53 protein-coding genes, 3 tRNA genes and 1 pseudogene are annotated in these 48,391 nt (G+C 53.4%); 45 read left to right on the top strand and 12 right to left on the bottom strand.

Annotated features, from left to right (window positions below):
• Positions 1-138 precede the first annotated feature (138 nt).
• The 3 genes from CV945_RS09605 to CV945_RS09615 all read right to left on the bottom strand — a co-directional run bounded on the left by CV945_RS09605 (position 139) and on the right by CV945_RS09615 (position 2,927).
• Positions 139-786, bottom strand: a complete 648-nt coding sequence (locus tag CV945_RS09605) for an MOSC domain-containing protein (RefSeq protein ID WP_100659649.1) — start codon at positions 784-786, stop codon at positions 139-141.
• Between the two features lie 4 nt (positions 787-790).
• Positions 791-1,795 (bottom strand): LLM class flavin-dependent oxidoreductase, encoded by a 1,005-nt coding sequence (locus CV945_RS09610; RefSeq protein WP_100659650.1) that lies wholly within the window; start codon positions 1,793-1,795, stop codon positions 791-793.
• 157 nt (positions 1,796-1,952) lie between these two features.
• Positions 1,953-2,927 (bottom strand): coiled-coil domain-containing protein, encoded by a 975-nt coding sequence (locus CV945_RS09615; protein WP_100659651.1) that lies wholly within the window; start codon positions 2,925-2,927, stop codon positions 1,953-1,955.
• Positions 2,928-3,062: 135 nt separating this feature from the next.
• On the opposite strand from CV945_RS09615, the gene CV945_RS09620 reads away from it, so the two are divergent.
• The 9 genes from CV945_RS09620 to CV945_RS09665 all read left to right on the top strand — a co-directional run bounded on the left by CV945_RS09620 (position 3,063) and on the right by CV945_RS09665 (position 11,365).
• A complete protein-coding gene (locus CV945_RS09620; protein WP_050367214.1) occupies positions 3,063-3,626 on the top strand; it encodes a thioredoxin family protein in 564 nt (187 codons plus the stop codon).
• A 259-nt stretch (positions 3,627-3,885) separates the two neighbouring features.
• On the top strand, positions 3,886-4,275 hold the full coding sequence (locus CV945_RS09625; protein WP_044744334.1) for a gamma-glutamylcyclotransferase family protein: 390 nt from the start codon (positions 3,886-3,888) through the stop codon (positions 4,273-4,275).
• A gap of 191 nt (positions 4,276-4,466) precedes the next feature.
• Positions 4,467-5,825, top strand: coding sequence for a type I glutamate--ammonia ligase (gene glnA / locus CV945_RS09630; RefSeq protein ID WP_033016732.1), 1,359 nt, complete (start codon positions 4,467-4,469; stop codon positions 5,823-5,825).
• 263 nt (positions 5,826-6,088) lie between these two features.
• Positions 6,089-6,976, top strand: a complete 888-nt coding sequence (locus CV945_RS09640) for a sulfite exporter TauE/SafE family protein (protein WP_100659653.1) — start codon at positions 6,089-6,091, stop codon at positions 6,974-6,976.
• Between the two features lie 138 nt (positions 6,977-7,114).
• Positions 7,115-8,071: an MBL fold metallo-hydrolase gene (locus CV945_RS09645; RefSeq protein ID WP_100659654.1), complete on the top strand. Its 957-nt coding sequence runs from the start codon at positions 7,115-7,117 to the stop codon at positions 8,069-8,071.
• Positions 8,072-8,357: 286 nt separating this feature from the next.
• On the top strand, positions 8,358-8,666 hold the full coding sequence (locus tag CV945_RS09650; RefSeq protein ID WP_369806435.1) for a transporter suffix domain-containing protein: 309 nt from the start codon (positions 8,358-8,360) through the stop codon (positions 8,664-8,666).
• A 17-nt stretch (positions 8,667-8,683) separates the two neighbouring features.
• Positions 8,684-9,481: an SGNH/GDSL hydrolase family protein gene (locus tag CV945_RS09655; protein ID WP_015374774.1), complete on the top strand. Its 798-nt coding sequence runs from the start codon at positions 8,684-8,686 to the stop codon at positions 9,479-9,481.
• Positions 9,478-10,392: an ABC transporter ATP-binding protein gene (locus CV945_RS09660; protein ID WP_055358979.1), complete on the top strand. Its 915-nt coding sequence runs from the start codon at positions 9,478-9,480 to the stop codon at positions 10,390-10,392. The genes CV945_RS09655 and CV945_RS09660 overlap by 4 nt, the downstream gene beginning before the upstream one ends.
• Entirely contained in the window at positions 10,385-11,365 is a 981-nt protein-coding gene (locus CV945_RS09665; protein ID WP_100659655.1) for an ABC transporter permease, read from the top strand. The genes CV945_RS09660 and CV945_RS09665 overlap by 8 nt, the downstream gene beginning before the upstream one ends.
• Before the next feature lie 154 nt (positions 11,366-11,519).
• On the opposite strand, the gene CV945_RS09670 is transcribed toward CV945_RS09665, so the two are convergent.
• The gene (locus CV945_RS09670) at positions 11,520-12,005 is read right to left on the bottom strand and encodes a hypothetical protein (RefSeq protein ID WP_232722068.1); all 486 of its coding nucleotides are present in this window, start codon (positions 12,003-12,005) and stop codon (positions 11,520-11,522) included.
• A gap of 318 nt (positions 12,006-12,323) precedes the next feature.
• Here CV945_RS09670 and CV945_RS09675 point away from each other — a divergent pair.
• The 19 genes and pseudogenes from CV945_RS09675 to CV945_RS09780 all read left to right on the top strand — a co-directional run bounded on the left by CV945_RS09675 (position 12,324) and on the right by CV945_RS09780 (position 26,156).
• Positions 12,324-12,400, top strand: a tRNA-Pro gene (locus CV945_RS09675).
• 10 nt (positions 12,401-12,410) lie between these two features.
• Positions 12,411-12,483, top strand: a tRNA-Ala gene (locus CV945_RS09680).
• Positions 12,484-12,492: 9 nt separating this feature from the next.
• Positions 12,493-12,582: transfer RNA gene (locus CV945_RS09685), tRNA-Ser, on the top strand.
• A gap of 238 nt (positions 12,583-12,820) precedes the next feature.
• Positions 12,821-13,090, top strand: coding sequence for an AbrB/MazE/SpoVT family DNA-binding domain-containing protein (locus CV945_RS09695; RefSeq protein ID WP_023634676.1), 270 nt, complete (start codon positions 12,821-12,823; stop codon positions 13,088-13,090).
• Entirely contained in the window at positions 13,090-13,419 is a 330-nt protein-coding gene (locus CV945_RS09700) for a type II toxin-antitoxin system PemK/MazF family toxin (protein ID WP_011231143.1), read from the top strand. Before CV945_RS09695 ends, CV945_RS09700 begins: the two co-directional genes overlap by 1 nt.
• Before the next feature lie 451 nt (positions 13,420-13,870).
• Positions 13,871-14,676 (top strand): annotated as a pseudogene (locus CV945_RS09710) (pirin family protein).
• A 95-nt stretch (positions 14,677-14,771) separates the two neighbouring features.
• Positions 14,772-15,521 carry an oxygen-insensitive NADPH nitroreductase gene (gene nfsA / locus CV945_RS09715; RefSeq protein ID WP_033012810.1) on the top strand — a complete coding sequence of 250 codons (750 nt, stop codon included), beginning with the start codon at positions 14,772-14,774 and terminating at the stop codon, positions 15,519-15,521.
• A gap of 189 nt (positions 15,522-15,710) precedes the next feature.
• Positions 15,711-16,454 carry an NAD-dependent protein deacylase gene (locus CV945_RS09725; protein WP_011231148.1) on the top strand — a complete coding sequence of 248 codons (744 nt, stop codon included), beginning with the start codon at positions 15,711-15,713 and terminating at the stop codon, positions 16,452-16,454.
• 179 nt (positions 16,455-16,633) lie between these two features.
• On the top strand, positions 16,634-17,812 hold the full coding sequence (locus CV945_RS09730; RefSeq protein WP_011231149.1) for an acyl-CoA dehydrogenase family protein: 1,179 nt from the start codon (positions 16,634-16,636) through the stop codon (positions 17,810-17,812).
• A gap of 36 nt (positions 17,813-17,848) precedes the next feature.
• The gene (locus CV945_RS09735) at positions 17,849-18,613 is read left to right on the top strand and encodes a beta-ketoacyl-ACP reductase (RefSeq protein ID WP_013523726.1); all 765 of its coding nucleotides are present in this window, start codon (positions 17,849-17,851) and stop codon (positions 18,611-18,613) included.
• A gap of 18 nt (positions 18,614-18,631) precedes the next feature.
• Positions 18,632-19,081, top strand: a complete 450-nt coding sequence (locus CV945_RS09740; RefSeq protein WP_021321365.1) for a MaoC family dehydratase N-terminal domain-containing protein — start codon at positions 18,632-18,634, stop codon at positions 19,079-19,081.
• Positions 19,078-19,482 carry a MaoC family dehydratase gene (locus tag CV945_RS09745; RefSeq protein WP_033011525.1) on the top strand — a complete coding sequence of 135 codons (405 nt, stop codon included), beginning with the start codon at positions 19,078-19,080 and terminating at the stop codon, positions 19,480-19,482. The genes CV945_RS09740 and CV945_RS09745 overlap by 4 nt, the downstream gene beginning before the upstream one ends.
• A gap of 94 nt (positions 19,483-19,576) precedes the next feature.
• Entirely contained in the window at positions 19,577-20,746 is a 1,170-nt protein-coding gene (locus CV945_RS09750; RefSeq protein ID WP_100659656.1) for a thiolase family protein, read from the top strand.
• Between the two features lie 20 nt (positions 20,747-20,766).
• Positions 20,767-21,393 (top strand): TetR/AcrR family transcriptional regulator, encoded by a 627-nt coding sequence (locus CV945_RS09755; RefSeq protein ID WP_094238669.1) that lies wholly within the window; start codon positions 20,767-20,769, stop codon positions 21,391-21,393.
• 54 nt (positions 21,394-21,447) lie between these two features.
• Entirely contained in the window at positions 21,448-22,311 is an 864-nt protein-coding gene (locus tag CV945_RS09760) for a branched-chain amino acid ABC transporter permease (RefSeq protein WP_033011519.1), read from the top strand.
• Positions 22,311-23,348 carry a branched-chain amino acid ABC transporter permease gene (locus CV945_RS09765; protein WP_100659657.1) on the top strand — a complete coding sequence of 346 codons (1,038 nt, stop codon included), beginning with the start codon at positions 22,311-22,313 and terminating at the stop codon, positions 23,346-23,348. The genes CV945_RS09760 and CV945_RS09765 overlap by 1 nt, the downstream gene beginning before the upstream one ends.
• Positions 23,349-23,350: 2 nt before the next feature.
• Positions 23,351-24,115: an ABC transporter ATP-binding protein gene (locus CV945_RS09770; protein WP_011231157.1), complete on the top strand. Its 765-nt coding sequence runs from the start codon at positions 23,351-23,353 to the stop codon at positions 24,113-24,115.
• Positions 24,108-24,815 carry an ABC transporter ATP-binding protein gene (locus CV945_RS09775; RefSeq protein ID WP_100659658.1) on the top strand — a complete coding sequence of 236 codons (708 nt, stop codon included), beginning with the start codon at positions 24,108-24,110 and terminating at the stop codon, positions 24,813-24,815. The genes CV945_RS09770 and CV945_RS09775 overlap by 8 nt, the downstream gene beginning before the upstream one ends.
• 126 nt (positions 24,816-24,941) lie before the next feature.
• Positions 24,942-26,156: an ABC transporter substrate-binding protein gene (locus tag CV945_RS09780; protein ID WP_025039057.1), complete on the top strand. Its 1,215-nt coding sequence runs from the start codon at positions 24,942-24,944 to the stop codon at positions 26,154-26,156.
• A gap of 191 nt (positions 26,157-26,347) precedes the next feature.
• Here the strand turns inward: CV945_RS09780 and CV945_RS09785 are convergent, their stop codons facing one another.
• Entirely contained in the window at positions 26,348-26,791 is a 444-nt protein-coding gene (locus CV945_RS09785; RefSeq protein ID WP_011231160.1) for an OsmC family protein, read from the bottom strand.
• Positions 26,792-27,094: 303 nt separating this feature from the next.
• Between CV945_RS09785 and CV945_RS09790 the strand changes: the two genes are divergently transcribed.
• Both CV945_RS09790 and CV945_RS09795 read left to right on the top strand, forming a co-directional pair.
• Positions 27,095-28,096, top strand: a complete 1,002-nt coding sequence (locus tag CV945_RS09790; RefSeq protein ID WP_100659659.1) for a DMT family transporter — start codon at positions 27,095-27,097, stop codon at positions 28,094-28,096.
• A complete protein-coding gene (locus tag CV945_RS09795; protein WP_100659660.1) occupies positions 28,093-28,350 on the top strand; it encodes a hypothetical protein in 258 nt (85 codons plus the stop codon). The genes CV945_RS09790 and CV945_RS09795 overlap by 4 nt, the downstream gene beginning before the upstream one ends.
• A 10-nt stretch (positions 28,351-28,360) precedes the next feature.
• On the opposite strand, the gene CV945_RS09800 is transcribed toward CV945_RS09795, so the two are convergent.
• Positions 28,361-28,867: a QueT transporter family protein gene (locus CV945_RS09800; RefSeq protein WP_011231162.1), complete on the bottom strand. Its 507-nt coding sequence runs from the start codon at positions 28,865-28,867 to the stop codon at positions 28,361-28,363.
• Between the two features lie 75 nt (positions 28,868-28,942).
• Between CV945_RS09800 and chrA the strand changes: the two genes are divergently transcribed.
• Entirely contained in the window at positions 28,943-30,151 is a 1,209-nt protein-coding gene (gene chrA, locus CV945_RS09805; protein ID WP_042382557.1) for a chromate efflux transporter, read from the top strand.
• Positions 30,152-30,161: 10 nt separating this feature from the next.
• On the opposite strand, the gene CV945_RS09810 is transcribed toward chrA, so the two are convergent.
• A complete protein-coding gene (locus tag CV945_RS09810) occupies positions 30,162-31,088 on the bottom strand; it encodes a COX15/CtaA family protein (RefSeq protein WP_021321374.1) in 927 nt (308 codons plus the stop codon).
• 195 nt (positions 31,089-31,283) lie between these two features.
• Here CV945_RS09810 and CV945_RS09815 point away from each other — a divergent pair, with 195 nt between their 5' ends.
• The 9 genes from CV945_RS09815 to CV945_RS09850 all read left to right on the top strand — a co-directional run bounded on the left by CV945_RS09815 (position 31,284) and on the right by CV945_RS09850 (position 39,799).
• Positions 31,284-31,823: a cupredoxin domain-containing protein gene (locus CV945_RS09815; RefSeq protein WP_011231165.1), complete on the top strand. Its 540-nt coding sequence runs from the start codon at positions 31,284-31,286 to the stop codon at positions 31,821-31,823.
• Positions 31,823-32,074 carry a hypothetical protein gene (locus tag CV945_RS17860; RefSeq protein ID WP_318550362.1) on the top strand — a complete coding sequence of 84 codons (252 nt, stop codon included), beginning with the start codon at positions 31,823-31,825 and terminating at the stop codon, positions 32,072-32,074. The genes CV945_RS09815 and CV945_RS17860 overlap by 1 nt, the downstream gene beginning before the upstream one ends.
• A complete protein-coding gene (locus CV945_RS09820) occupies positions 32,035-33,270 on the top strand; it encodes a cbb3-type cytochrome c oxidase subunit I (RefSeq protein WP_318550364.1) in 1,236 nt (411 codons plus the stop codon). The genes CV945_RS17860 and CV945_RS09820 overlap by 40 nt, the downstream gene beginning before the upstream one ends.
• Complete coding sequence (locus CV945_RS09825) at positions 33,263-33,898, top strand: SCO family protein (protein WP_011231167.1); 636 nt, start codon at positions 33,263-33,265, stop codon at positions 33,896-33,898. Before CV945_RS09820 ends, CV945_RS09825 begins: the two co-directional genes overlap by 8 nt.
• Entirely contained in the window at positions 33,895-34,473 is a 579-nt protein-coding gene (locus CV945_RS09830) for a hypothetical protein (protein WP_011231168.1), read from the top strand. The genes CV945_RS09825 and CV945_RS09830 overlap by 4 nt, the downstream gene beginning before the upstream one ends.
• Positions 34,474-34,924: 451 nt before the next feature.
• Positions 34,925-35,359 carry a DMT family transporter gene (locus CV945_RS09835; protein ID WP_011231169.1) on the top strand — a complete coding sequence of 145 codons (435 nt, stop codon included), beginning with the start codon at positions 34,925-34,927 and terminating at the stop codon, positions 35,357-35,359.
• Positions 35,360-35,445: 86 nt separating this feature from the next.
• Entirely contained in the window at positions 35,446-37,563 is a 2,118-nt protein-coding gene (locus CV945_RS09840) for a YhgE/Pip domain-containing protein (RefSeq protein WP_042382552.1), read from the top strand.
• 317 nt (positions 37,564-37,880) lie between these two features.
• A complete protein-coding gene (locus CV945_RS09845) occupies positions 37,881-39,020 on the top strand; it encodes a nitric oxide synthase oxygenase (RefSeq protein WP_369827713.1) in 1,140 nt (379 codons plus the stop codon).
• Positions 39,017-39,799 carry an ABC transporter ATP-binding protein gene (locus tag CV945_RS09850; RefSeq protein WP_011231172.1) on the top strand — a complete coding sequence of 261 codons (783 nt, stop codon included), beginning with the start codon at positions 39,017-39,019 and terminating at the stop codon, positions 39,797-39,799. Before CV945_RS09845 ends, CV945_RS09850 begins: the two co-directional genes overlap by 4 nt.
• 35 nt (positions 39,800-39,834) lie before the next feature.
• On the opposite strand, the gene CV945_RS09855 is transcribed toward CV945_RS09850, so the two are convergent.
• Both CV945_RS09855 and CV945_RS09860 read right to left on the bottom strand, forming a co-directional pair.
• Positions 39,835-41,085 (bottom strand): trehalase family glycosidase, encoded by a 1,251-nt coding sequence (locus tag CV945_RS09855; protein WP_100659661.1) that lies wholly within the window; start codon positions 41,083-41,085, stop codon positions 39,835-39,837.
• 154 nt (positions 41,086-41,239) lie between these two features.
• On the bottom strand, positions 41,240-41,446 hold the full coding sequence (locus CV945_RS09860; protein WP_011231175.1) for a hypothetical protein: 207 nt from the start codon (positions 41,444-41,446) through the stop codon (positions 41,240-41,242).
• Between the two features lie 153 nt (positions 41,447-41,599).
• Between CV945_RS09860 and CV945_RS09865 the strand changes: the two genes are divergently transcribed.
• From CV945_RS09865 to CV945_RS09885, 5 genes are all read left to right on the top strand, one after another.
• Complete coding sequence (locus tag CV945_RS09865; protein WP_011231176.1) at positions 41,600-41,866, top strand: hypothetical protein; 267 nt, start codon at positions 41,600-41,602, stop codon at positions 41,864-41,866.
• A gap of 30 nt (positions 41,867-41,896) precedes the next feature.
• On the top strand, positions 41,897-42,160 hold the full coding sequence (locus CV945_RS09870) for a hypothetical protein (protein WP_011231177.1): 264 nt from the start codon (positions 41,897-41,899) through the stop codon (positions 42,158-42,160).
• 307 nt (positions 42,161-42,467) lie between these two features.
• A complete protein-coding gene (locus CV945_RS09875) occupies positions 42,468-43,220 on the top strand; it encodes an SDR family NAD(P)-dependent oxidoreductase (protein WP_011231178.1) in 753 nt (250 codons plus the stop codon).
• A 69-nt stretch (positions 43,221-43,289) separates the two neighbouring features.
• Complete coding sequence (locus CV945_RS09880; protein ID WP_011231179.1) at positions 43,290-44,060, top strand: SDR family NAD(P)-dependent oxidoreductase; 771 nt, start codon at positions 43,290-43,292, stop codon at positions 44,058-44,060.
• Between the two features lie 39 nt (positions 44,061-44,099).
• A complete protein-coding gene (locus CV945_RS09885) occupies positions 44,100-44,879 on the top strand; it encodes an enoyl-CoA hydratase/isomerase family protein (RefSeq protein ID WP_100659662.1) in 780 nt (259 codons plus the stop codon).
• A gap of 150 nt (positions 44,880-45,029) precedes the next feature.
• Here CV945_RS09885 and CV945_RS09890 read toward each other — a convergent pair whose 3' ends face one another.
• From CV945_RS09890 to CV945_RS09900, 3 genes are all read right to left on the bottom strand, one after another.
• Positions 45,030-45,857 (bottom strand): serine/threonine protein kinase, encoded by an 828-nt coding sequence (locus CV945_RS09890; protein WP_100659663.1) that lies wholly within the window; start codon positions 45,855-45,857, stop codon positions 45,030-45,032.
• Positions 45,857-46,054 carry a hypothetical protein gene (locus CV945_RS09895; protein WP_014195787.1) on the bottom strand — a complete coding sequence of 66 codons (198 nt, stop codon included), beginning with the start codon at positions 46,052-46,054 and terminating at the stop codon, positions 45,857-45,859. Before CV945_RS09895 ends, CV945_RS09890 begins: the two co-directional genes overlap by 1 nt.
• A gap of 121 nt (positions 46,055-46,175) precedes the next feature.
• Positions 46,176-48,269 (bottom strand): DNA topoisomerase III, encoded by a 2,094-nt coding sequence (locus tag CV945_RS09900; protein ID WP_100659664.1) that lies wholly within the window; start codon positions 48,267-48,269, stop codon positions 46,176-46,178.
• Positions 48,270-48,391 lie beyond the last annotated feature (122 nt).

Genomic DNA, 48,391 nt, shown 5'->3' on the forward strand with positions numbered 1-48,391 from the left:
ATCTCTCCTTTCGAATGTTGGGTGACACTTTCATTCTACTGGAGATCCGCCAGCAAGGGCTATTTTTATGCTTGATCAAGTTTATCTAGCACCACGGGTATAAAGATATTTTGTTAGTCATTTCCGCCGCTTTGTGCTTTACGGCCGGGGCCGAGCGGCGAGACGCTTTTGAAACGTTTCGCGCCAGCTTGCGGATAAGGCCGGATGGCTGGCGATTTGCTTCATGGCAGCAGCATTGTCGCGCTCATGATAGTAAATGTGATTGATATACGCGATGGACAGCGCCCCCACGCCCCGTTCGACGAGAACGAGCGGCGCGCCCGGCTCGACGACGCCTTCTTGCAAGACGCGGAAATAAAACCCGCTTTTTCCTGTCTGGCAGACGGCTTTCGGCAAATCGGGCAGCTGATGTTTGAACGCCAATTTGGAGCACGGCTGGCGCGGCTGCGACACTTGCACGAGCGCTGTGCCGGCGGCATACATGTCGCCAAGACATACATCGTCTTCCGTCAACCCGAGAAGCGTCCAGTTTTCGCCAAACGCCCCCGCCGTAAATGGGCGGCCGTATCGCTCTTCCCAATAGACGAAATGCTCGGACGGATAGGCGCAAATCGCTTTATCTTCTCCTCCGTGATGGACGAGGTCGGCTTGTCCATCTCCAACCAAGTTAAGCTTGCCGACAGCGACCGGCCCGGCGACCGGCGTTTTGTGAATGCCGGTCACTAGCCGCTCGCCATTTACCTCTATTGTTTTCGGCTTTCCGACATTAATCGAAACAATTTGCATTGGTTCACCCCCATACCGCCTCGGCGATGAGCCGGAAGCTTGCGAGTTTATCCTCGAAGTCGTATGTAATCGTCACGAGCATGATTTCCTCTGTTTCATACGTTTCGCTCAGCCGATACAGCTTGTCTTTGACGCGCCTCGGACTGCCGACGATCATCCGCCGCCGGTTGTCTTCCACCCGTTTGCGCTCATACGGGCTGTACGGATACGCAGCCGCTTTTTCCGGGCTTGGCGTGCCGTTCAGCGCCATCCCTTGCTCGATCATAAGAAGCGACAGATCAAGGCTGCCGGCGATCCATTCCGCTTTTTCATCCGTTTCGGCGCAAATTGCAAACACCGCGACCATTCCGCGCGGCTCGGCCAAATACGGCGATGGAACAAACCGGTCGCGGTACAGCCGCATATAATGTTCGCCGCCTTCCCCGTTGATAAACTGGGCGAACACGTACGGCAGCCCTTTATCGGCTGCCAGCTTCGCCGTTTCCGAACTGGAGCCGAGCAGCCATAGTTCCGGCGGGGACTGCACGATCGGCGTCGCCTTGACGCCATACAGCGGGTGAACCGGCGGCAAGGCGTCATACAAATAGCCGAGCAAGTCGTCAATTTGCTCCGGATAGCGGTCGACCGACCGTCGTCTGTCGCCTTGCAGCGCGATCGTCGCCCGGGGCATGCCGCCGGGTGCCCGCCCGATGCCGAGATCGACGCGGCCGGGATGAAGGCCGGCAAGCACATGGAAGTTTTCCGCCACCTTGTACGGGCTGTAATGCGGCAGCATCACGCCGCCTGAGCCAATGCGGATGCGCGACGTTTTCGCTCCGATGTGTCCGAGCAGCACTTCCGGCGACGAACCGGCAAGGCTGTTTGTATCGTGGTGTTCCGACACCCAAAACCGCTTATAGCCGAGCTGCTCAACGTGTTGGGCGAGCTTGACGGTGTTCTCGAGCGCTTCTTCTGCCGTCATGCCTTCGGCGATCGGCGACTGGTCGAGGACGCTCAGTTGCAGCGCCATTGCGATTCCTCCTTCTTCCGCCGCAGCGGTGGAAATAATGATTAGTTTCTATTATGCGCTGTTTTGCTTCGGTTTGTCCATTCATTTGTCCACCCGTCTAGCAAAAAACCGATCCGCCGTCGTCGGATCGGCCAATCTCGTCAAGATGCGCGGCAGTTCACAAGCTGACGGACTGCTTTTGTTCAGCCGCCTGGCGGTCGGGTTTGGGGCCGCGCTTAGGGAAAAAGGAATGAAACAGCTGTCTGACGCTGTCGACGATAAACGAACACCGTTCATACAGCGCCTCTTTTAAACTGTCAAGCTGGCGGGTGACTTTGTACTGCGCGGCCTCTTGCGCTTCAAGCCGTTCGATGACCGTCTCATGGAACACGTGCTGCAGCTCGAACTGCTCGATCAACTTTTGGTACAGTTTTTCCTGCCCTTCGAGGCGGGCGGCCATTCCTTCGGCGAGCTGTTCACGTTCAGCCGTCCGCTGCTCGAGCCGGCGCATCGTGTCGCTTTGCACGGTGAGTGCTTCGATGACGGCCTGCTGCGCCGCTTCTTCTTTGGCCAGCTGCTCTTCCCACTGCAATTGTCGCCTTTCCTCCCGCTCCTGCTGGGCGATGACCGACTGCTCGAGGCGGGCGAGCGTTCCGGCCAAGGCGGCTTGCCCCGCCTGTGCTTCCATAAGCAGCCGCTCGAGGCGGGCGAGCGCTTCCGCCCACTGCCCGCTTTGCGCTTCCTGTTGCTTTTGCCCGGTTTCGGCCGCTTGCTGAAGCGAGGCAACTATGGCGGCCATTTCTTCGTAATAATGGGTTTGGGCTACTTGTCCAGCAGTCACCGTTTGTCCGAGCTCGGACAGCGCCTCGGCAAGCCGTCCGCTTTGCCGCGCCCAGCCGGCCGCAAGCGACTGTTCGAGGCGGGCGAACATGTCCGCCATTTGTTCGCGTTGTTCCGCTTGGTGCTTTTGCCCTTCTTCGATGGCGTCCTCAAGTTGGGCGAGTCGTTCCGCCAACTGATCGAACTGTTGTTTTTGCTGTTCGAGCATTTGTTGCGCAGCGGTGCGGCGATAATAAAACATCGGGTGGGATGCGGGCGGTGCGGCAGCTGGCCCGTACACGCGCGGGGTCATGTGTTTATTCATATAAATCAATGCACAAACGCCTCCTTTCCGTCGTCTATGTGGCATCATATGCCGAGCTGTGCAGTTCGGTTTGGGCGCTGGATTTGTGACACCCGCCTTCCTTTTGATATAATGAAAGAAAATATTGGAGAAAGGGTGTTGTTGATGCCAGCTGTCGAATCGAATATGTTTCCGCTTGGCAAACAAGCGCCCCCGTTTGCCCTCACGAATGTCATCGATGGCAACGTCGTCCGTCTTGAGGATGTGAAATCGGACGTCGCAACCGTCATTATGTTCATTTGCAATCACTGCCCATTTGTCAAGCATGTCCAGCACGAGCTTGTTCGCCTCGCGAACGATTATATGCCCAAAGGGGTGTCGTTTGTCGCCATCAACTCCAACGATGCGGAACAGTATCCAGAAGATTCACCCGAAAACATGAAAAAGGTGGCGGAAGAGCTCGGCTATCCGTTTCCGTATTTGTACGATGAGACGCAAGAGGTGGCGAAAGCATACGACGCCGCTTGCACCCCGGACTTTTACATTTTCGACCGGGATCTGAAATGCGTCTACCGCGGCCAGTTGGACGACTCGCGCCCGAACAACGGCATCCCGGTCACCGGGGAGTCGATCCGCACCGCGCTGGATGCTTTGTTGGAGGGCCGCCCGGTGCCGGAAAAGCAAAAGCCGAGCATCGGCTGCAGCATTAAATGGAAACAAACACTGTAACAATGTGCTTGACTTTTCATTGTGAAGCGGGTATGATGGAAAAAGCATCATTCGTTCGTTGCGGAATCGCCACCGCCGTGCCGTTGGCTTGCGAGTGCAGCCGGCACGGCATTTTTGTGGCCGCGATCTACTGAACAAATTCACACTGGCGCCGCCTCGGAGCGGCAAGGATGGATGAGAGGAAGGGCTTCCATTGTTTTTGTTTCCTTTCCTTGAGTTTTCGTAATTTATGTTATGTAAACAAAAGGAGAACGAGGAGATGGCGGAAGGGCGATATCGGGTGTTTGTGTATGGAACGTTGCTGACTGGCGAAGAAAACCATGAAGTGGCCGCTCCATACGTTCGCGCCGCGTGTCCAGGGAAAGTAAACGGCCGCTTATACAATGTCGGTCCGTACCCCGCGCTTGTGCTTGGAGAAGAGGGGGAAGTGGAAGGGGAGTGGCTGACGGTGACGGAAGAAGGGCTCAAGGCAATGGATGAGCTCGAGGATTACGTTGAAGGGCGGCGCGATAACGAATACGAACGGGTGTGGGTTCGCGACGCGTGCAAACCGATCGAAGGATATGTGTACGTCTATCCGCCGGAAAAAGCGGCCGGCTTGCCGCTTATTCCGTCCGGATCATGGCGGCGGCGTGAGGAGAAAATGTAACATCTAGAAACAGCCTGTGAGGAACGGTCATCCTCTGGGCTGTTTATTTTTTACATGAATATGAAAACGGTTGCAAAAAATCGTTATAAAAATACAGAAAAATTGCTAAAAAAGTGTTGCCAAACGACCACTCTTTTTCTATAATAAAAGCATGTTAGAAAAATAAACGTACGAATGTGAGGTAATGTGACATGTCGAAAACGTTCGTTTCCTCCACCCAAACGGGATTGCTCGAACAAATTAAAGAAACGATCCAACAAAAGAACGTTGAGCTTCTTCATTTGCAGTTTGTCGACATTGAAGGGATCTTAAAGCACGTGACCGTGACGGCTGAACAGCTTGATGATGTTGTCGAAGGGAAAATCATGTTTGATGGTTCGTCGATCAAAGGCTTCTCGCCGATCAACCGTTCCGACTTGTATCTTCTGCCGGATTTGAATACGTTTGCTGTTTTGCCGTGGACAGTCGAGGAAGGCTATGCGGAAGCGCGCTTTCTCTGCTCGGTGACCAATCCGGACGGCACGCTGTTTGAAGGCGACCCGCGCAACGTGCTGAAAAAAACGATCGAGCGGGCGGCGGAAAAAGGATATACGATCTCGGTCGGTCCGGAGCTGGAGTTTTTCCTGTTCAAAGCCGATGAAAACGGCAATCCGACGCTTGAGCTCCATGATGGCGGCGGTTATTTCGAACCGTCTCCGAAAGACTTGGGCGAACGCGTTCGCCTTGAAATTTACCGCGCCTTAAAAGCGATGGGCTTTACGATTGAAGCGTCGCACCATGAAGTGGCGGAAGGCCAGCATGAGATCAACTTCAAATATGCCGATGCGCTCGGTGCGGCGGACAATGCGACGACGTACAAATGGGTTGTCAAAACGATCGCCAGCAAGTTCGGCCTCCATGCGACGTTTATGCCAAAACCGGTGTTTGGCATCAACGGTTCAGGGATGCATGTCAACATTTCCCTCTTCAAAGATGGGGAAAATGCGTTCTTTGATCCGAATGATGCGAACCAGTTGTCAGAAACAGCGTACCAATTCATCGCGGGCTTGCTGAAAAACGTAAAACACTTCGCGGCGGTTACGAACCCGCTTGTCAACTCGTACAAACGGCTTGTGCCAGGGTATGAAGCGCCTTGCTACATCGCGTGGTCCGCTTCGAACCGTTCGGCGCTTATCCGCATTCCGGCGAAACGCGGCGTTGCGACGCGCGTTGAGCTCCGTTGCCCGGATCCGTCAGCGAATCCGTATTTGGCGTATGCCATCATCGCTGCCGCTGGCCTTGACGGTGTCGAAAAAGGGTTAACCGCTCCAGCGCCGGTTGATGAAGATATCTTCCATATGTCGGAAGAACGCCGTGCGGAGCTTGGCATCGACAACTTGCCGGAAAACTTGGGTGCTGCTGTCGCTGCGTTCGAAGAAGGTGAAATCGGCCGCACGACGCTTGGCGAGCACGTATTCAACGAATATGTCGCGTTGAAAAAAGAGGAATGGAACAGCTACCGCACGGCGGTTCATGCTTGGGAAGTCGAGCGGTATCAAGGAAAGTTCTGATCGAAAGCCACCGTCCAAAAGGTGTCCCGTCGCCATATTCGGGGCGCCTTTTTTCTGCAGGCAGCTGTTTGTCTTGATGGACGGCCGCGCGGCGCCTTCCGCCCGTCGGCCGCCAAGCTGCCGGTGTTCGCAACGTCATCTTGCGCGTGGGGAGGAAAAGATGACTGCATTTTTTTATTTTTTAAATTCATAGTTGACATCTATGAATAATGGGATTTAAATTATAAGTAACACGCTCAACTATTGCAAGCGGAGGGAAACCAATGAAAAAACTGATCGTTTTTGTGTTTGTAGGATTTATCGCCCAGTTGATCGACGGATCGCTCGGAATGGCGTACGGCGTCACCTCGTCGACGCTGCTGTTGACGTTTGGCATCGCTCCAGCTGTTGCCTCGGCGTCCGTTCATTTGGCGGAAGTGGTGACGACAGCGGCGTCCGGCGCCTCTCACTGGAAATTTGGCAACGTCGATCGCGCCATGGTCGGGAAGCTCATTATTCCTGGGTCGGTCGGCGCGTTTATCGGAGCATGCTTTTTAAGCAACTTGCCAGGGGATGTGATCAAACCGTATGTATCGTTGTTTTTATTGGCGCTTGGCTTTTACATTATTTATCGATTTTTAGTGTTGAACGGCCGCGCGCCGTCGGCATCAAGAAAACAGTGGTCCAATAAGCAGCTCGTCCCGCTCGGCTTGGCGGCCGGTTTTCTTGATGCGACCGGCGGTGGGGGCTGGGGGCCGATTGCGACGCCGGTGCTGTTGGCCAATAAAAGCATGGAAGCGCGCAAGGTGGTCGGCACGGTCGATACATCCGAATTTGCCGTTGCCTTGTCGGCGACGCTCGGATTCGTCATTTCACTCGGTTGGGAGCAAGTGAACTGGTATTGGGTGCTGACGCTGATGGCGGGCGGGGTCATCGCTGCGCCGATCGCGGCTTGGCTTGTGCGTAAACTGCCGTCCCATTTGCTTGGAGTGTTGGTTGGCGGATTGATTATTTTGACAAACGTTCGCACGCTTCTGCACGCTTGGGAAGCCCCGGCGCCGGTTTATCCTGCTGTGTACGGCCTCATCGTCATCGGCTGGGCGGCGGCAGTATGGGTGGCGATCAGAAATGGACGGAAAGGAAAAACAGCTAGTGGGGAGTTGGCGTCGTAGATTAAGACGGGGCGCCAACCCCTGTTTTTGGTTAAGGCTCGTGTTATTTCGTTTCGCCATCCTCTTGAGTGGGGAAAGAAGGAATTTTTCGCGGCGGTGTCGAATTCAATTTTGATATGAAAAGGGGGAGAGAAGCGAATGAACCGTCCAATCGATTTAGGCCGCCGCATTTCACTCATCGATTTGTACGACTTGCGCATGTCGCAGCGCACCGGTACATACGTGCTTCATGAAGACGATGTGGCGATCGTGGAAACAGGGCCAAGCCCGTCGGTGCCGCACTTGCTTGAAGGGTTGAAAGCGCTTCGGATCGATCCGGCTGAGATTCGCTATATCATCGTTACCCATATTCATTTGGACCACGCCGGCGGTGTAGGGCTGCTTCTTCAGCATTGCCCGAATGCGATGGTTGTCGTCCATCCGAAAGGGAAGCGGCATTTGGCTGATCCATCGCGCCTCATCGCTGGAGCGAAGGCGGTGTACGGCGCGCAGTTTGAGTCGCTCTTTGATCCGATTCTTCCGGTGCCAGAAGAGCGATTGATCGTGAAAGAGGACGGGAAAACGTTGGAGTTGAGTGCGGAGCGGACGCTTGTGTTTTATGATACGCCGGGGCATGCGAACCATCACGTTTCGATTTATGATTCGTACAGCCGCGGCGTGTTCACCGGCGATACGATCGGCGTTTTTTATCCGCAGCTGCAAGAAGCGGGGCTTGCGTTTTGCCTGCCTTCCACATCTCCGAACCAATTTGACCCTGAAGCGATGGAGCGGTCGGCTGAGCGGCTCGAGAAGTTGAATCCGTCGCGCATCTATTTTGGTCATTTTGGCATGCTCGATGACCCGCAGGAAGCGTTCCGTCAGCTTCGCGTTTGGCTGCCGAAATTTGTGGCGGCAGGAAAAGAAGCGATCGAGCGAAATCCGGAAGCATCGCCCGCAGAGCAGGCGAAAGTCGCTGCACAACGGTTGCGCCGCGATGTAGAAGCGTTTTTGAACGAATATGGCGTCCCGTCTTCGTCGCCGGTGTATGCGGCGATCGAGCTGGATTTGCAGGTGTGCGCGATGGGGTTGATCGATTACTGGCATAAGCGGCGGTGATAGGGGTGAATGAACGGTGTCCCAAGCATAAAAGGGACACCTTTTCTTTGTTAATACGTATAACGATGATGATGACGAATCCGTCTGCTTGGTTTCATGCCATGAGGCCGGTTTTTCTCCTTCCAAACGGTGCGTTTTGCGGTTTGGGAACAAGACAGGCGTTGGTTGGCGGCGAAACGCACGGCTTCAGGCGCGCCGTTTCGTGAACGGGAGATGGATATGGTAGAGTGGGAGTGCAGAATCCCAATCTTCGTTCGCAACCACGACGCCATAAGGAGGTGGGGACGTGAAGCAAGAGAAACCGGTTCTGTATCGCATTGGCATTGGCCTCATCATCGCCTCGTTCGTCGTTTGGGTGGCGGTGCCGATCGCGCCGTTTCTGCCGTTTTCAGCCGCTGTCAAGGCAACGATTGTCGCCACGGTCATTGCGGCGGCGGAAGTCATGTTTTGGCTTGGGGTGCTGCTGGCTGGAAAAGAAGCAGCGAGGAAGCTGAAAGCGTATTGGAATCCGAAGCATTGGCGCATAAATCGGCAACGGTTGGATCAAACCAATGATGTTAAGCAAAAAGAGGAACGGTTGGAAGAAAGCCAATAAAGAGATGAGGTGGTGGCATGAGACGGAGAGCTGTTTCGTTTCTCATCGTTGTTGCCGCTCTGTCCGGAGCGCTTTGGCTTGGCGGCCTGGCATTGGCGGTGCAAGATCAGTTTTTTGCAACCGCCAAGCCGCCGACGAAAGAACAACGGCCGTCAACGGCTGAAACAAGGCAACATGATGAGAAAATGGATATTGTTGCTCTTGGCGACTCGTTGACGAGAGGAACGGGCGATGAAAGCGGAAAAGGGTATGTCGGCTATATGGTCGATGCGCTTCGCCGGCAAACGGATAAGCCGATCCGTGTGACGAATTTGGCGGTTCGCGGCCTTCGCTCCGACGGACTGCTTCGCCAGCTTGGCCAACCTGAGATTCAGCGGCAAGTCGCCATGGCGGATTTGATCGTGATGACGATCGGCGGCAACGACTTGTTTCAAGGGGGGGAAGCGCTTCGGTTGAACGCCAAGCAACTGGATGAAGCGAAGCGCCGGTATGTGGAGAACCTTGACCGCATTTTCGCCGCGCTGCGCCGCTTCAACAGCGAAGCGGTCATTTTTGCGATCGGCTTGTACAACCCGTTTGGCGATTTAGACGATGCCAAACGGACATCGGCCGTTGTGCGCGATTGGAATTTTGCATCAGCGGAAGTGGCGGCCCGCTATCCGAACATCGTCGCGGTGCCGACGTTTGACTTGTTTGCCTTGCATGTCAATGATTATTTATATAGCGACCATTTCCATCCAAACAAAGAAGGGTACAAGCGGATTGGAGAGCGCGTCGCCTCGCTCATCACGTTGACGGAGGAGGACGAGCGATGACCAAACGGGCGACATTGATGGTCAAAGAGCTGCGAAAAACGATTCGCGGCAAGGAAATTATTAAAGGCATTTCGTTTGAGCTGCATGAAGGGGAAGTATTCGGTTTTTTAGGGCCAAACGGCGCGGGAAAAACGACGACGATCCGCATGCTCGTCGGGCTCATTCGGCCGACGGCGGGGACGGTGGCAATTGGCGGGTATGACCTTCATCGCCAGTTTACCGACGCGATCCGCCAGATCGGCTGCATCGTCGAAAACCCAGAAATGTATCCGTATTTAACAGGCTGGGAAAACCTTGAACATTTCGCCCGCATGATGCCGGGAATTGGTGCAGATCGCATCATGGAAGTGGCGAAGCTCGTCGGGCTGGAACAGCGCATCCATGACCGGGTGGACACGTATTCGCTCGGCATGCGGCAGCGGCTCGGCATCGCGCAGGCGCTGCTTGGAAAGCCGAAGGTGCTCATTTTGGACGAGCCGACCAACGGCCTTGACCCGGCCGGCATTCGCGAAATGCGCGCCTTCATCCGCTTTTTGGCGGAAACGGAAGGGTTGAGCGTCCTCGTTTCATCGCATTTGTTAAGTGAAATTCAATTAATGTGCGACCGCGTCGCCATTATGGCGAAAGGGCGGCTCTTGGCGGTCGACACGGTGGAGCGGCTGTTAAACCAGCAGGCGCGCGTCGTTTGGAAAGCCGTTCCGATCGAGCGGGCGCGGGCGCTGTTGGCCGAGGAAACCGAGGTGCTGCGCGCTGATGAAGAGACGATCGTCACGCCATATGAGCCGTCGAGACTAGCCGCTTGGAACGCCAAGCTTGTCCAAGCCGGCGTCTCGGTGTCGGAAATTGAACCGCGGCTGCCGACGCTCGAAGATTTGTTTATCGAGCTGACAGGGGGCGAAACGATTGAGTAAGCTCGTGTATAATGAAATGTTGAAAATCGTCCGCAAAAAGCGGCTATGGGTGATCGCCGCCATCATTGCGGTGCTCGTCGCCTTGTTTACATACGCCCAATACCGCGAGACGGAAGAACTGCGAAAACGGCTTGGCACGACCGACTGGCGGACGCAGCTGCAGCAGCAAATCGTCGATTTGCAAAACCGCCTCCAGTCGCCGAGCATGTCGGAGGAATGGCGGAAATACTTGCAAATCCGCCTCAAGCAGCAGCAGTATTACTTAGAACATAACATCAACCCGTCCGCCCCTGGAGCGCCGACGTTTATGCGCACGTTTATCGAAAACGCCATCGATTTGTTCTTGCCGCTTTTGGTGATGGTGGTGGCGGCCGATTTAGTGTCGTCCGAGGCGAGCGCGGGAACGATCAAACTGCTGCTTGTCCGGCCGGTGAAGCGGTGGAAAATTTTGTTGAGCAAATATATCGCGTTGCTCCTGTCGGTGTCGCTCATTATGCTGATGGCGGCGGTGCTGTCGTATGCCATCTCCGGACTCGTGTTTGGATATGGCGGCTTCCGTCTGCCGCTATTGACCGGTTTTGTCCCTCAAGGAGAGGATCTCGATACAACGAACGTTCACATGATTCCGCAATGGAAATACATTTTGATCGAGCTTGGGCTGGCAGCGTTTGTGAGCGTTGTCGTCGGCACACTGACGTTTATGTTTTCCGTGCTGCTTAGGAGCACGGCGGCGGTGATGGGCATTATGCTCGCGGCATTGATTTCTGGCGCGATTTTGTCGAACATGGTGTCGTCGTGGCATTCGGCAAAATATTTGTTTATGGTCAATTTGCGGCTGACGGATTACATAAAAGGAGCGGCTCCGCCGATTGAGGGGATGACGCTTGGCTTTTCGATGGCCGTGCTGGCTGTCTGGGGGCTTGCAGGGCTTCTTGTCGCTTTTTTTGTCTTTATGCGGCGAGATGTCTATTGAAAACGGCAGAGCGGCGAAAACCCGAGGGGGTGTTCCCTCGGGTTTTTCAGTGAAAGGGGATGAAATGCCTATCTATTCGGCTGCTTGTCGTGAACGCCGGCGAGTCCAAGCGCGTGATGGCCCCGCAGCAACTGTATAGATGCAATTTAAAGCTTTAACATTTTTCGTCTTTGCCGGTCATTGCATCCGACTGTCGAGTGACCGAACAACGCCGCTTAAAGACCCATGAATGGGCAAGCCACACGCTTGCCTTCGACAGTCGAAAATGGGCAAACCACTTTTCTGTCAAGGATATGTTAAACTTCTTTGTTGCATCTATATGCTCTACGGCCGGCCATTGCTGTTCATCGCAACGGATGAGAAGCACGATCCCATTCGGTATGGAAGAGATCGGCGCATCTTCGCGGTCGGCGAGCAAATACAGCTTGTTCATGTCGACTGAGCCGCGGTAGCTGTCCCAAATGCTGTACATGTAGATGGCCACATAAAACATGAGCCATCGTTCGTCAAGAACGGCTTTTGCCTTTTCAAAATCGCCAAGCAGCGAGTATAATATACCTGTATTGATATGGGCTTTTGTGTTGATAAACAGCTCCCAGAGGATTAACATAAAGGCCGTGGCGTAGCGTTGCTGCGTCAAATTGCCGAAACCCGGAAACGAAAAGGAAAAAAAAGGCGACGACAAGCGGATGACGCAAATGGAAATGGGTGGTTGTCAATTGCGACAAATGCGCCCGTTTGCGCCGCGCCGGCGGAATGAGTTTCACAAAGCGCCCCCTTTCCTTTACACGGTTGCTGTGTTTTTAGTAGTAGGAAAAAAGGAGCGGCAGCTATGCAGGTCGTTTCAGAAAAAAGATCAATTTTCATCCGTTATGGCGAAAAAAGATAAAAAAAACTATTGACTTTCCTTTGAGGTTCATATAGAATATGAATTGTCGTAAGGTAAACCAGCCTATGTCGGGAAGTAGCTCAGCTTGGTAGAGCACACGGTTCGGGTCCGTGAGGTCGCAGGTTCAAATCCTGTCTTCCCGACCATTATAGACATGGGGCCTTAGCTCAGCTGGGAGAGCGCCTGCCCCGCACGCAGGAGGTCATCGGTTCGAATCCGATAGGCTCCATTTTCATACGGAGGAATACCCAAGTCTGGCTGAAGGGGGCGGTTTCGAAAACCGCTAGGGGTGTCACAGCCCGCGGGGGTTCGAATCCCTCTTCCTCCATTTCTAATATCCGATCCTGTCAAATTGTAAATCATGAACCCCTTGATACGACTGCGTTGGCAGTCGTTTTTCATTTTTTTGGGAATCCTTTTGACTTTTCTTCAAATCTTTTAACATGTTCAGCGTCTTATCATCAATCGTAATCGTTCGTTTCGAATCGAAAACACCGTCTCGATGGCATCTTTTTTTGAATTTATGTATATACTATGTATATACGAAATGAAAGGAGAGAGGTATAATGGAATTAAACAAACAGAAAGGAGTGTCAATCATGACAATAACAGTTCAAAAATGGGGAAACAGCCTTGCGGTTCGTATCCCAAGCGTGATTGCTGAACGTTTAGCGCTTCATCAAGGATCAGAAGTGGAGGTGATCGTTGAGAACCAAGCGATCAAGTTGATCCCGAAAAAGAAAAAGCCGACATTGGAGGAACTTTTGGCTAAAATCACGCCGGAAAATCGCCATGCTGAAATTGATTTTGGAACAGAAGGGAATGAATTGTTCTGATGCAAGCGCCGGATCGTGGGGATCTTGTTTACGTCAATTTCAATCCACAAGCAGGGCATGAGCAGGCAGGAAAAAGGCCCGGCATCGTTCTATCACCAAAGCGGTTCAATCAATTGACAGGGTTTGCGGTGCTTTGCCCGATCACCCGGCAACAAAAAGGATATCCATTTGAAGTGGAATTGCCATCAGGCTTGGCCGTTGAAGGCGTGATTTTAACCGATCAGGTCAAAAGTTTAGATTGGCGCGCCCGACAGCTTCAAATAGTAGGACGGGCGCCCAATGAAGTTGTTTCGGATTGCTTGGATCTGATTCATACTTTTCTTTCGTGAAAGGCCATTTATATTGGCCTTTTGTTCACTTTTAGCATACTTTTTGCGTACATTTTTGCCCTTCACGCTCCTTGAGGCGGGAGACTTCCTTCGGATATTTTGTTAAAAAGGCAGAATCGAGCAACGAAAAGAAGGCGGATTGTCCCGCCTTTTTGCATGGATTGACACACTGGAGATTATTTTGCACAAATTTTGCACGTGATGAACGAGCATGTCCATTCATCCTTGTATCAATAGTTTTATGGTGGGATTGGAATCCCTCTTCCAACGTCCACCTGCCGAGTGCCGGCAGGTTTTTGTTTTTTGCGAGCGGTATGGCCGCCATTTTTCAGGCAGATGACTTGCCTGTTTTTCGTTGAATCCGGTACGATGAAGGAGGAAACGGTTTGCCGATTGAGCTGCACTCCTTTCGGCAACGGCCGGGATTGCGCAACATAAGGGAGGAGAGGTTATGGCGATTCAACGCCGCATTCGTCGCGTGAAAACCGTGCAAATGACCACCAACAGTCCGATTCATCGTAGCGGTTCGGTGCTTGAGCCCGGGAACTGGCAAGAGTATGATCCGTTTTTGCTGCTGATGGAAGATATTTTTGAGCGAGGAACGTTTGACGTCCATCCGCACCGCGGCATTGAGACGGTCACGTATGTGATCAGCGGCGAGCTTGAACATTTCGACAGCAAAATGTGCAATGGATGACGGCCGGCCGCGGCGTCGTCCATAAAGAAGACCCGGCTCCCGGTTCGACGGTGCACAGCCTGCAGCTTTGGATCAACTTGCCGAGCACGCATAAAATGACCGAGCCGCGCTACCAAAACTTGCGCGCCGAGGACATGCCGGTGCGAAAAGAGGAAGGGGCGGTGATCCGCGTCTTTTCCGGCTCATCGAAAGGCGTCAAAGCGCCGACGAAAAACATCGTCCCGGTGACGATGGTCGACATGACGGTGGAGCCGGGGGCGACGGTGGCGCAAGACTTGCCGGGCCATTACAACGGCTTTTTGTACATTTTAGAAGGCAGCGGCATGTTTGGCGCCGACAAGACGGAAGGAAAAGCCGGGCAAGCGCTGTTTTTCAGCCGCCACGACCGCGGCGAGGAAACGGAGCTAAACGTGACCGCCCGCGAAAAACTCCGCCTTCTTCTTTATGCCGGCGAGCCGGTGAACGAACCGGTCGTCGCCTACGGGCCGTTCGTCATGAACACGCCGGAACAAATCCGCGAGGCGATTCGCGATTACCAGGAAGGGCGGTTTGGGCGATAATGGAAGGGAAAGAGCCGATTCGTTGTATGGCTCTTTCTTTTTTGTTATCATGTTCACAAAAAGAAGCCGTTGGGCTGTTCAAGGAGGACATAGTCATGAACCAAGTCATCGAAACGATTCTCCAGCACCGTTCGATCCGCCGGTTTGAAGACAGGCCGCTCACGGATGAACAAATCCGCACGATCGTCGAATGCGCCCAGGCGGCATCGACTTCAAGCTATGTTCAAGCGTACTCGATCATCGGGGTGAAAGATCCGGAGAAAAAACGGAAGCTCGCCGAGCTGGCGGGAAATCAATCCTATGTCGAGCGTAACGGCCATTTCTTTGTCTTTTGCGCTGATTTTCACCGCCATGAGCTCATTGGCGAGCTAGAAGGAAAAGACGTGCTTCCATCGCTTGAGAGTACGGAAAAGTTTATGGTTGCGCTGATTGACACGGCGCTTGCGGCGCAAAACGCCGCCATTGCCGCGGAGTCGATGGGGCTTGGCATCTGCTACATTGGCGGGCTGCGCAACAACCTGCCGGAAGTATGCCAACTGCTTAACATACCGAAACGGGTCATTCCGCTGTTCGGGCTTGCCGTCGGCTATCCTGCGCAAACGCCGGATCCAAAGCCGCGGCTGCCGTTTGAACACGTTTATCATGAGGACGAATACAACCAAGACCGCGCCCGATTCCTCGAACAATTGCAACGCTACAACGAAACGATTTCGGCGTATTATGAGCAGCGGACAAACGGCCGCCGCCGCGACACATGGACCGGGCAGATGGCCGATACGCTCAGCCGCCAAGTCCGGATGTACATGAAGGAGTTTGTGGAAGGGAAAGGGTTCAATTTACGGTAGCCTCTCTTCGTTCGGAAGAGGGGTTTTTCTTGCAGGCGATTCCATTTGTGAGAAAACTATGCCAGCCCGTTGGACATTGGTTTTAGTGATTGATTTTGTCTGGAGTTTCAGCTATACGTTATGGCCTCGAAAAGAACCGAAGGCGAGACTGGCAAAACCAAGAGGTTCGTAGGAAAGGAGAGAACGAGGATGGACCAAATCCGGCAACTGGCGCAATGGATCAAAGAGGCGAATACGATCGCCGTCCTGACCGGGGCGGGGATGAGCACGGAATCCGGCATTCCTGATTTTCGCAGCGAAAACGGCCTTTACGCCCAAGAGGACAATGTCGAATATTATTTGTCAGAGTATTATTACAAAAAAGATCCGGTTGATTTTTGGCGTCGATTCAAGCGGATGTTTTCATTAAAAATGATGGGCGGCTTTGCCCCGAATGACGGGCATCGGTTTCTCCGCTGGCTTGAGGAGATGGGCAAGACGGTGACGATTTTGACGCAAAATATTGACGGGCTGCATACGAAAGCAGGAAGCACGAATGTCATTGAGCTGCACGGCACGCTGCAGACGGCGACATGCCCGTCATGCGGCAACAAGTATGATCTGTCGTTTATCAACCGTCACGAGGTGCCGCGCTGTGAAAAGTGCCAGACGATTGTCAAACCGGATGTCGTTTTGTTTGGCGGGCTCGTGCCGCGCATGGAAGAAGCGTTTGCTGCGGCGGCCGCCAGCGACTTGCTTCTGGCGATGGGAACAAGTTTGGAAGTGGCGCCCGTGAATCAAATCCCGTTTTATGTCGCCGCCGAATCGCCGGCAACAAGGAAAGTATTGATCAACAAAACAGCGACAAGAATGGACGGGATGTTTGACCTTGTCATTTATGGCGGAATCGGGAAAACGGTCGCTAGCGTGCGCAAGCAAATACAGGCGGAATAGATCGATAGATTCCATGCCAACGGGAGAACGCATATGGCGTTTTCCCGTTGGACGAAAATCAAAAAAGGTATTGTACTTTTCAGAACATTCGAATATAATAAAGATAACATACCAACCGGTTGGTATTTTGATGAGTGGAGTCGAGCATAAAGGCGTAACGGAAAAGGGAGGGGACCATCATGTATTTGCGCTTAACGGACGAGCAGCGCATGGTGCAAAAAGCGATCCGCAAGTTTGTCGAAAAAGAATTGATGCCGCTCGAAAATGAAGTATTGCGCAATGAGCGCGAAGGGAAGCCTGGGCTCCCGCCCGAAAAATTAAAAGAGCTGCAGCTCAAAGCGAAGGAAGCGGGGTTTTGGGGGATCAACACGCCGGAGGAATACGGCGGCGCGAATTTGGGCCATGTCATGCAGGCGATTGTGTTGATGGAAGTGTCGAAAACGCTTGTTCCGTTCCAGTTTGGCGGATCGGCGGACAACATTTTGTATTACGCGAATGAAGAGCAAAAGAAAAAATATTTGATCCCGACGATCAACGGCGAGAAAAAATCGTGCTTTGCCATGACCGAGCCGGGAGCAGGATCAGATACGCGCAACATTAAAATGACGGCGGTGAAAGACGGCGACGAGTGGGTGTTAAACGGGGAGAAGACATTCATTACCGGCGGCAATGAAGCCGATTTCGTCATGGTGATCGCCATCACCGACAAAGAGCGTCACCAAGCTTCGAACGGGCGTGAAGGGGTGACGTGTTTTATCGTCGACCGCGAGATGGGCTGGCGTTCGGAACCGATACATACGATGGGACCTTCCACTCCAGCCAGCTTAATTTTCGAAAACGTGCGCGTGCCGGAAGAAAACATTTTAGGCGAGCTGCATCACGGCTATAAGCTTGGGCTTGAGTGGATCGGCTACGCCCGCTGGGTCGTCGGCGCCCGTGCGGTCGGAGCGGCCGAGCGGCTTTTGCAAATGGCCATTGACTATGCGAAGGAGCGTGTCACATTCGGCAAACCGATCGCCGAGCGGCAGGCGATCCAATGGATGATTGCCGATTCGGCGGTAGAAATCGAAGCGGCGAAATGGCTTGTGTTAAACGCGGCCTTTACGCTTGACCAAGGGGAGGACAACCGCCATTTAGCCTCGATGGCGAAGCTGTTTGGCGCGAACATGGGCAACCGCGTCGTCGACCGCGTCATGCAAATCCACGGCGGCATGGGCTACACGAAAGAAATGCCGATCGAGCGCTGGTATCGTGAAGCGAGATTGTGGCGCATTTACGACGGCACGGATGAAATTCAGCGCCTCATTATCGCCCGCAATTTGATCAAAGGGCACGTCAAGCTTGGACAGTTCATCTAAAAAAATGAAAGCGTTATCGAAAGGGAGGAGAACACGATGAGCCAACGGTTTGCAGGAAGAGTGGCGTTTGTGACCGGAGGAAGCCGCGGCATTGGCAAGGCGATTGTCACCCGCTTCGCGGAAGAAGGAGCGAAAGTGGCGTTCATTGATTTAAACGCAGAAGCCCTTGAAGCGACGGCTGCGGAGCTGCGGGAAAAAGGGTATGACGTTTACGCCAAGGTGGCGAGCGTCACCGACCGCGAACAAGTAGAAGCGACGATCCAAGAAGTGGTCGATCGGTTCGGTTCGCTCGATATTCTCGTCAACAACGCCGGCGTCATCCGCGACAATTTGCTGTTTAAAATGACCGATGACGACTGGCAAACGGTGATGGACGTCCATTTAAAAGGCGCGTTTTACTGCGCCCGCGCCGCGCAAAAATATATGGTCGAAAAAGGGTACGGGCGCATCATCAACATTTCGTCGACATCCGCGCTCGGCAACCGCGGCCAGGCGAACTATTCGGCGGCGAAAGCCGGCATCCAAGGATTTACGAAAACGCTGGCGATTGAGCTTGGCAAATTCGGCATCACGACGAATGCCGTCGCCCCTGGGTTTATTGAAACCGATATGACGAAAGCGACGGCCGAGCGGCTTGGCATTTCGTTTGAGCAGCTCATCCAAGCGAGCGTCGCCAACATCCCGGTCGGGCGCAGCGGCCGTCCGGAAGACATCGCTCATGCGGTCGCCTTTTTCGCCGATGAGCGGTCGTCGTTTGTCAACGGCCAAGTGCTGTATGTCGCCGGCGGTCCGAAATGCTGAAAACGAGGAGGACGGGGCATGTACCAACATGACATCGGGAAACGGTCAGCGAAAGTGAAAAATGTCGTTGAGCGCGGAGCGGTGAAAAAGTTTGCGGAGGCGATCGGCGATCCAAACCCGATTTATTGGGACGAAGAGACGGGGAAACGGTCGCGCTACGGGCGCAACATTGCGCCGCCGACGTTTCCGCGCGTGTTTGACTACGGCGTCATTGAAGGGCTGAAATTGCCGTCCAAAGGGCTCATCCATGGCGAACAGCACTTCCATTATGAGCGCCCGCTGTTTGTCGGCGAAGAGCTGTATTGCTATGCGGAAGTGAAAGATTATTACGAAAAACAAAGCAGCATGGGCCTGCTCGGCTTTTTGGTCATCGCCAACAACGGCGAGGATGCTGACGGAAATCTCATTTTCACTTCCACCTCGACGATCATGATCAACGAGGCGGTTAGAAAGGCGATGAGCGTATGACGACGATCCGCGATTGGCAAGTAGGGCAGTCGCTTCCCGACGTGACGCTTCCCCCGGTGTCCCGGCTCGATTTGATCAAATATGCCGGCGCATCAGGCGACTACAATCCGATCCATACGATCGACGACGAGGCGAAAAAGGCAGGGCTTCCAGGCATTATCGCCCACGGCATGTGGACGATGGGGAACTTGGCCAAGCTGTTTACGCCGTATTACGAAGAAGGGTTCGTACAGGACTATTTTGTCCGCTTTCAATCGATGGTGTTTTTAAATGATATCATCACCTTAAAGGCAACGGTGAAGGAAAAAGGCGACAAGACGATTCGGTTTGACGTCGCGGCCGTCAATCAGCATGGCAAAGAAGTCGTCAAAGGTGAAGCGGTCTTTGCGCTTTACGAGTGAAAAAGACGGGCGGCCCCAAAGCTGAAGCCGTAAGCGGGGCGAGGGGCCAGCCCGTTTGCGGGGATGTGTTCACAACGAACAAGGGGGAATGACGATGAAACGGGATGCCGTCATTGTGTCGGCCGTACGGACGGCCATTGCCCGCCAAGGAGGCGCTTTGGCGACGTTGCCGGCGCATATTTACGGTGCGGAAGTGATCAAAGAGGCGATGCGGCGGGCGAACATCGGCCCGGAACACGTCGATGATGTCATCATGGGCAATGTCTTAAGCGGCGGCGGCAACATCGCCCGACTGACGGCGCTGCAAACCGGCTTATCTCTAGAGTTGACAGGTTTGACCGTTGACCGCCAATGCGGTTCGGGCATTAACGCTGTGGCGTTGGCGGCGCAGGCCATTTGGGCCGGCGACGGGGACGTCTATATCGCCGGCGGTGTGGAAAGCATGAGCCGCGCACCGTATTTGATGGACCGCCCGGAAAAACCGTACAGCTCAACACTGCCCAGCTTCCGCAAGTCGCAGCTGTCGCCAAAAGAGATTGGCGACCCGCCGATGGGCATTACGGCGGAGAATTTGGCGAAAAAGTACGGCATCAGCCGTGAAGAACAAGACGCGTTTGCCTTGCGCAGCCAACAGCGCATGGCGCGCGCCATGCAGGAAGGGCGGTTTGCCGAACAAATCGTGCCGATCACCGTTCCGGTGAAAAAAGGCGAGCCGTTCGTCTTCGATACGGATGAACATCCGCGCCCGAACACGACGATGGAAGCGCTGTCGAAGCTGCCGCCGGCATTTTTGGAAGGCGGAACGGTGACAGCCGGAAACAGCTCGGGACTGAACGATGCCGCCTCCGCGCTCGTCATCATGTCGCGGGAAAAAGCAGAGGAGCTTGGCGTAAAGCCGCTTGCCGTCATCCGCGCCCATGCGGTCGCCGGGGTCGACCCGAACATCATGGGCATCGGTCCGGTGCCGGCGACAAGAAAAGTGTTGGAAAAAGCGGGGTTGACGCTTGATGAGATGGACATCATCGAAATCAACGAAGCGTTTGCCGCGCAAGTGATCGCCTGCGACCGCGAGCTTGAAATGGATCCGGAAAAAGTGAACATAAACGGCGGCGCCATTGCCCACGGCCATCCGCTTGGCGCGACCGGGGCGATTTTGATCACAAAAGCGGTGTATGAATTGAAACGCCGCAGCGGGAAGTATGCGCTGATTACGGCGTGCATCGGCGGCGGCCAAGGGATTGCGACCATCATTGAGAGAGAATGACGCATTGGAGACCGTGGAGGATGAAAGAAAAATTAAGGGAAGTGGCCATAGAGTTGTTCGAACGCAAAGGATTCAAAGAAACGTCGGTGCAGGAAATCGTCGAAGCGATCGGGGCAACGAAGGGAGCCTTTTACTACTATTACAAAAGCAAAGAGGAGTTGCTATGTGATATTTGTGTTTCCTATCTGGACGATTTGCTCCGGCAGCAAGCTTGCATTGTCCAAGATCTTGAGAAAAGCTGCACGGAGAAATTGCGGGCCATCGTCCATATGGTCATCTGCAATATCCGCACACGGAAGAAAAGCGCCCGCATTTTCTTCCGTGAGATGCGGCATTTGGCTGACGACCATTTAGAGGAAATCCGCGCCAAGCGGCGGTTGTTTCGCAAGCGGTATGAACAGCTTATTCGGGACGGAATGGCGCGCGGCGAATTCAAGCCGTCGCTTCATGCAGAAATGATTACGTTCGGCCTGCTCGGCATCACCAACTGGAGCTATTATTGGTTCCGGCCTGACGAAGGCATCTCTGAAGAAGAACTGACGGATATTTTCGTTGATTTCATTTTGCACGGCATAAAGGCGCCAAGAGCTGGAGAAAGCGGTCGAAATGAGGAGGAGCCAGGCAATTCGGGCGGTCAGACCGAATGAAAGATCGGCCGCTTTGATGGTCTGGCCAAATGGCACACAAAAAGGGGGATCGGGATGGAGCTATTCATCCAACAGCTGTTAAACGGGCTGACTGTTGGAAGCGTTTACAGCCTCGTGGCGTTAGGGTTGACGCTTGTTTACGGCATTTTGCACATTCCAAACTTCGCCCACGGCGCGCTGTATATGATGGGCGGTTATGTTACATTGATGGCTATGACGAAGCTCGGGATGCCGTATGGGATCGCGATCGTCGCATCGATGGCGGCGGTCGGGCTGCTTGGCGTCTTGATGGAGCGGCTCGTGTTTTATCCGCTTCGCAATGCGCCGCCGCTCCATGATAAAATCGCGGCGATCGGCATCTTGCTCTTTTTGGAAGCGTTTGCCCAGTTTGTCTGGGGGGCGGACTATCAGACGATGCCGACCCCGTATGGCGATGTCGTCACGGTGTTCGGATTCACATTGACCATTCAACGCATCCTCATCATCGCATCCGCTGTCATCATCATGATCTTGCTTTACCTCTTCTTGAAAAAAACGTTCATTGGCGCTTCGATCATCGCGATGGCGCAAAACCGCGAAGGGGCGAATTTGGTCGGCATTAACACGAATAAAGTCGCCATGCTGACGTTTTTCCTTTCCGGCAGTTTGGCAGCGCTCGCCGCGTCGCTCGCTTCGCCGATCAACCTCGTGTTTCCCGGCATGGGCCATCTTGTCATCTTGAAAGCGTTTGTCATCATCATTCTCGGCGGCATGGGAAGCATTCCCGGCGCCATTGTCGGCGGCTATATTTTAGGATTCAGCGAGAGTTTGGGGGCGACATATGTGTCGAATGACTACAAGGACATTATCGCCTTCGCCATTCTCGTCATCATTTTAACAGTCAAACCGAACGGACTGTTTGCCAAGGAGGGACGTTGATGGCCATTTTGGAAAAACGGCGCCTATGGCTCGCTGCCCTCATCGCTGCGGCGATTCTCTTTCCGCTTTTCGTTGCCAACGGCTATTACGTGCATATGATGACTATTTCCTTTATTTGGATGATTGCGGTGTACGGATTGAACTTGTTTGCCGGCTATACGGGGTATTTGTCGCTTGCCCACGCTGGATTTTTTGCGATCGGCGCGTATGCGCTCGGCATTTTGACGGTGAAAGCCGGCGTGCCGTTTTGGTTGGCTTTCGTGCTTGCTTGTTTGTTCACCACGTTGCTTGGGGCCGTCATCGGGCTTGTTGCGCTGCGGACGAAAGAGCACTTTTTCGCCATTTATACGCTTTGTGTGGGCTATATTATCTATTTGATCATTGACAAATGGGACAGTTTAACCGGCGGAGTGCGCGGGTTTATCGGCATCCCGGCGCCGGCTGACATCGGTCCGCTCTCGTTTCAAACGCCCGTCGCCCAATATTATTTGGTGTTATGCTTCTTGGTTGCGGTCATCTTCACCATGTACCGCCTTGTCTATTCGTTGACCGGACGGACGTACATCGCCATTCGCAACAGTGAGGAGCTCGCGTTGACGCTTGGCATCTCGACGATGAAAAACAAACTCGCCTCGTTTGTTCTCTCGGTCTTTTTTACATCGCTTGCCGGAGCGCTGTACGCATCGTTCATCCGCTTTCTTGGCCCGGACATTGCGTACGTCAGCGTCATGTTCGACTTTTTAACGTATTTGCTTGTCGGTGGGATTGGCACGCTCGCCGGTCCGGTCGTCGGGACGTTGCTGATTACGTTTCTGTCCCAACAATTGCAGTTTTTGCAAGATTACCGGATGTTGATTTTCGGTCCGGTGCTGACGTTGCTCATCATCTTTTACCCACACGGCATTGCCGGGGGGGTCATCCGTTTGAAAGCAAAGCGTGAAGAAGCGCGCCGTCTCGATCCAGAAGCGAACCGAGTTGCTGCGGAACTGGCCGTCTCGAGCCAAGGACGAGGCGAGCGGCACGCAGAGGAGGGATAACGATGCTTTTGCACGTTGAACGGTTGACGAAGCGGTTTGGCGGGCTTCTGGCGGTCAACGATGTCACCTTTTCCGTCGAGCAAGGGAAGATCAACGCCATCATCGGCCCAAACGGAGCCGGCAAATCGACGTTTTTCAATTTAATCAGCGGCTTGTACCGGCCGACGTCAGGGACGATTACGTTCAAAGGGCGCGATATTACCCGCCTGCCGGCAAACGAACGGGCGAAGCTCGGCATCGCCCGCACGTTTCAAACGACTCACTTGTTTGAACAGGCGACGGTGATCGACAACGTCATCATCGGCCATCGTCTCCGCACGTCATCCAACTTATTTGATGCCATTTTGCGCACGAAACGGCACCGCCGCGAGGAACAGGCATGCAAAGAAAAAGCGATGGAAGTGCTCGACTTTGTCGGTCTAACCCATGTGGCGGATCGGATGGTGGCCAACTTGTCGCAGGAGCAGAAAAAGCGGGCGGCGTTCGCGCTTGCCTTGGCGACCGATCCGGAGCTCGTGCTGCTTGATGAACCGGCAGCCGGCATCAACCCGGATGAAACCGAAGGGCTTGAGGAGTTGATCGTCAAAATGATAGAAGGCGGCCTGACTGTTTGCCTGATTGAGCACAAAATGTCGATGATCATGAAAATTGCCGACCGCATTATGGTGTTAAACTACGGAGAAAAAATCGCTGAAGGAACGCCCGAGGAAGTGCGAAACAACGAGGCGGTCATTCAAGCGTATTTAGGAGGGAGCGCCATTGCTTGAAGTTGCGAACGTATCCGTCCGCTACGGGAGTTTTACGGCCATTCGCGATGTGACGTTTTCCGTCAAGCGAGGGGAGATCGCCGTTTTGCTTGGCGCCAACGGGGCCGGGAAAAGCACATTGTTTCGCACGATCAGCGGGCTGCACAAACCAGTGCGGGGGGAAATCCGCCTCGATGGCGAGCGCATTGATTCGCTGCCTCCTGACCGCATCGTCGGGCGCGGCGTCGTGCAATGCGCGGAAGGGCGCAAACTGTTTCCGCGCATGAGTGTATACGAAAATTTGCTGATGGGCGCTTACGTCCATCGGAAGGACAAAGAAGGCATCCGCCGCTCAATCGAACATGTATACGAACTGTTTCCGATTTTGCGCGACAAGCAAAACGCGCCAGCCGGGTCGTTAAGCGGCGGCCAGCAGCAAATGCTCGCCATCGGACGCGCCTTAATGTCACGTCCTGCGGTGCTCTTGCTTGATGAGCCGTCAATCGGACTCGCCCCGTTGATTGTCGAGCAAATGTTTGCGACGATTAAGCAAATCAATGCGGGAGGAACAACGATTTTGTTGGCGGAACAAAACGCTCATGCGGCGCTGTCGATCGCCCATCAAGGCTATGTGTTTGAAAATGGAACGATCGTTGCCTCAGGGACGGCGGAGGAGCTGCTCGCCAACGACGATGTCCGCAAAGCGTACATTGGTGCATGATAGGCCTCATCCTTGTCCATCAGCGAAAGTAAGGAGAGGAGATGGCACTGAAAGGGGGTGAATAACGGGTGTGCTAAATATTATCTAAATATTCAAAATAATAGATCATCAATAGGGGGGAGTAGAATGAAAAAAAGAAAATGGTCAATCGCCGCTATGATCGCGGCCATCATGATGTTGATGCTTGCGGCGTGCAACAATTCGCCAAGCAGCAATAACGCCAACGGCGGAAACAATAGCGGAGGAGGCAGCGGTGAAACGGGCACGGTCAACATCGGCTACAGCGGCCCGCTGAGCGGCCCGGCCGCCTATTATGGCCAACGGACGTTAAACGGCTTGAAAATGGCGGCCGAGGAAATCAACAACAGCGGCGGCTTTGAGGTGAAAGGAAAGAAATACAAAATTAACCTCGTCCCATTAGATGACAAATATTTGCCAAACGAAACGGCAGCGAACGCCAAACGCCTTGTGCAAGAGCATCATACGCCGATCATTTTCACGCCGCACAGCGGTGGCGTCATGGCGCTGCAAGTGTTCAACCAAACGGACAATTTCATCATCGCGGCGTATACGAGTGAGCCGAAAATTACACAAACGGGCAATAAGCTGACCGTGCGCATTCCGCCGCGCTATGACGGCTACATCCCGACGTTTACCGATTATGCCATGAAGCATTTCGGCAAGAAACTGGCCGCCTTGCCGACGGCGACGCAATACGGGAAAGACTGGACAGAAAAACTGTTGCCGTATTGGGAAAAACAAGGCGGAAAAGTCGTCTACAAATCATCGATTGACTTTACGAAAGACACCGACTTCTTTACGATCGTGACGAATGCATTGAAAGAAAAACCGGATGTGTTGTTTATCGGGGGCGCTTCGGAACCGACGGCAAAAGTGGCGAAACAAGCGCGCGAACTTGGTTTTAAAGGCGGCTTTATCATTATGGACCAAGCGAAACTCGATGAGATGAAACGGGTGACGGGCTCTTATGACATGCTTGAAGGTTCGATCGGCGTCATGCCGCTTGTCGAGTCGGATCAACCCGCGGTTCCAGAGTTTGTGAAAAACTATCGGGCAAAGTTCAATGAAGATCCGGGATCGGAAGCCGCTTACAACTATTTGGCGCTTTACGCTTTCGTCGAGGCGATGAAAGCCGCAGGCACCGTCGATGACCCGCAAGCGATCCGCGAACATATGAACGACGGCTTGAAAAACATTCCAGACGAAAAGAAAGTGTATAACGTCCCAAGCATCGGCGACGATGGCGGATTTGAATCGGAAATCGTCGTGGCTGCGGTGGAAAATGGAAAAATTGTGCCCATTGAGTTAATAAAACAATAATACACCATGCAGACTGACAAGCAGAGGCACCTTATCATCGGGCTTTCAATGGGAATGCTCTTTGCATGAGCCCTGAAGTATGCATCTTCTCAAGGATCCGTAGATGGAGCGGTATATGGATGGAGCAATAGAGAGGCTGTCTGAAAAGGTCATCGCACGACTTTTTCCAGACAGCCTTTTCCGTTTTCGCATTATGACGTTTTTTGATTCGCTATAGACACTGTGGGGACGCCCCTTAGGGTGTCTTTTACCGGGCAGACACGTTCAACGTGTTCAATCAAAGCTTGGACGTTTTTTGGATCGGAAGGAGAGTCGATATCAATATGGTAACGAATTTCTAAGAATCCAGGCCGAACGTCCGCTTTCTCCATAAAGCCATCGGGATCTAAATCTCCTTCTACGTGTACTTGAACTCCTTTCAGTTCGACCCCGTGATGGCTGGCAAACAGAGAAATCAGTACATTGATGCAACCGCCTAGTGCGGCTAGGACCAACTCTACGGGATTCGGCCCCTGATCGGTGCCTCCCAAGGCTGGGGGTTCGTCAATGATGACTTGTTTGCCGTTAATGTCAGCCACCGAGCGTACTCCTTCGCCAGACCATTTGACATCAGAGGAAAAGGTAAGCTTAGGCATGAAAAAAACCTCCTGATAAATAAGAATAATATATAAATTAAGAATAATACATAAATACCTATTTGACAAGTAAGAATTTAAAGAAAACGGAGGTGACGGACAGAAGAATGGATGCGGTAATGATAGGATTGCCGCCTGGAAGCACTGTTTCGGGTTGATCAATTCTTATTGTGTACTTCTTATCATAAAAAAACTATGTTCTAAATAATCAAAGAAAACAAATAGAAAAATTTTCAATAATGCGATAAAATAAAACTGCTCTGCCACATGATGAATCTAATCACAGGAGGGGAGAGACCGACCATGCGGGAAATAGCCCTCGGCCTTGCCGCCTCGTTCTTTTTTGCCGTTACGTTCATATTGAACCGGTCTATGGAGCTAGCTGGCGGAAGTTGGACGTGGAGCTCGTCACTTCGTTTTTTCTTTACGGTTCCGCTGTTGTTTGTCATTCTTCTTGCCCGCCGCAATCTCAGTCCGGTTTGGCGCGACATGAAGAGCCATCCATGGACATGGATCGTCTGGGGGACGGTCGGTTTCGGTCTGTTTTACGCGCCGCTCACGTACGCCGCTGCGTACGGCCCAGGATGGCTTGTAGCCGGCACATGGCAGTGCACGATCGTCGCCGGCGTCCTGCTTAGCCCGCTGTTTACAGAACAAATTGAAACGCAAAACGAAACTGTGTCCGTGCGCCGCCCGATTGAAAAACAGGCGCTCTTCATTTCATTTTTTATTTTGCTCGGCGTCGCGCTCGTTCAGTTCCAGCAAGCAGGCCATCTCACGTGGAAAGAAATCGCGTTGGGGATCTTTCCTGTGCTCATCGCCGCCTTTGCTTACCCGCTGGGCAACCGAAAAATGATCGAGCATTGTGCCGGACGGCTTGACGCGTTTCAACGCGTATTCGGGATGACGATCGCCAGCTTGCCGTTTTGGTTTGTCGTGGCGCTGATTGGATGGGCGACAGCCGGGGTTCCTTCGGCTGGGCAAACGGCGCAGTCGCTCATTGTCGCTATCAGCTCGGGCGTTATCGCGACGACGCTTTTTTTCATCGCCACTGACCGGGCGAAAGGAAATGAGCGGAAGCTGGCTGCTGTTGAAGCGACGCAATCCGGAGAAGTGATTTTTGCTGTTATCGGCGAAGTGCTATTCTTATCCGCTCCACTTCCGAACGGATGGGCGTTTGTCGGTTTGGCGGTCATTGTGGCGGGGATTTGCTGGCATAGTTTTGAGTCTGTGAGAATGGCGAAACGGCCGGTTTCGGCTGTTTCGAAGGCCCAGCCTTCGTATCGGGTGGAGGGAGAGCGGTGAAAACGAGCATCTACGCGCTGCTGGCCTGCCATGCGGCTGTGATTTATCTCTGGATTAGCGACTGGGACGTGCTTATGACGCCCGTGGGTCTTGTCGTATGGGGCGGAGGGGTTGCTGTCAGCCTCACCATCCTTCACTTCCGCCCCCGTATTCATCCCAAGCTGCGGTCTATGCTAACAACCATGACGGCGGCTTCGGTGCTCGCCGCTGTCTGTTCATTGATCATCGAATGGGCGGTGCGCTCGATGCCGTAGGAACACTTGGTCAGTCGTTGCGGCCGTCAGCGGCCCGGAAGGCTTCTGGAGCAATCCGGCGGCCGACGGCATACATGATCGGCGCGCCGATGGCCATGACGACCAACTCGCTGATGGCCGTCGTCAGCCATGTGAGCCAAAACGGAAAGCCGAGCGCCAGTTTCAATTCGAAGGCGATAATGGCCATAGTCACAGTAAATGACAGCGTATTGACGGCCATGCGCGCCCAAACGTTTCGGACATACCGCATAGAGACGATCGTGATGAGCAGCGCCAACACCGACTGGCCAACGCCGAATACAAGATCATACGCGACAATCGGCGAGAAAAACAAATTGGCAAAAAAGACGCCAAGCACGATGCCAACAGCGTATGTTTTGCGGAACACGACCAAGTGATTCAATATTTCTGACACGCGAAACTGAATATTCGTAAAGCCAAACGGCTGAATGAGCGTCGTCACCGCGATATACACGGCGGCGATCAAGCCATTTGCCGCTATGATCCGAATGTTCATAACGTCCTCTCCTCGCATTGATGATAATATGATTGTAGCACGACAAACGAATGAACGAAAAGGAAGTGAATCTCGTTGACCTTGACGGATCAACAAGCAACAAGCCGGCGGCGATCGGTTTGGGAAGTCGGAAAAACAGCGCTTCTCCTCGGTTTAACGTCATTTGGTGGTCCGGTCGCTCATCTCGGCTATTTTTACGAAGAGTACGTCAAACGAAAAAAATGGATTGACGAGAAAACGTATGTCGATTTGGTCGCTTTATGCCAATTCCTCCCTGGTCCAGCGAGCAGCCAAGTCGGCATCGGCATCGGATTCATGCGCGCCGGCGTTTGGGGGGCGTTGGCAGCTTGGCTTGGTTTTACGCTGCCGTCAGCGGTCGCCCTCAGCCTGGTTGCTGTTTGGCTGCAACACCATTCTTGGGGTGACGCCGGCTGGATGCACGGCTTGCTGTTGGCGGCCGTGGCGGTCGTGGCGCAAGCTGTATGGGAGATGGCGCGCAAATTCGCCTCTAGCCGCCTCGAGGCAACGGTCGCCATCACAGCGGCGGCCGCTGTGCTTCTTGCGCCGGGCGCGTGGAGCCAAGTAGCCGTCATCGCCGCAGCGGGGGGCATTGGCGCTGTTGGAGTGCGAAAAAATGTCGCACCTTCTTCGTCTGCGGCAGGCATCCCGCCTTCCATTCGTCGTTCCACCGGTTTGACGTTGCTTTCCTTGTTTGCCGTGTTGCTTGTTGCGCTGCCGCTCATTCGTACTTGGATCCACTCACCGCTTTTGGAGCTGTTTGACAGCTTTTACCGCGCTGGGGCGCTCGTGTTTGGCGGCGGGCATGTGGTGTTGCCGCTCTTGGAGGCGGAAGTGGTGCCGCAAGGGTGGGTCACCGCCAATCAGTTTTTAGCCGGCTACAGCGCTGCCCAAGCCGTCCCTGGGCCGCTGTTTACGTTTGCCGCGTATATTGGAATGGCGGCGTTGGGCTGGAAGGGAGCGCTAGTGGCTACCACAGCCATTTTTCTTCCATCCTTTTTGCTCGGTCTTGGCGCGTTTCCGTTTTGGCACTGGCTTCGCCGTCATCCACGCTTCCAAGCGGCGCTTGCCGGCATTAACGCCGCTGTCGTCGGGATGTTACTTGCGGCGCTGTATGATCCGATTTGGACAAAAGCGGTGAACGAGCCGGCCGATTTCGCGTTTGTCCTCGTCGCCTTTCTTTTGCTTGCCGTTTGGAAGTGGCCGGCGTGGTTGGTTGTTCTTGTTTCCTTTGTCGGCGGGTGGCTTCGCACGTTGCTCGATTAATGCTTGGTGCCTAACGGGCGGGCGTTTGGGTGTATTTCCTCATCCTCCCGCGAGCAGATAATCTTGTCACACCGGGCCTATGTAAGTAGATTTTCAGCTCGACTAGTAGCAAAGCCAGCCATGTGCCGACGGCCAAATGGATGACCGCCCAGGACAGATGAATTTCTGTCGCAACGGTGACTATCCCGATCACCGCTTGCAACAGCCCGACCGTTGCCGCCAAAAGAAGGCGCCGCTCCAGCGGGCGCCCCCAGCGTCGCCTGTGGGCAACAAACGCTGTCCAAATGGTATATAACACCGTAGTGGCAGCAGCGGTTCGGTGGGCGGTTTGCCACATTTGGGCTTCGCTCGATGGCCATGCTTGTTCCCCGCATATCAGCCATCCGCATGCCAGACCGTAATGTTGATGTTTCACGTATGCGCCAAGCAGTAACGCAGCTGCCAATAAGAACAAAAGAACATGGATATGCCGCTTCGCCTCTGCTTCAATAGTTGTCTGGCCGACTGGTTGATGCATCTGTGGAGAGCGATGGACGTTCCGCCAAATCCAAAGAAGGCAGCCTAAAAAGAGAAACGCGATGAAGAAATGAATCGTGACAATGATAGGTGGGAGATCAAACCAAACGACGAGAGCTCCAAGCATAATTTGCAACGCAAGCAAAACAGCGGCGGCCGCTGAAATGAAACGGTCTGTCCCGCTTCGGGAAGAACGCCATAAGCGAAGGCAGAGCACCCCGGTCAACAGCACGAGCAAAGCGCCGATCAATCGATGGGCGTACTCGATCAGCGTCGCTCCTTTCAACATCGGGATGAGCATCCCGTTGCAGAGCGGCCAGTCAGGGCCGCACCCCATCCCCGAATTCGAGGACGCCACATACCCGCCGAATACAATGAGAACGTATGTCGTACATAGCGTCCAAAAAGCCAACGATTTCATCCCCATTCCCCCTAACATCATTTCTCCCATTATAGCAAGTCCGCTGTCACATAACTGTGTACTCTATCACATCAGACAAAAAAATCCAAATTGTGAGAAAAATTGTCTGTTTTGTGATGAAGTTAACTGTGGGAAAACGCTACCATGCCCTATAGTGAAACTATCTTGACGAGGGAAAAGGGGGAATGGATCGCTATGTACCAGCAGGCAGCGTGGATTATTTCCGTTGTTCTCATCCTGTTTGTCATCCTTGTTTTTTTGTATGTCGTCGCTCATTCCGGCCAGCGCGTCGAATATGAGCCAATTCAGAAAAAAGGATACCGGATTCGAAATGTATGGTTTTTGGTCGTCATTGCAGCCATAGGTCTAGCGACGTTTTATACGCTGCGCGATTTGCCGTTTGAAAGGCCAGCGCATGCTGCCGATCCGACCGTTGTTCAAGTGGAAGCGCGGCAATTTGGTTTTGTATTAAGCCGAAATGAATTTCGCGTCGGTGAGCCGATCGCCTTTCAAGTGACGAGCGTAGATGTCAATCACGGAGTCGGCATTTATGATGAAAACATGGAACTGTTGGCCCAGACGCAAGCCATGCCGAAGTATACAAATACGATTTATTACACGTTTGAGAAACCCGGGACATATCAAGTGCTTTGTTTAGAATATTGCGGCATCGGCCACCATGTGATGACGGCGACCATTACCGTCGTGCCGGCCCAAGAAGGGGAGGGGAAATAATGGAAGCGAACGTTCGCAAGATGACCGCCTTGTACATGTTCGTCAGCGGCATCGCGATTTTGCTCATGATGGTGCTGGGGCTGTTGATGCTGCTGGCGCAAGGAAAAATGATTCCGCTTGGACAAGATACATTTTATGAAATGATGACCGCGCATGGCACGTTTATGGTTGAGCGGCTGCGTTTGCTGCGTCGGCGGTTATGTGGTACTTTTTGCGCCAGTACGTCCGTTTGTCGTTTCCGATTTTTGTGACCCATTTCGTGTTGTTTTTAACGGGGGTGGTGATGACAGCCATCAGTATTTTTGTCTTCCGTTTCGCTGGAGCATGGACGTTTTTGTACCCGTTGCCGGCGATGTCAGCCGGCATGTGGGGGAAAACAGGAGCGAGCCTGTACTTGATTGGCATGCTGCTGATTGGTGTCAGCTTTTTGCTTCTTTATCTTGATACGTCGCGAGCCATTATTCGCGAATACGGAAGCCTTGGCCATGGCCTTGGATGGCCGCAAATTCTCGGAAAAGTGAAAGGTTACGGTCCGCCGCCTACGGTAGTGGCGAGCACGATGGTTTCGATCGTCAATCTCGTTTCTTTAACAGCCGGGGCAAGCGTCTTAGTCATGAGCTTAATCAATTTGTTTCAACCATCGATTGAAATGGATCCGTTGCTGGCGAAAAACTTGATTTACGCCTTCGGGCATATTTTCGCCAATTCGGTTATTTACATGGGGGTAATCGCCGTATATGAAATTTTGCCAAAATATACAAACCGCCCATGGAAGTCGTACAAAATTTTCCTTATCGCGTGGAACATGTCGACGTTGTTTACGATTATCATTTACCCGCACCATTTGTTGATGGACTTTGTCATGCCGAAATGGATGTTGATTATCGGCCAAGTGTTTTCTTATTTGAATGGTTTGCCGGTTTTGGTGGTGACCGCCTTTGGCGCGTTAATGATCGTTTATCGTTCCGGCATTGAATGGGATATGGCGTCAAGCTTCATCTTCCTTTCGATGTTCGGCTGGGTCGCAGGCGTTATGCCGGCGATTGCGGATGCGACCATCGTCATCAACCACGTCATGCACAACACGAAATGGGTGCCGGGACACTTCCATATGTATATGGGAATCGGTGCGGTTTCAATGTTATTCGGCTTTATGTATTATTTCATTCGTGGAAACGGGCGAAAGATCGGTTATGCGGATATGGTTAGCTTCTGGGTGTATACGATTTTCTTCCTCAGTCTATGCGGCACGTTCCTGTTTTCTGGAAAAGTGAGCGCACCGCGGCGGTGGGCTGTGCATGTTCCGGAATGGATTCCGTATGATCGCATGGGGGCGATGTTTGCAGTTGCCATTATCGCCGCTGTCACGGTGTTCCTTTACCGCTTTTTCGTTTCGGTGATCACCGTTCAAGCAAAGCAAAATATCGAGGTGGGGCCGCGTGCGTAAAACCGTAGCGGTGGCTCTCGCGCTTGTGTTCGGTTTTGGGCTTCTTTGGCACGGGACGGACGGGTTTCGGGCGTTTACAAGCGAAACCGCCCGCCGCCTTGCCATCCTGCAAGAGCCAAAACCACTTCCGGCCGTTCAGTTGGAGGATCAAAACGGTCGCACGTTCTCTTGGCAAGATCAGCGCGGCCAATGGGTTTTAGCCACTTTTATATATACAAGGTGCGGCGATGTGTGCCCGGTTGTTGAGATGAACTTGCGCCGCATTTATGATGCCATTCGCCAGTCTCCGCATAGGCATCGTCTTTCGTTTTTAAGTATTAGTTTCGACAGCCAAAACGATACCCCGGAGATGTTGATGCATCATGCCCATCATTATGGGGCGGATGGCGTTACGTGGCGCATGGCCCGCGTGTCGAACGATCAGGAACTGCAACGGTTATTAGAAGTGATGGGCGTCATTGTGATCCCGGACGGGAAAGGCGGGTATGAACATAATGCGGCGTTTTACTTGCTCGACGAAAAGGGGCGGCTCGTCCGCATTTTTGATTACAACCATCCGCAAGCGGTCAGCGCCGAGCTGAACCACCTGCTGGCCAAAGAGGCATCCTCCGAGGTGGTGAAACAGTGAGCGGGAAACGATATGCAGTTGGCGGAGCTCTCCTCATGGCAGCCCTTGCGTTGCCGCCGGTGTTGCGTTGGATGGAATCATCGATGATTGGCGTGATGCTCGGGCAAGTCCCGTTGCTGGTGGTAGCCGGCTGGCTGTTTGGTTTCGCGTTGCCCCGCCGTTTCGCCCAATTGCTAAGCCGTTGGAACGAAAACGGTTTGCCTGGATTGTTGGTGGCCATCAGCGTCCTTTCCTTTTGGATCTTGCCGCGTTCAGTCGACGCCTCGTTGAACGAGCCGTTGATGCGGCTTGCCAAATGGATGATGCCGCCGCTGCTTACAGGGATGCCGCTATCGTTAAGCTGGAAGCGGCTTCATCCGATTGCCCGCGGCGTTGTTCATGCGAATGTCATCTCGATGCTCGTTGTCATGGGTTGGCTGTATTTAGCTGTACCGGCGCGCGTGTGCAACAGCTACTTGCTCAGCCAACAAAACGCGCTCGGCCGCATGATGATCGCGTTGTCCCTCGTGCTCGCTGCTTTTTGGTCGCTGCGGCTGTTCGTTGCTGGAACAGCAAACGAGCCGGAGACTCGCTAAGTCAACGGAACGGTCTCTCTTTGTTGCTGGGCCTGAATTGACGGACATGCGGACGGATCTTAACAGGAAAGATTCGTCCGTTTTTTTTTGTTTGCCCCCTTCTCTTCTCCTTTGGTGAAAAGAAGGATTTTTCACCGCTATGTCAAATATCTTTACCGATATGGGGACAAGTGCTTGTTTCCGTTGCGTGAACGTCAGACAGGTTGGCTCAAGTCAACAAGAGGTGGCTTAAACGGGTCAACAGCCGTGCACCCCCAAGTTTAGAAGGTTAGTGAAAAAAGGATCGTTTCTAGCCCGCAGGAGGCCAGCGAAATGAGAAGTTGATGCCACAATTTTCCCTCATTTGGGAAACCATGCTGGAGAGCGGGATGTTTCGTTCCATCGCCGGTCTTCTAAGCCTCGGATCAATGTTCGATAAAGCGGGACAGCGAAAGGGGAGGGGGAGAGACGGATGAAGTGGGTATGGATGCTGCTCGCTCTAACGGCCGGGATGGCTGTCTCCGTACAGGCAGGAGTGAACGGCGGCCTCGGCAAGCGGATTGGTGTGTTGGAAGGGGCGTTCGTGTCGTTTTTAATCGGAACGATCGTCTTATTTTTAGTGCAATTGTTTTTAGGCAAGGGAGAATTGCTTGCCATGTTTTCTGTGCCGAAATGGCAGCTGACGGGCGGCATTCTCGGCGCCTTTTACGTGTTTGTCATGGTGCTGATCGTTCCGAAAGTCGGCGTCGCCAATTCATTGATGGCCGTGGTCGCCGGACAGCTCGTGATGAGTTCGATCATTGATCACTTCGGGTTATTCGGCGGACAGCGCATTCCGTTTGACATGACGCGCCTCGCTGCTATAGCCTGTTTGTTTTTGGCGCTTTGGCTTTTTTTCCGCAAATGAACAACAGGACTGGCCAAGTTGGTTTAGTTTTCCGTGATCCGCTCATACTAACAACAGCATGATCGACTTGAAAGGAGCGGATCAAAGTGAAACAGGCATGGCGCATTTATATGAGCGATTTGAAACATCTCACGACCAACTGGGCCGCATCCATATTGGCTCTCGGTCTGATCGTTCTTCCATCGCTTTACGCTTGGATCAATGTAGAGGCTTCGATTGACCCTTATGCCCATACAGAGGATTTACCGGTCGGCGTCGTGAACGAAGACCGAGGGGCGGAGCTCGCCGGTCACCGGTTTCGCGCCGGCGATGAGATCGTCAAGACCTTAAAAAACAACCACCAGTTGGGATGGCGATTTGTCACGCGGAAAAAAGGAATGGAAGGCGTTCGGAGGGGAGACTACTTTGCGACGATCGTCATTCCGGCTGATTTCTCGGCTAAATTAGCCACTGTAGTGCAGAAACGTCCGAAAAGGGCGGTTATTTACTATTATGAAAACAACAAACGGAACGCCATCGCTCCCAAAATCACGGAGCGCGGAGCAAGTACATTGTCAGCGCGAGTCAGCGATGAGTTTGTGAGGGTGGTCAATACCGCATTGTTTTCCTTGTTCCACCAAGCGGGAGTGACGCTCGAACAGCAGCTTCCCACCATTCGCCGCGTTGAAGCGTTTGTGTTTCGTTTGGAAAACGAATTGCCAACGATTCAACGACAATTGAAAGCCCTAGATCGCGATGTGGGAGAGGCAAGATCACTAGTTCGTACAGGCCGCGAGCTTCTGCCGGCTGCCAGAGCAACGGTGCGGCGCGGTTTAGAATGGACAGGCCGCGTTGAGAAGTTGTTCATGCAAGTCAATGCTTCATCGCACTTATGGGAAAAGCCGGTGGAAATGGCGGTTCATGCGCTCCATTCCTTTGCAGAGCAGACGCCACAGTCCCTCGATACACCGGAAAAGCAAGCGCGTTGGGCGGCTCTCATCCAACAGGCTGCAACAGACGCGAGCCCATTGGTTCAGCAATTGCGCCGAACGTTGAGAACATGGGAGGGGACGATTGATTCCTCTTCGCTTCAACCTGTGCAGCGCACAGTCAGCCGTATCGAGCAGACGCTAGCGTCTATTCAAGAAACAGCGGCGCTAGTGAAACAACATCCAACAGGCGTCGAAGAGAAGATCACTCACCTGCGTGAACAAATGGCCTTATTGGACGCACAGGCGCAGCAACTTGATCAAGCATATCGCCAACGGCTGCTGCCTATGCTGCGGGCAAAATGGAATCAAACAGGGGAACAGGTGCGACAAGCGAAACAAACGCTTCTTCGCATGGATCAAGCGTTAAATGAGGCAGAGCAATGGTTGTCAAACACAGATCGTGATTTAGCGGCCGCGCAACAAGCGCTAAAGACCGCACAGGCTCAATATCCATTTCTCTCCCGCCAGGTCCGCGAGCTGGCCGCCTTCCTATCGAAAATCAAAAGAGAAACCAACATCGACGAACTGATTCGCTTGTTGAAACAAGATCCTCGGGCGAAAGGGGCGTTTTTAGCTCACCCGGTTGACGTCAAAACGTTCCGCCTTTTCCCGCTGCCGAACTATGGTTCGGGCATGAATCCATTTTACACGGTGCTGGCCATATGGGTAGGATGTTTGTTGCTTGTTTCCGTCTTGTCGACGGATCCTTCTTCGTTTTCGGAAGCGAATGAGCGGGAAAGATATGCCGGACGGCTGTTGACCTTTTGGACGCTGAATGCTTTGCAGGCGATGGTCGTGACAGCTGGAGCGGCTTTCATCTTGCCGAATATTTTCGTCCGTGAGCCGGGATGGTTCATGACGTTCGGCCTTTTGTGCAGCTTTGTCTTTATGGCGGTGGTTTTTTCGCTTGTTTCCTTGTTCGGCAATGTGGGAAAAGCGATGGCGATTGTGTTGCTCGTCTTGCAAATTGCCGGAGCGGGAGGAACGTATCCCGTTGAGCTGATTCCTCCGTTCTTTCAGCAATTAAACCCTTGGCTGCCGTTTACCTATGCCATTGATGTCATGCGCGAGGCGGTCGGCGGGATCGTATGGGAAAATGTTGAGCATGATGTCAAGCGGCTTCTCTTGTTTGCCGTTGCCGCCCTTTTGGCCGGACTTTTGTTGAAAGGCTCATTAAACCCATGGATGCGCGTGCTGAAGGAAAAAGCTGTTCAAAGTGGTTTGTTTCATTGAAAATTGTCTGTTCTCTTTATGGAAGCATCTGTTACAATAGGGACGAGAGCGTTGCTTCATTCTCAATTGCCCCGTAGGATCGACGTCTCCCAAGCATTGTTCACTGTTGCTTTTGCGCGATGGGAGAGCGCTCGATGGCGGGGAAAAGGGGAGAGAATCATGTCGATCCGTCGACTGCTTGGTTTTGCGCTCATTTTTTTGGCGATTTCGATGTTTATCGAGCAAATGTGGTGGATCGGGGGAATTTGTTTCTTGATTGGAATTGGAATGACTGCGAAGAGTCCAATCGATCGAAAGTGGAGGAAAAAGAAGCATATATGGTAAACATCGAGAGTGATATGAATCAAACAAGGGTCAGACAGCATGATGTGCAGTTGATGAAAAAAGCAGAACAGTTTATCACGATAAGCTATCGGGAGCTTGGAAAAAGTGAGCAAGAAATGAAGCGGCGGTTGAACGAAATCCGTTGGGAAGTGGAACAAACCGGCACATACAGCCATACGTACGAAGAGTTAAGCTATGGGGCTAAGATGGCTTGGCGTCATAGCAACCGTTGCATCGGCCGCTTGTTTTGGCAATCGCTCTATGTCATTGATGCGAGAGAGGCGGTTACCGTAGACGAGGTTTTTTCTTATCTATTCCATCATATTGAGTTTGCGACCAATGGCGGGAAAATCCGGCCGACGATCACGATCTTCCGTCCAAATGGGGAAGTGCGCATTTGGAATCATCAACTGATTCGTTATGCCGGTTATGAAACCGAAGAAGGGATCATCGGCGACTCATCCTCCCTCACTTTCACCCGCGCCTGTGAACAGCTTGGGTGGAAGGGGGAAAAAACGCCTTTTGACGTGTTGCCCTTGGTGATCCAGGTAGGCAGCCAGAAGCCTGTTTGGACACCGATCCCTAAAGAATTGGTGCTTGAGGTGCCAATTGAACATCCGGAGTTTCCGTGGTTTCGCGATCTGCAGTTAAAATGGTACGCGGTCCCGATTATTTCAGATATGTGTCTAGAAATTGGCGGCATTCGCTATATGGCAGCACCGTTTAACGGGTGGTACATGGGTACGGAGATTGGAGCCCGCAATTTTGCCGATGATTATCGCTACAACATGCTTCCGAAAGTGGCCTCTTGCATGGGGCTTGACACCAACTCCAACGCATCATTATGGAAAGACAAGGCGTTGGTCGAATTGAATATCGCTGTTTTGTATTCCTACAAAAAGGCGGGCGTCAGCATCGTTGACCATCATACCGCCGCGCGCCAATTTCAGTTGTTTGAACAGCAAGAGAAAGCAGCCGGCCGCCATGTCACCGGCGATTGGACATGGCTGATTCCGCCTCTTTCTCCGGCGACAACGCACATTTTTCACCGAACGTATGACAACACGACCATGTTGCCCAACTTTTTCTATCAGGACCGTCCATACGAACAACAAAGGGGAGAGGAACAATGACCGTCATCATCCGCATGCGCGATGTGTCATGGGCAAGAGGAGGGCGCATGATTTTGCGTGATATCAACTGGGAGGTGAAAGAAGGCGAGCAATGGGCGATTCTTGGCCTAAACGGCTCCGGGAAAACATCGCTTCTCAATATCGTCACCGGCTATCAGTACCCGACGCGCGGGGATGTTGAAGTATTGGGCTATCGGTTTGGACAGGCGAGCTTGTGGGAATTGCGCCGGCATATCGGGTTTGTGAGCAGCTCGCTTGATCAGTTTTATGATACCTTGCAAGCCGAAACAGTCGAAGATATTGTCATCAGCGGCAAGTTTGCAACGATTGGCCTGTACGATGCCGTCACTGAGGACGATCGGTCCAAAGCGCAATCGTTAATCGAGTCTTTCCGCCTCGAAGCTGTCCAAGAAAAGCGGTACGCAACGTTGTCGCAAGGAGAAAAGCGAAAAACATTGATCGCCCGAGCGTTGATGGCGAATCCGAAGCTGCTCATTTTGGACGAGCCGACGGTCGGCCTTGATTTATTGGCCCGCGAAGAAATTTTAGCATTGATCGGACAGATCGTCACTCAGCCGTGCCATCTCTTATACGTCACCCATTATATCGAAGAAATCGTCGACTCCATTACCCATGTCTTGCTTTTGCAAGACGGGCGCATCCTTGCGGCTGGCCAAAAAGAGGAAGTGTTAACCGACGAGCGGCTTTCAGAAGCGTTTCGCCTTCCGATCCGCGTTCATTGGGAAGACGGCCGGCCGTGGGTGTCCGTCCATCGGTAGGGCGGCCGTTGGCAGCCGTTCCTAGGCCGACTGCCTCAACATACCGTGCACCCAAGAAGGTCAACCGCTATTTTTTGATAGACCGCATTGGTCCAGCCGAACCCTTTTTGCGAAGGGTAGCGGCCGATGGTGCGGATGCTCATGTCGACCACATTATATTTTTCGTACATGTTGCCAGTTTCCAAATACACTTTGGTGCAAAGCCGAATCCATCGCCGGGCGATCTCTTGCGCTTCAAGGTCATAGCCGTAGTTTTGCAACCCTTTGATGACAATCCAGTGAAGCGGGGCCCAGCCGTTCGGAAAATCCCATTGAAATCCGGTTTGGACATTGGAGGCAGCCAATCCGCCGGGTTGAAGGAACAAAGGTAAATGCCGGACGACTTTCGCTGCTTGCTGTTTAGAGGCCGCCCGAGCCCATAACGGATAAAAAGCAGCCAACGAATAATAGCAGTGCTGCCGCCCGTTGAGGAAATGAAAATCAAAATACATGCCAAACGACTCGTTCCATAAATATTGATTCATCAAGTCTTTTCGCCGCTTAGCCGCCTGCTCCCATTGTTCCGCTTCGCCGTTTAAAGCTAAAAGGCGGGCAAACGCCGCTAAATCGGTTTCGTACTTATAAAGCAAAGCGTTGAGATCCACCGGAATGAAATAGCCGCATTGCCGGTGAAAACGGCCTGTATAGTCCCAACCGGACTCCGCCTCGACCCTTTCATGCCAAAACGCAGGCGGGATATACATTTCGTCAAAATGGAGATACGCCTCCCCCTTTACCCGCAGCATCGACTCAAGCCGATCGTAATATTTATTGAGGCCGATCTGGGGATGATAGTGAGTGGTTTCGTCCATCCAGACTTCTTTGTATTCGATTTTGGCCCATTCGTAAGCGGAGCGGAGCCGCTCTTTGTCTCCGCGCCATACCTCCTCGATCATCGACGTCAATAACGGAGGCTGGGAACGGCTTAAGTGGGCCAGTTCGGAACTGTTTGGAATGATTCCAAACGTTTTCAACTCGTAAAAGAAGTTGTTGACGATGTTGCGGGCGAGTTCGTGCAGCCTTGAAATGTTCAGTCCCAATATAATGAAATAGCTGTCCCAGTAAAAGAGCTGCTGGTACACCCCGCCGGGAACGACGTATGGAAACGGAAGGGAAAACAGTTCTCCTTTGGAGTAAGGCGAGCTTGTTTTGACCAATTGTTCCCACCGTTGGTGAATGGAAGAAAACACATGCTCTACGGCTGGATCCGGGCAAATGGCCGTGATGTCCGGAAGCTCAATCGGCAACGGCTGTCCCTCCATGGGAATGGTCTATATGGCTATGTATATGGCCAAAACGACCCGGTCATGCCGCCAATCGAGTGCACGGCGATGGCAGAGGAAGAAAACGGAAGCCGAGCAACAAGGGCCACCGAACAAGGACGCCCTTGTTGCCACTTTTTCAAAACGCGCGGTCAACCGGCGGAAAATCAATATCATCCGCCGTTTGGCGGCTGTCAGCTGGCGTGACTTCCATGACCGGCGGCCGACCGTTTTCAAAACCGCGGGCGATGTCGCGAATCGGGCTCATTTCATCGGGAACGCCAATTCCCGGGGTATAGCGCGGCAGGCTGGAAGTGGCGCCGCGTTCTTCCCAAGGCTCTCTCATGAATCAACACCTCCATATTCTCAGTATGGCCATTGATGGAGGCCGTATAAATGGAAATCAAATCCTTTCCCGCCAATTTCTTTTGTGGAGCCCTGTCATCTGTTGTAGGCATACTATGGATGACAATATGGGCAACAGGAGGGAAGGAACTCAATGCAGTTCGGGAAAGATGCGATCGAAGCGATTTGGCGCCGCCAGTGCGGAGCGTGGGAGCGGAGCGATGCGGCATGTGTCCAGTCATTTTTGGTGGAATGTTTACAACATGACCTTGATCCGCAAGACGGGCTCAATTGGATCATTGAGCACCGCACCCAGCTTTCTGACGCCGATGCAGTGGTGGACGCGGCACTCCGTTGGGTGAATGAACATACGTCCACTGGCTCCCCGGTGTCAGGAATCGGAGCGGAACAACAAGAGTGAGGCGGCGAACAGGAAAGGGCGGAACGAAGGATGGTATGGGTCATCAAAACAAAACACGAAAATGACCAAGGGGAGACGGTGGGGCTGGAGCTTGAGAGCGAAGATGGCTGGCTTGACGCCAACGTCCGCTGGGACGGATGCATGGAAATTCACTTGTACTTGGTGACGGAGGAAGGCCGCGAACTGAGCGATACGCTCCATACGTGCGATTTGCAGGGGCTGATCGAGCGGTTGCAGTCATTGGATTCCGTGTGTCGATCGTTCTTTTTCCAAATTTCAGGACAGGGGAGCTGATGAAGGCCGAACCGCCGGCAGCGCCGCTGACCTCATCGATGAATGAACGAGGAGCCAAAACCGAGGCTCCTCTTTTTTCCTGAACGGCATGGTGTTCATTGAAGGAAGGAGACGCGTTAGGAGGGGAAGCAGGCTCGATTGCCGTTGGCTTCGTCTTTGTTTGGAAGTGCAGGCTTTTCCGATTAGGGGTATAAAAATGTTTAAAATATTCTAAATGTGATGTATAATAAAAGAAACAACATACTAACCGGTTGGTATATCGTCTGTTGAAAACGGATTCAGAAGCGGATCGAAAGGTGGGAAGATCATGAGGCTAAAAGGAAAAGCGGCGATTGTCACCGGCGGCGCGAGCGGCATCGGCCGGGCGACGGCGATTCGCTTTGCGGAAGAAGGCGCCAAAGTGGCGGTGAGCGACATCAATGAGGAAGGAGGGGAAGAAACGGTCCGCCTGATTCGGGAAAAAGGAGGGGAGGCGATTTTTGTCCAAACGGACGTAGCCGATTCCAAGCAAGTGAGCCGCCTTGTCCAAACGGCGGTTGATGCCTTTGGCGGCCTACATATTCTCTTTAACAATGCCGGCATCGGCCATTCGGAAGTGCGGAGCACCGACTTGTCTGAAGAAGAGTGGGACCGGGTCATCAACGTTAATTTGAAAGGAGTGTTCCTTGGCATCAAATACGCGGTGCCCGTGATGAAGCAATGCGGTGGCGGGGCCATTGTCAACACATCGAGCCTGCTTGGAATCAAAGGGAAAAAGTACGAATCGGCCTACAACGCCTCGAAGGCCGGGGTGATTTTGTTGACGAAAAATGCGGCATTGGAATATGGGAAGTTTAACATTCGCGTCAATGCCATTGCACCGGGGGTCATTGATACGAACATCATCACGCCGTGGAAACAAGATGAGCGCAAATGGCCGATCATTTCGAAAGCGAACGCCCTCGGCCGCATCGGGACGCCAGAGGAAGTGGCGAACGCGGTGTTGTTTTTGGCGTCCGATGAAGCGTCGTTTATCACCGGCGCGACATTGTCGGTCGACGGCGGCGGGCTGACGTTTTAGACGTCGGACGGCTGATACGGGGCAACGGATGAAAACAAAGGTCGCACAAACGAGAGGGGAGAGGAAACGATGCGTTTTGCCAATACCGTCGCTGTGATTACTGGAGGGGGAAGCGGCATTGGCCGGGCGACGGCCGTCCGCCTGGCTCAGGAAGGGGCGACTGTCGTGCTTGTCGGCCGCACAGCCGTCAAACTGGAAGAAACGGTGCAAGACATCACGCGTCTTGGGGTGCCAGGGGTGGCCGATCGGTTTGCGGCCGATGTCACGGACCACGAACAAGTGCGCGCCTTGGCCGCATACGTCCAAAATCGGTACGGCGACTTGCATGTGCTCGTCAACAATGCCGGCATTTCGACCCATACGAAATGGCTCGAGCTCACCGAACAAGAGTGGGATGATGTGCAGCGCGTCAATATGAAAAGCGTCTTTCTTGTCTCGCAAACGCTCGCTCCGCTGATGATCGAAGGGGCAAAACGCGAACGCGCCAATCGGGCGATTGTGAACGTAGCGTCATTGTCCGGCCATCAGGCCGGGGCGGAAATTCCGCACTACAGCGCGGCGAAAGCAGGGGTCATCAACTTGACCAAATCGCTCGCTTTGGAGCTGGCGCCGTATGGCATCCGCGTCAATTCCGTCTCGCCCGGTTTTGTCGAGACGCCGCTTACCGAACGTGGACTGCAAAACGAGCGGTTTGTGAAAGCCATCGAGCGCAACACCGCCTTAGGCCGGGTGGGAGCGCCGGAAGAGATCGCCAACGTCATTGCGTTTCTTGCCTCTTCGGAAGCGTCGTACATGACCGGCTCTGATGTGTTGGTCGATGGCGGATGGCTCATCAAATGAAACTGAAAAGTCCAAAATGGAAAGGGAGAGCAAAGGAATATGGAAACCTCGCATTTGCTTGTGGAACAATCCGGTTCTGTATTATGGTTGACGCTGAATCGCCCGGAGCGGCTCAATGCCTTCAGCCCGGAGATGATTGCCGGACTGACGGATGAAATCGAACGCGCCGCGGCGGATGATGCCGTCCGCGTCATCGTCTTATCCGGCGCTGGGCGGGCGTTTTGCGCCGGCGGGGATGTGAAAACGATGGGGCAGTCGAGCGCCCCGCAGGCGTATGAGCATATCGGCCGACTGAATCGGCTCATTCTGACTATGCAACGATGCGAAAAACCGATCATGGCCGCGGTGCACGGATTCGCTGCCGGGGCGGGATTTAACCTCGCGCTGGCGTGTGATTTGATCCTCGCGGCCGAAGACAGTCAATTCATTTTGAGCTTTGCGAAAGTTGGCCTTGTCTCGGACGGCGGCGGGTCGTATTGGCTGCCGCGGCTTGTCGGTCCGCATTTGGCGAAACAGTTTTTCTTCACCGCCGATCCGATTTCAGCCCGTCGCCTGTATGAATTGGGCGTCCTAAGCGAGGTCGTCCCAGCTGAGAAACTGCGCGAGGCGACAGAATCGCTCGCCTCGAAGCTGGCGGGTGGGCCCACGAAAGCCATCGGAAAACAAAAACGGCTGATTGAACACGCGCTGACCGCGACACTTGAGGAGATTCTCGAAGAAGAGCGTCTCGTTCAAGGGTTGATGGTGGAAACCGAAGACCATCGCGAAGGGGTGACGGCGTTTAAAGAGAAACGGAGCCCGGTGTTCCAAGGAAAATAAGCGAGTGGCAGTGCCGAAAGAGCGTTGCGCCCTGTTTCTCCATCAGCGGGAGACAGGGCGTATTTTGTTTTCACTTCGCCTCAAATGAAACAGCCCCCCTTTCCAAATGGGGAAAAGGGGTGGTTGGTCGGGGAGCGGTGCGATCAAACGTCAAAGCGCCCCTGCTTGATTCCGGATGGGTTCTGCGAGCAACTGATCCACGTCGTCGATCAACTCGTCAACATGGTCATACGGCGCATCCAGCTGCAGCATTTTCCGCAAGATCCTGCGGGCGTTCGAGGATAAGTCAAGTTCTTCTTCCCAGCTTTTTTCCTCGTCACTTATCGGTTCATAGGCAGAATACAATAAAAACAAGGTGAAGTGTCCAAGGGCATAGAAATCGCTTCGTGGATGCGGTTTGCGCCGCAGCCGCTTTTCCAGCGGGTCGTCATCGCGGAAATCCACCGGTTCGCCGATGCGGCAGGCCAAGCCGAAATCGATGATCGCCACCGTTCCATCGCGCCAAATGATGTTCGGGATGCGCAAATCGCGATGGACGATGCCGAAAGCATGGACGTGCCGGACGACCTCAAGCACCTCCTTTAACAATCGAAACGCCTCTTGTTCCGTGTACTTGGCTTCCAGCTTGAAAATCCGGTCTTCCACCGTTTCTCCGTCGATATACTCCATCACGAGATGCGGCTGTCCGCGCTCCACAAACCGATCATACAGCCTCGGAATTTGCGGGTGGCGCAGGCGGGCGAGCACGTCAGCTTCGCGCCGAAGCAAGCGGCGGCCGTCTTCTCCTTTTGTCCGCCGCGCTTGTTTGATGACGACAAGACGGCCTGTCAGGTGATCGCACCCTTTGTAGGCGATGCCGTAGCTTCCCATCCCAAGCTCTTCGATGATTTCATAGCGGCCCAAAAGCACCTTCCCGCCCCGATGCGGCCGATCAACCCAGCGGGAAACGAACGGATGGCGTTCAAAAAACCGTTTCATCAGCTGCCGAAAAAGCTTGAGAAGAAGCTGCCGCTGTGATGTTTCTTTTTGTAGTGATGATGCCCGTACTGGGACGGGTGATGGTGCGAGTGATACGTCGGGTTGTAATAATGGTGGTCGCTGCTGCTGTAATGTTTATGGTAGTGCGACGGATGATGGGGATGGTCGAAAAGTGCTTTTAGCCATTTTTTCAACATCGCGATCGCTCCTTTGCGATAGATTTACCTATATATACGAGGCAATGAGAAGGAAGTTTCAGACTTCAAAGATGAAAAAGAAACCGCCAGGGGCATTAGCCCCTAGCGCGGTGCGGCAACCTCATTCCTTTTTTTCGTTCAACGCCTGCTTGAGCAGCTCCCCTAAACTCGTGCCAAACGATTCGTTGGCCGGGCTGTATTTTTTGAGAAGCGCCCGTTCGCTGCCTTTTGCGGCGATGCGTTTGGTCTCGTCCGCTTTTTCGACAATATTGCACGGGCGGCATTGGAAATACATCCCTGCTTTTCCTTCATGCATTTCCATGCGCCGGTGGCATTGCGGGCAACGGCGGTTCGACAGTTTCGGGTCGCGCCGGCGGCGGTAGCGGCACGCTAAGTTCGAGCAGACAAGCATCCGTCCGTCTTTCGTTTTCCGCTCTTTTAAAAGCGCACCGCATTCTGGGCATGTGAGATTTGTGAGGTTTGGCGCTTTGTATACCTGCTCGCTTTGCTTAATTTCGGCAACGAGCTGCTGCGTTTGCCGGCGGATGTTGGCCAAAAATTGTTGTGGATTTCCTTTCCCGCGGGCGATCGCCTCCAGCTCCCGCTCCCAGCGGGCGGTCAATTCCGGCGATTTCAGCTCTTCATTGACGAGCTCAATCAGCTGTTTCCCTTTTTTTGTCGGATAAAACCGTCCGTCTTTTCGCTCGACCACTTCGGTTTCAACCAGCCGTTCGATGATGTCCGCTCTTGTCGCCGGCGTGCCGAGCCCGTATTTCTCCATTTGCGCGAGCAAATCAGCTTCCGAATAACGGGCGGGCGGTTCGGTGAACGATTGTTCCCTCTCAAGCTGCACCGATGGGAGCGTCTGACCTTCTGCGAGGTGTGACAACGTCGGTTTGGCATCCGTTTCTTCTTTGCCGAGAACCGCTTTAAATCCGAAGTTCACAACCGCCGTCTCCTTGGCGACAAACATTTCGCCGCCGATGTCAAAGACAGCTGTCGTCGTTTCGGATTCATACGGCGGGAAAAACAGCGCCAAAAAGCGACGGGCGATGAGATCATACAGCTTGCGCTCATCAGTCGACAGCCTGCTAAGGTTGAGCCGCTCATCCGTTGGAACGATGGCGTGATGATCGGTCACTTTGTCATCGTTAAATACCCGCTTGGCTGCTTTGGCTTTGCCTTTGGCAAGGAGCGGAGCGATGACGTCCTCATAACCGGATTTCATCGCCAACAACCGCTCGGTCATCGTCGCTTCCATATCGCTTGGCAAATAACGCGAATCGGTGCGCGGGTACGTGACGAGTTTGTGTTGTTCATACAGCCGCTGCAACACCGAGAGCGTCTTTTTCGCCGAAAAGCCAAACCGCTTGTTTGCGTCCCGCTGCAGTTCGGTCAAGTCATACGGCAGCGGGGCGGGCTCGCTTTTTCGTTTCCGTTTGATCGATGTGACGCGCGCCGGCTGGCCTTTGAGACGAGTCATCAGCCGGTTGGCCTTGTCTTGGTCAAACAGACGATGTCCGCCATGCCGCTCCCATACGGCCGTGATGGAACCAATCTTCGCCCGAATCGTCCAATATGGCACGGGAACGAACGATTGGATCTCGCGTTCGCGCTCGATGATCATCGCGAGCGTTGGCGTTTGCACGCGCCCGGCCGAAAGCGGATCGTTGTATTTTGTCGTCAAGGCGCGCGAGACGTTTAACCCAATCAGCCAGTCGGCTTCGGCGCGGCAGACGGCCGATTGATACAGCCGGTCAAACTGCGCCCCGGGCTTGAGTTGGCGGAAGCCGTCGCGGATGGCGCGGTCGGTTTGCGACGAAATCCATAGCCGCCAAATCGGCTTCGTCCAACCGATCATCTCTAAAATCCAGCGCGCCACAAGCTCCCCTTCACGGCCCGCGTCGGTCGCGATGATGACATCTTTCACATCCGGTCGTTTCGCCAACCGTTCAATGGTGCGAAACTGGTGGCTCGTTTGCCGGATGACTTTCAAGCCCATTTTCTTTGGGATGATCGGCAAGTCCTCCAGCCGCCATGTTTCGTATTTCCGGTCGTAGTCTTCCGGCATCTTCAGCTCAACTAAATGGCCGAGCGCCCAGGTGACAATATGTTGCTTTCCTTCAAAATAATGTTTATGCGCTTGCTTGCAACCGAGCACGCGGGCGATGTCGCGAGCGACGCTCGGCTTTTCCGCTAACACGAGCGATTTCATCGATAAACCCCTTTCTGTCGTCTGGTATTGTCAAAAGTTTATCCTCCACACTCACGGTTTTCCCTTGAGTTTCAACGGTTGGAAGAAAAAAAGCTTGCCACCCCCGTTGTTTTCGGCCATCA

The organism is Geobacillus sp. Manikaran-105 (assembly GCF_002809955.1).
In the GTDB taxonomy this organism is placed as follows: Bacteria; Bacillota; Bacilli; order Bacillales; family Anoxybacillaceae; genus Geobacillus; species Geobacillus thermophilus.

Excerpts from the sequence above, each read along its gene's own strand:
- CV945_RS09605 (WP_100659649.1), bottom strand. The coding sequence starts at position 786 with ATGCAAATTGTTTCGATTAATGTCGGAAAGCCGAAAACAATAGAGGTA.
- CV945_RS09610 (WP_100659650.1), bottom strand. The coding sequence starts at position 1,795 with ATGGCGCTGCAACTGAGCGTCCTCGACCAGTCGCCGATCGCCGAAGGC.
- CV945_RS09620 (WP_050367214.1), top strand. The coding sequence starts at position 3,063 with ATGCCAGCTGTCGAATCGAATATGTTTCCGCTTGGCAAACAAGCGCCC.
- CV945_RS09625 (WP_044744334.1), top strand. The coding sequence starts at position 3,886 with ATGGCGGAAGGGCGATATCGGGTGTTTGTGTATGGAACGTTGCTGACT.
- glnA (WP_033016732.1), top strand. The coding sequence starts at position 4,467 with ATGTCGAAAACGTTCGTTTCCTCCACCCAAACGGGATTGCTCGAACAA.
- CV945_RS09640 (WP_100659653.1), top strand. The coding sequence starts at position 6,089 with ATGAAAAAACTGATCGTTTTTGTGTTTGTAGGATTTATCGCCCAGTTG.
- CV945_RS09645 (WP_100659654.1), top strand. The coding sequence starts at position 7,115 with ATGAACCGTCCAATCGATTTAGGCCGCCGCATTTCACTCATCGATTTG.
- CV945_RS09655 (WP_015374774.1), top strand. The coding sequence starts at position 8,684 with ATGAGACGGAGAGCTGTTTCGTTTCTCATCGTTGTTGCCGCTCTGTCC.
- CV945_RS09660 (WP_055358979.1), top strand. The coding sequence starts at position 9,478 with ATGACCAAACGGGCGACATTGATGGTCAAAGAGCTGCGAAAAACGATT.
- CV945_RS09695 (WP_023634676.1), top strand. The coding sequence starts at position 12,821 with ATGGAATTAAACAAACAGAAAGGAGTGTCAATCATGACAATAACAGTT.
- CV945_RS09700 (WP_011231143.1), top strand. The coding sequence starts at position 13,090 with ATGCAAGCGCCGGATCGTGGGGATCTTGTTTACGTCAATTTCAATCCA.
- nfsA (WP_033012810.1), top strand. The coding sequence starts at position 14,772 with ATGAACCAAGTCATCGAAACGATTCTCCAGCACCGTTCGATCCGCCGG.
- CV945_RS09725 (WP_011231148.1), top strand. The coding sequence starts at position 15,711 with ATGGACCAAATCCGGCAACTGGCGCAATGGATCAAAGAGGCGAATACG.
- CV945_RS09730 (WP_011231149.1), top strand. The coding sequence starts at position 16,634 with ATGTATTTGCGCTTAACGGACGAGCAGCGCATGGTGCAAAAAGCGATC.
- CV945_RS09735 (WP_013523726.1), top strand. The coding sequence starts at position 17,849 with ATGAGCCAACGGTTTGCAGGAAGAGTGGCGTTTGTGACCGGAGGAAGC.
- CV945_RS09740 (WP_021321365.1), top strand. The coding sequence starts at position 18,632 with ATGTACCAACATGACATCGGGAAACGGTCAGCGAAAGTGAAAAATGTC.
- CV945_RS09745 (WP_033011525.1), top strand. The coding sequence starts at position 19,078 with ATGACGACGATCCGCGATTGGCAAGTAGGGCAGTCGCTTCCCGACGTG.
- CV945_RS09750 (WP_100659656.1), top strand. The coding sequence starts at position 19,577 with ATGAAACGGGATGCCGTCATTGTGTCGGCCGTACGGACGGCCATTGCC.
- CV945_RS09755 (WP_094238669.1), top strand. The coding sequence starts at position 20,767 with ATGAAAGAAAAATTAAGGGAAGTGGCCATAGAGTTGTTCGAACGCAAA.
- CV945_RS09760 (WP_033011519.1), top strand. The coding sequence starts at position 21,448 with ATGGAGCTATTCATCCAACAGCTGTTAAACGGGCTGACTGTTGGAAGC.
- CV945_RS09765 (WP_100659657.1), top strand. The coding sequence starts at position 22,311 with ATGGCCATTTTGGAAAAACGGCGCCTATGGCTCGCTGCCCTCATCGCT.
- CV945_RS09770 (WP_011231157.1), top strand. The coding sequence starts at position 23,351 with ATGCTTTTGCACGTTGAACGGTTGACGAAGCGGTTTGGCGGGCTTCTG.
- CV945_RS09780 (WP_025039057.1), top strand. The coding sequence starts at position 24,942 with ATGAAAAAAAGAAAATGGTCAATCGCCGCTATGATCGCGGCCATCATG.
- CV945_RS09785 (WP_011231160.1), bottom strand. The coding sequence starts at position 26,791 with ATGCCTAAGCTTACCTTTTCCTCTGATGTCAAATGGTCTGGCGAAGGA.
- CV945_RS09790 (WP_100659659.1), top strand. The coding sequence starts at position 27,095 with ATGCGGGAAATAGCCCTCGGCCTTGCCGCCTCGTTCTTTTTTGCCGTT.
- CV945_RS09800 (WP_011231162.1), bottom strand. The coding sequence starts at position 28,867 with ATGAACATTCGGATCATAGCGGCAAATGGCTTGATCGCCGCCGTGTAT.
- CV945_RS09810 (WP_021321374.1), bottom strand. The coding sequence starts at position 31,088 with ATGAAATCGTTGGCTTTTTGGACGCTATGTACGACATACGTTCTCATT.
- CV945_RS09815 (WP_011231165.1), top strand. The coding sequence starts at position 31,284 with ATGTACCAGCAGGCAGCGTGGATTATTTCCGTTGTTCTCATCCTGTTT.
- CV945_RS17860 (WP_318550362.1), top strand. The coding sequence starts at position 31,823 with ATGGAAGCGAACGTTCGCAAGATGACCGCCTTGTACATGTTCGTCAGC.
- CV945_RS09835 (WP_011231169.1), top strand. The coding sequence starts at position 34,925 with ATGAAGTGGGTATGGATGCTGCTCGCTCTAACGGCCGGGATGGCTGTC.
- CV945_RS09845 (WP_369827713.1), top strand. The coding sequence starts at position 37,881 with ATGGTAAACATCGAGAGTGATATGAATCAAACAAGGGTCAGACAGCAT.
- CV945_RS09850 (WP_011231172.1), top strand. The coding sequence starts at position 39,017 with ATGACCGTCATCATCCGCATGCGCGATGTGTCATGGGCAAGAGGAGGG.
- CV945_RS09860 (WP_011231175.1), bottom strand. The coding sequence starts at position 41,446 with ATGAGAGAGCCTTGGGAAGAACGCGGCGCCACTTCCAGCCTGCCGCGC.
- CV945_RS09865 (WP_011231176.1), top strand. The coding sequence starts at position 41,600 with ATGCAGTTCGGGAAAGATGCGATCGAAGCGATTTGGCGCCGCCAGTGC.
- CV945_RS09870 (WP_011231177.1), top strand. The coding sequence starts at position 41,897 with ATGGTATGGGTCATCAAAACAAAACACGAAAATGACCAAGGGGAGACG.
- CV945_RS09875 (WP_011231178.1), top strand. The coding sequence starts at position 42,468 with ATGAGGCTAAAAGGAAAAGCGGCGATTGTCACCGGCGGCGCGAGCGGC.
- CV945_RS09880 (WP_011231179.1), top strand. The coding sequence starts at position 43,290 with ATGCGTTTTGCCAATACCGTCGCTGTGATTACTGGAGGGGGAAGCGGC.
- CV945_RS09885 (WP_100659662.1), top strand. The coding sequence starts at position 44,100 with ATGGAAACCTCGCATTTGCTTGTGGAACAATCCGGTTCTGTATTATGG.
- CV945_RS09890 (WP_100659663.1), bottom strand. The coding sequence starts at position 45,857 with ATGAAACGGTTTTTTGAACGCCATCCGTTCGTTTCCCGCTGGGTTGAT.
- CV945_RS09895 (WP_014195787.1), bottom strand. The coding sequence starts at position 46,054 with ATGTTGAAAAAATGGCTAAAAGCACTTTTCGACCATCCCCATCATCCG.
- CV945_RS09900 (WP_100659664.1), bottom strand. The coding sequence starts at position 48,269 with ATGAAATCGCTCGTGTTAGCGGAAAAGCCGAGCGTCGCTCGCGACATC.